At 75.1% G+C, this 50,110-nt stretch carries 45 protein-coding genes (1 of these 45 only partly in view); 26 read left to right on the forward strand and 19 right to left on the reverse strand.

Annotated elements, in window-relative coordinates; genetic code table 11:
- The 3 genes in view from pstC to pstB are tightly spaced (at most 25 nt apart) and all read left to right on the forward strand, a layout consistent with a single transcriptional unit that may run on beyond the window.
- On the forward strand, positions 1 to 293 hold the 3' portion of the coding sequence (gene pstC / locus LY71_RS02755) for a phosphate ABC transporter permease subunit PstC (RefSeq protein ID WP_106275389.1). 661 nt of this gene lie to the left of the window's left edge; the window shows 293 of its 954 coding nt (coding positions 662-954); its start codon lies beyond the left edge, outside the window; the stop codon is at positions 291 to 293.
- Positions 293 to 1,372: a phosphate ABC transporter permease PstA gene (pstA, locus tag LY71_RS02760; protein ID WP_106275390.1), complete on the forward strand. Its 1,080-nt coding sequence runs from the start codon at positions 293 to 295 to the stop codon at positions 1,370 to 1,372. The genes pstC and pstA overlap by 1 nt, the downstream gene beginning before the upstream one ends.
- A 25-nt stretch (positions 1,373 to 1,397) precedes the next feature.
- Entirely contained in the window at positions 1,398 to 2,177 is a 780-nt protein-coding gene (gene pstB / locus LY71_RS02765) for a phosphate ABC transporter ATP-binding protein PstB (RefSeq protein ID WP_106275391.1), read from the forward strand.
- A 122-nt stretch (positions 2,178 to 2,299) separates the two neighbouring features.
- Here the strand turns inward: pstB and LY71_RS02770 are convergent, their stop codons facing one another.
- Positions 2,300 to 4,369: an LCP family protein gene (locus LY71_RS02770; RefSeq protein WP_106275392.1), complete on the reverse strand. Its 2,070-nt coding sequence runs from the start codon at positions 4,367 to 4,369 to the stop codon at positions 2,300 to 2,302.
- Positions 4,370 to 4,563: 194 nt separating this feature from the next.
- Here LY71_RS02770 and LY71_RS02775 point away from each other — a divergent pair, with 194 nt between their 5' ends.
- The gene (locus LY71_RS02775; protein WP_106275393.1) at positions 4,564 to 5,634 is read left to right on the forward strand and encodes a coiled-coil domain-containing protein; all 1,071 of its coding nucleotides are present in this window, start codon (positions 4,564 to 4,566) and stop codon (positions 5,632 to 5,634) included.
- A gap of 25 nt (positions 5,635 to 5,659) precedes the next feature.
- Here the strand turns inward: LY71_RS02775 and LY71_RS02780 are convergent, their stop codons facing one another.
- On the reverse strand, positions 5,660 to 6,091 hold the full coding sequence (locus LY71_RS02780; protein ID WP_106275394.1) for a DUF2795 domain-containing protein: 432 nt from the start codon (positions 6,089 to 6,091) through the stop codon (positions 5,660 to 5,662).
- 9 nt (positions 6,092 to 6,100) lie between these two features.
- The gene (locus LY71_RS02785; RefSeq protein ID WP_106275395.1) at positions 6,101 to 6,310 is read right to left on the reverse strand and encodes a hypervirulence associated TUDOR domain-containing protein; all 210 of its coding nucleotides are present in this window, start codon (positions 6,308 to 6,310) and stop codon (positions 6,101 to 6,103) included.
- A 332-nt stretch (positions 6,311 to 6,642) separates the two neighbouring features.
- Here LY71_RS02785 and LY71_RS02790 point away from each other — a divergent pair, with 332 nt between their 5' ends.
- From LY71_RS02790 to cysD, 6 genes are all read left to right on the forward strand, one after another.
- A complete protein-coding gene (locus LY71_RS02790; protein WP_106275396.1) occupies positions 6,643 to 7,437 on the forward strand; it encodes a siderophore-interacting protein in 795 nt (264 codons plus the stop codon).
- 108 nt (positions 7,438 to 7,545) lie between these two features.
- Positions 7,546 to 8,274, forward strand: coding sequence for a response regulator transcription factor (locus LY71_RS02795; protein WP_106275397.1), 729 nt, complete (start codon positions 7,546 to 7,548; stop codon positions 8,272 to 8,274).
- Positions 8,271 to 9,875: a sensor histidine kinase gene (locus tag LY71_RS02800; RefSeq protein WP_106275398.1), complete on the forward strand. Its 1,605-nt coding sequence runs from the start codon at positions 8,271 to 8,273 to the stop codon at positions 9,873 to 9,875. Before LY71_RS02795 ends, LY71_RS02800 begins: the two co-directional genes overlap by 4 nt.
- A complete protein-coding gene (locus LY71_RS02805; RefSeq protein WP_106275399.1) occupies positions 9,865 to 10,581 on the forward strand; it encodes a PaaI family thioesterase in 717 nt (238 codons plus the stop codon). Before LY71_RS02800 ends, LY71_RS02805 begins: the two co-directional genes overlap by 11 nt.
- Positions 10,578 to 11,312, forward strand: coding sequence for an inositol monophosphatase family protein (locus LY71_RS02810; RefSeq protein ID WP_106275400.1), 735 nt, complete (start codon positions 10,578 to 10,580; stop codon positions 11,310 to 11,312). The genes LY71_RS02805 and LY71_RS02810 overlap by 4 nt, the downstream gene beginning before the upstream one ends.
- A 14-nt stretch (positions 11,313 to 11,326) precedes the next feature.
- Complete coding sequence (cysD, locus tag LY71_RS02815; RefSeq protein ID WP_106275401.1) at positions 11,327 to 12,235, forward strand: sulfate adenylyltransferase subunit CysD; 909 nt, start codon at positions 11,327 to 11,329, stop codon at positions 12,233 to 12,235.
- Here the strand turns inward: cysD and LY71_RS02820 are convergent.
- Positions 12,189 to 12,473: a hypothetical protein gene (locus tag LY71_RS02820; protein WP_245887612.1), complete on the reverse strand. Its 285-nt coding sequence runs from the start codon at positions 12,471 to 12,473 to the stop codon at positions 12,189 to 12,191. The genes cysD and LY71_RS02820 overlap by 47 nt on opposite strands.
- A gap of 62 nt (positions 12,474 to 12,535) precedes the next feature.
- On the opposite strand from LY71_RS02820, the gene LY71_RS02825 reads away from it, so the two are divergent.
- The gene (locus tag LY71_RS02825) at positions 12,536 to 13,849 is read left to right on the forward strand and encodes a sulfate adenylyltransferase subunit 1 (RefSeq protein WP_106275403.1); all 1,314 of its coding nucleotides are present in this window, start codon (positions 12,536 to 12,538) and stop codon (positions 13,847 to 13,849) included.
- 3 nt (positions 13,850 to 13,852) lie between these two features.
- On the opposite strand, the gene LY71_RS02830 is transcribed toward LY71_RS02825, so the two are convergent.
- The 5 genes from LY71_RS02830 to LY71_RS23295 all read right to left on the reverse strand — a co-directional run bounded on the left by LY71_RS02830 (position 13,853) and on the right by LY71_RS23295 (position 18,763).
- Complete coding sequence (locus tag LY71_RS02830; RefSeq protein ID WP_106275404.1) at positions 13,853 to 14,683, reverse strand: FAD binding domain-containing protein; 831 nt, start codon at positions 14,681 to 14,683, stop codon at positions 13,853 to 13,855.
- Positions 14,680 to 15,183: a (2Fe-2S)-binding protein gene (locus LY71_RS02835; protein WP_106275405.1), complete on the reverse strand. Its 504-nt coding sequence runs from the start codon at positions 15,181 to 15,183 to the stop codon at positions 14,680 to 14,682. Before LY71_RS02835 ends, LY71_RS02830 begins: the two co-directional genes overlap by 4 nt.
- Positions 15,183 to 17,459, reverse strand: a complete 2,277-nt coding sequence (locus LY71_RS02840; RefSeq protein WP_106275406.1) for a xanthine dehydrogenase family protein molybdopterin-binding subunit — start codon at positions 17,457 to 17,459, stop codon at positions 15,183 to 15,185. Before LY71_RS02840 ends, LY71_RS02835 begins: the two co-directional genes overlap by 1 nt.
- Before the next feature lie 102 nt (positions 17,460 to 17,561).
- Complete coding sequence (locus LY71_RS02845) at positions 17,562 to 18,446, reverse strand: NAD-dependent epimerase/dehydratase family protein (protein WP_106275407.1); 885 nt, start codon at positions 18,444 to 18,446, stop codon at positions 17,562 to 17,564.
- Between the two features lie 143 nt (positions 18,447 to 18,589).
- The gene (locus LY71_RS23295; RefSeq protein ID WP_170121179.1) at positions 18,590 to 18,763 is read right to left on the reverse strand and encodes a hypothetical protein; all 174 of its coding nucleotides are present in this window, start codon (positions 18,761 to 18,763) and stop codon (positions 18,590 to 18,592) included.
- A 472-nt stretch (positions 18,764 to 19,235) separates the two neighbouring features.
- On the opposite strand from LY71_RS23295, the gene LY71_RS02850 reads away from it, so the two are divergent.
- A complete protein-coding gene (locus LY71_RS02850; protein ID WP_245887613.1) occupies positions 19,236 to 19,679 on the forward strand; it encodes a hypothetical protein in 444 nt (147 codons plus the stop codon).
- A 9-nt stretch (positions 19,680 to 19,688) separates the two neighbouring features.
- On the opposite strand, the gene hrpA is transcribed toward LY71_RS02850, so the two are convergent.
- Positions 19,689 to 23,654 carry an ATP-dependent RNA helicase HrpA gene (gene hrpA, locus LY71_RS02855; protein ID WP_106275408.1) on the reverse strand — a complete coding sequence of 1,322 codons (3,966 nt, stop codon included), beginning with the start codon at positions 23,652 to 23,654 and terminating at the stop codon, positions 19,689 to 19,691.
- A 275-nt stretch (positions 23,655 to 23,929) separates the two neighbouring features.
- On the opposite strand from hrpA, the gene LY71_RS02860 reads away from it, so the two are divergent.
- Together LY71_RS02860 and LY71_RS02865 are read left to right on the forward strand one after the other, a co-directional pair.
- Entirely contained in the window at positions 23,930 to 24,460 is a 531-nt protein-coding gene (locus tag LY71_RS02860) for a MarR family winged helix-turn-helix transcriptional regulator (protein ID WP_245887614.1), read from the forward strand.
- A complete protein-coding gene (locus tag LY71_RS02865) occupies positions 24,457 to 26,337 on the forward strand; it encodes an MDR family MFS transporter (protein WP_106275410.1) in 1,881 nt (626 codons plus the stop codon). Before LY71_RS02860 ends, LY71_RS02865 begins: the two co-directional genes overlap by 4 nt.
- Before the next feature lie 109 nt (positions 26,338 to 26,446).
- On the opposite strand, the gene LY71_RS02870 is transcribed toward LY71_RS02865, so the two are convergent.
- Positions 26,447 to 27,607, reverse strand: a complete 1,161-nt coding sequence (locus tag LY71_RS02870) for a zinc-dependent alcohol dehydrogenase (RefSeq protein WP_245887615.1) — start codon at positions 27,605 to 27,607, stop codon at positions 26,447 to 26,449.
- A gap of 85 nt (positions 27,608 to 27,692) precedes the next feature.
- Positions 27,693 to 28,172, reverse strand: coding sequence for a hypothetical protein (locus tag LY71_RS02875; RefSeq protein WP_106275412.1), 480 nt, complete (start codon positions 28,170 to 28,172; stop codon positions 27,693 to 27,695).
- Between the two features lie 168 nt (positions 28,173 to 28,340).
- Here LY71_RS02875 and LY71_RS02880 point away from each other — a divergent pair, with 168 nt between their 5' ends.
- The 3 genes from LY71_RS02880 to LY71_RS02890 all read left to right on the forward strand — a co-directional run bounded on the left by LY71_RS02880 (position 28,341) and on the right by LY71_RS02890 (position 33,249).
- Positions 28,341 to 30,131 (forward strand): acyl-CoA dehydrogenase, encoded by a 1,791-nt coding sequence (locus LY71_RS02880; RefSeq protein WP_106275413.1) that lies wholly within the window; start codon positions 28,341 to 28,343, stop codon positions 30,129 to 30,131.
- Positions 30,132 to 30,625: 494 nt separating this feature from the next.
- Entirely contained in the window at positions 30,626 to 32,107 is a 1,482-nt protein-coding gene (locus LY71_RS02885; RefSeq protein ID WP_211297117.1) for an MFS transporter, read from the forward strand.
- A 101-nt stretch (positions 32,108 to 32,208) separates the two neighbouring features.
- Positions 32,209 to 33,249 (forward strand): YihY/virulence factor BrkB family protein, encoded by a 1,041-nt coding sequence (locus LY71_RS02890; RefSeq protein ID WP_106275415.1) that lies wholly within the window; start codon positions 32,209 to 32,211, stop codon positions 33,247 to 33,249.
- Between the two features lie 61 nt (positions 33,250 to 33,310).
- Here LY71_RS02890 and LY71_RS02895 read toward each other — a convergent pair whose 3' ends face one another.
- On the reverse strand, positions 33,311 to 34,015 hold the full coding sequence (locus tag LY71_RS02895) for a hemerythrin domain-containing protein (protein ID WP_106275416.1): 705 nt from the start codon (positions 34,013 to 34,015) through the stop codon (positions 33,311 to 33,313).
- Between the two features lie 246 nt (positions 34,016 to 34,261).
- On the opposite strand from LY71_RS02895, the gene LY71_RS02900 reads away from it, so the two are divergent.
- Complete coding sequence (locus tag LY71_RS02900; RefSeq protein ID WP_106275417.1) at positions 34,262 to 35,443, forward strand: acyl-CoA dehydrogenase family protein; 1,182 nt, start codon at positions 34,262 to 34,264, stop codon at positions 35,441 to 35,443.
- Here the strand turns inward: LY71_RS02900 and LY71_RS02905 are convergent.
- Positions 35,440 to 36,351, reverse strand: coding sequence for an ABC transporter substrate-binding protein (locus LY71_RS02905; RefSeq protein ID WP_106275418.1), 912 nt, complete (start codon positions 36,349 to 36,351; stop codon positions 35,440 to 35,442). The genes LY71_RS02900 and LY71_RS02905 overlap by 4 nt on opposite strands.
- Positions 36,352 to 36,551: 200 nt before the next feature.
- Here LY71_RS02905 and LY71_RS02910 point away from each other — a divergent pair, with 200 nt between their 5' ends.
- The 7 genes from LY71_RS02910 to phaZ all read left to right on the forward strand — a co-directional run bounded on the left by LY71_RS02910 (position 36,552) and on the right by phaZ (position 43,877).
- The gene (locus tag LY71_RS02910; RefSeq protein WP_245887617.1) at positions 36,552 to 38,192 is read left to right on the forward strand and encodes a phosphatase PAP2 family protein; all 1,641 of its coding nucleotides are present in this window, start codon (positions 36,552 to 36,554) and stop codon (positions 38,190 to 38,192) included.
- Positions 38,189 to 38,788, forward strand: a complete 600-nt coding sequence (locus LY71_RS02915; RefSeq protein WP_106275420.1) for a hypothetical protein — start codon at positions 38,189 to 38,191, stop codon at positions 38,786 to 38,788. Before LY71_RS02910 ends, LY71_RS02915 begins: the two co-directional genes overlap by 4 nt.
- Positions 38,785 to 39,891: a lysylphosphatidylglycerol synthase transmembrane domain-containing protein gene (locus LY71_RS02920; protein ID WP_106275421.1), complete on the forward strand. Its 1,107-nt coding sequence runs from the start codon at positions 38,785 to 38,787 to the stop codon at positions 39,889 to 39,891. The genes LY71_RS02915 and LY71_RS02920 overlap by 4 nt, the downstream gene beginning before the upstream one ends.
- The gene (locus LY71_RS02925; protein ID WP_106275422.1) at positions 39,888 to 40,514 is read left to right on the forward strand and encodes a phosphatase PAP2 family protein; all 627 of its coding nucleotides are present in this window, start codon (positions 39,888 to 39,890) and stop codon (positions 40,512 to 40,514) included. The genes LY71_RS02920 and LY71_RS02925 overlap by 4 nt, the downstream gene beginning before the upstream one ends.
- Positions 40,514 to 41,164, forward strand: a complete 651-nt coding sequence (locus tag LY71_RS02930; RefSeq protein ID WP_106275423.1) for a phosphatase PAP2 family protein — start codon at positions 40,514 to 40,516, stop codon at positions 41,162 to 41,164. Before LY71_RS02925 ends, LY71_RS02930 begins: the two co-directional genes overlap by 1 nt.
- 102 nt (positions 41,165 to 41,266) lie before the next feature.
- Entirely contained in the window at positions 41,267 to 43,027 is a 1,761-nt protein-coding gene (locus LY71_RS02935) for a PHA/PHB synthase family protein (protein WP_106275424.1), read from the forward strand.
- Positions 43,011 to 43,877 carry a poly(3-hydroxyalkanoate) depolymerase gene (phaZ, locus tag LY71_RS02940; RefSeq protein WP_106275425.1) on the forward strand — a complete coding sequence of 289 codons (867 nt, stop codon included), beginning with the start codon at positions 43,011 to 43,013 and terminating at the stop codon, positions 43,875 to 43,877. Before LY71_RS02935 ends, phaZ begins: the two co-directional genes overlap by 17 nt.
- Here the strand turns inward: phaZ and LY71_RS02945 are convergent.
- The 4 genes from LY71_RS02945 to LY71_RS02960 form a co-directional block, all read right to left on the reverse strand.
- Positions 43,874 to 45,256, reverse strand: a complete 1,383-nt coding sequence (locus tag LY71_RS02945) for a neutral zinc metallopeptidase (protein ID WP_106275426.1) — start codon at positions 45,254 to 45,256, stop codon at positions 43,874 to 43,876. The two genes, phaZ and LY71_RS02945, sit on opposite strands and share 4 nt — an antisense overlap.
- Before the next feature lie 135 nt (positions 45,257 to 45,391).
- Positions 45,392 to 46,315, reverse strand: a complete 924-nt coding sequence (locus LY71_RS02950) for a hypothetical protein (RefSeq protein ID WP_146146043.1) — start codon at positions 46,313 to 46,315, stop codon at positions 45,392 to 45,394.
- A 5-nt stretch (positions 46,316 to 46,320) separates the two neighbouring features.
- A complete protein-coding gene (locus LY71_RS02955; RefSeq protein WP_106275428.1) occupies positions 46,321 to 46,548 on the reverse strand; it encodes a hypothetical protein in 228 nt (75 codons plus the stop codon).
- Entirely contained in the window at positions 46,545 to 47,165 is a 621-nt protein-coding gene (locus tag LY71_RS02960; protein ID WP_106275429.1) for a hypothetical protein, read from the reverse strand. Before LY71_RS02960 ends, LY71_RS02955 begins: the two co-directional genes overlap by 4 nt.
- A 429-nt stretch (positions 47,166 to 47,594) precedes the next feature.
- Here LY71_RS02960 and zwf point away from each other — a divergent pair, with 429 nt between their 5' ends.
- Complete coding sequence (zwf, locus tag LY71_RS02965; RefSeq protein WP_106275430.1) at positions 47,595 to 49,088, forward strand: glucose-6-phosphate dehydrogenase; 1,494 nt, start codon at positions 47,595 to 47,597, stop codon at positions 49,086 to 49,088.
- On the opposite strand, the gene LY71_RS02970 is transcribed toward zwf, so the two are convergent.
- Positions 49,051 to 49,932 carry an alpha/beta fold hydrolase gene (locus LY71_RS02970; protein WP_245887618.1) on the reverse strand — a complete coding sequence of 294 codons (882 nt, stop codon included), beginning with the start codon at positions 49,930 to 49,932 and terminating at the stop codon, positions 49,051 to 49,053. The two genes, zwf and LY71_RS02970, sit on opposite strands and share 38 nt — an antisense overlap.
- Positions 49,933 to 50,110 lie beyond the last annotated feature (178 nt).

Raw genomic sequence — 50,110 nt, forward strand, 5'->3', positions numbered from 1 at the left:
GGAAGTCCGGTGTCATCGCCGGCGCCATGCTCGGCCTGGGCCGCGCGCTCGGCGAGACGATGGCGGTGGCCATCGTGCTGTCCGGTGGAGCAGGGGCCACCCTGAACCTGATCAGCAGCTCGAACCCCTCGACGATCGCGTCGAACATCGCCCTGCGGTTCCCGGAGGCCACCGGCCTGGGCATCAACACCCTGATCGCCAGCGGGCTGGTGCTGTTCGTGATCACGCTCGCGGTCAACATGCTCGCCCGCTGGATTGTCAACCGGCGCGCCGACTTCTCCGGAGCCAACTGATGAGCACCTCGACCCAGTCCCCCACCCGGGTCGCCGAGGAGCCCGGGGGGGCGATCCGCAGGAACCGGCGGCTGCCCCGGTACGCCCCGCTCGGTCTCTACGTCGCGGGCATCGCGCTGGGCGCCGTGCTGTCGGCCCTCACGGGCTTCAGCATCGCCCTGACGGCCGTCTACGGCGCCGTCCTGGGCACGCTCGCCGTCTACACCGGGGCGCGCGCCGTCGAGGGCCGCCGCAAGGCCACCGACCGCCTGGTGACCGCGCTGGTCACGACGGCGTTCGCGATCGCGATGGTCCCGCTCGTGTCGCTGGTCTACACCGTCCTCGACAAGGGCCTGGCCCGGTTCGACGCCCAGTTCTTCACCAACTCGATGTTCCGGGTCGTGGGCGAGGGCGGCGGCGCCTACCACGCCGTCCTCGGCACGGTGGTCATCACCGCGGTCACCGCGGTCATCTCGGTGCCCATCGGCCTGCTGACGGCCATCTACCTGGTGGAGTACGGCACCGGCCGGCTGAAGAAGGCGATCACCTTCTTCGTCGACGTCATGACCGGCATCCCGTCGATCGTGGCGGGCCTCTTCGCCTTCGCGCTGTTCACGCTCCTCTTCGGCAACGACGTCCGGCTCGGCCTGATGGGCTCGGCGGCCCTCGCGGTGCTGATGATCCCGGTCGTCGTCCGCTCCTGCGAGGAGGTGCTCAAGCTCGTCCCCAACGAGCTGCGGGAGGCGAGCTACGCGCTCGGGGTGCCCAAGTGGCGGACGATCGTCAAGGTGGTGCTGCCCACCGCCGTCGCGGGCCTGGGCACCGGCATCACGCTGGCCGTCGCGCGCGTCATCGGCGAGACGGCGCCGCTGCTCATCACCGTCGGCCTGGTCACCGGCACGAACCTCAACCCGTTCGACGGGCGCATGGCGACGCTGCCGGTGTTCGCGTACTACCAGCTGACGCAGCCGGGCACCGACACCCAGGCCTTCCTCGACCGGGCCTGGACGGCGGCCCTGGTCCTCATCATCCTGGTGATGGTCCTCAACGTCGTGGCCCGCCTGATCAGCCGCTTCTTCGCCCCCAAGACCGGTCGCTGAGCGACCCGACCCGGAGGATCCCCCCGTGGCCAAGCGCATCGAGGTCTCCGACCTCAACATCTACTACGGCGACTTCCTCGCCGTGGAGGGTGTCAACGTCTCGATCGAGCCGCGCAGCATCACCGCGCTCATCGGGCCCTCGGGCTGCGGGAAGTCGACCTTCCTGCGGTCGCTCAACCGCATGCACGAGGTGATCCCGGGCGCCCGCGTCGAGGGCAAGGTCGTCATGGACGGCCAGGACCTCTACGGCGCCGACACCGACCCGGTCGACGTCCGCCGGCACATCGGCATGGTCTTCCAGCGGCCCAACCCGTTCCCGACGATGTCGATCTACGACAACGTCATCGCCGGGAACCGGCTCAACGGCAAGAAGATGAAGAAGGCCGAGAGCGACGACGTCGTCGAGCGCGCCCTCCGCGGCGCCAACCTCTGGAACGAGGTCAAGGACCGCCTCGACCGCCCCGGATCGGGCCTCTCCGGCGGGCAGCAGCAGCGGCTGTGCATCGCCCGGGCCATCGCCGTCGGGCCCGACGTGCTGCTCATGGACGAGCCGTGCTCGGCCCTCGACCCGATCTCCACGCTGGCGATCGAGGACCTGATGACCGAGCTCAAGGACCGCTTCACCATCGTGATCGTCACGCACAACATGCAGCAGGCGGCGCGGGTCAGCGAGTCCACCGGGTTCTTCAACCTCAACGGCGTCGGCCAGCCCGGCCGGCTCATCGAGTTCAACCCGACCGAGAAGATCTTCAGCAACCCCGACCAGAAGGCGACCGAGGACTACATCTCCGGCCGCTTCGGATAGGACGCCCCGGCGCGAGAGGCCCCTGCGGAGCGCTCCGCAGGGGCCTCTCGCGCTGTGTGTGCACGTGGCGCGGACGGCGGGACGCCCGGCGCGCGGCGTGTGCACCCGCTGCGGGTCGGTGGTCAGCCGCAGCTGACGGGCTCGGTGCTCGCCGCGGCGCTGGTCTCCGCGGCGGCCGGGGTGTCGACCGCCGCGGTCTCCGGCGCGGGCGGCACCGGAGCGGCGACCTGCACCGGGACGATCCCCGAGTAGCCCGGGCCCAGGACCAGCTGGACGGTGTCGCCGATCGCGTCGCTGGGCTGCAGGACCGCGGTGGGGACGGCGGCGGCGACGGTGCGGGCCTGCTCGAGGACCCCGGGTCCGTGCCGGACGACGGTCTGGCCCACCGTGCCGCGCTCGTTGCCGACCTCCCCGACGGTGAAGCCCTGCTGGCGCATCAGGTCGGCGACGGTGGCGGCCAGGCCCGGCGTGGCGGTGCCGTTGAGGACGTCGACGGTGACCCCCGCCGGGGCCACGGTGAGCGGCTGCGCCTCGGGCGTGGCCGCCGGCTGCTCGGCGCCTGCCGCAGTCGCCGGCGCGGCGGCCGGGTCGACGGGTGCCGTGGCGGCGGCGACCACCGGGGTGGCGTACTCGGCGGGCACCGAGCTGTCCTCGATGACGGAGTCGAACAGCGACCGGACGCCGGTGCCGTCGAGCAGCACGTGGGCCTGGTCGCTGCCGGCGGGCACGTAGCCCACCTGGGCCACCGGCAGGGAGGCCCGCTGGACGGCGTCGCCGTCGAGGTCACCCAGGGCGTCGGCGAGGGTGCGCAGGTCGCCGAGGGTGGTCTGCTCGTCGACGGTGATCGCGTCGGCGGCCCGGGTGAGGAAGCGGGTCAGCTCGACGGTGTTGCCCAGCGTGCCGACCGTCATGGCCGAGCGCAGCGTCGCCGACAGCAGCAGCTGGGTGCGCTCCGCCGCGGCGGCACCGGTGACGTCGGAGCCGGCGTCCCCGGGCGCGAGGTACCGGGAGACCTGCGCGCCGGTCAGCTCGGAGGTGCCGGCGGGCAGCGGCAGCGCGGCGGCGGCCGTCGGAGCGGCGCCGGGCAGGCAGACGCTCACCCCGCCGATGGCGTCGACCATCTCGGGCAGCCGGCCGAGGTCGACGGCCAGGTAGTGGTCGACGCGCAGCCCCGACAACTGCTGCACGGCGCGGACCGTGCACGCGGGGCCGCCGGCCAGCAGCGAGGCGGCGAAGGCCTCCGTGACCGGGTCGCGGACCGAGCCGTCGTCGCCGCGGCAACTCGGGGTGTCCACCAGCGCCGTCGGCGGCACGCTCACCACCACCGCCCGGGTCCCCTCGGCGGCGACGTGCACCAGCAATGTCGTCACCGACGCCGGTCCCTCGGCACCCGGCAGCCCGGTGCCGACGACGAGGTAGGTGGTCGAGCGCTCCTGCAGCTGCGGGACGAGGACCTCGGGCCCCTCGGGGGCGAGCGCGGCGACGCGGGAGATGCCGCGGTCGACGTAGACGTAGAGGCCGGCGTGGTAGGTGACGACGATGCCGACCAGCGCGGTGAGGGCCAGGGCGAGGCGCACCAGCCGGCGCCGGCCGGGGCTGCGCTCGGGCCGGGTCCGCGCCGCCGGGCGGCGGGTGCTGCCGGCCCCCGACATCGCCGGTGCGGTCAGGCCCGGGATCGGCGGGACGGGCGCGGAGCGGTGCACGCCTGTCGGACCGCCCCCGGGCAGCGGCGGCACGCCAGGGCGGGCGCCCGGGAGGCCGGGCAGCGGTGGCACCGGGGCGGAGTGGCGGACGCCCGTGACCGGGCCGCCGGGCAGCGGCGGGACCGGCCCGGAGTGCCGCACGCCGGCGGGGGGCAGCGGCGGGACCGGCTGGGACGGGTGCGCCTCCGCCGGCGCGCCGGGCACCGGCGGCAGGCCGCGGCGGGGGCCGCCGTCGGCGGGCGGGGCGGGCTCGGGCCGCCGGGTGCCCGACGCGGGACCACCGCCGGGCACGGGCGGGAGGGGGCCGCGGTGGGCGGGCAGGGACTCACCCGGTTCCAGCGGGATGGGGACCTCGCCGGTGCGGCGGGCGGCGCGGCGGCCGGTGGCGCCCCCCGAACGGGCCAGCAGCTGCTCGACGGTGACCGGCCCGGGGTCGCCGGTGCCGCCACGGCCGTCGCCGCGACCGTCCCGCCCGCGCTCGTCCCCCACCGGTTCGACATCCCATCGTCGTCGTCCGTGCCGTTGCGCCCCGCACGCGCGGCAGCACTCAACGATACGGCCCGCGGGCCGCCGGAGCGGGAACGTGCGGGTGGACCCGCCGGGGTCGCACCGGCCGAGCGCCCCCGCAGGGGCGTCCGGGCAGCGACCGGGCACGGGACGACGTCGGGACGTAGCGTCGCCGCGTGAGGCTGCCGTCCATCCCCGGTCCGTCCGACGTCCTCGGCGCCGTCGAGAGCCTGCGCGGCGGGCTCGGCGAGGCGCTCGCGCTGGTGCCGCGACTGGCGGAGGCGGTGGGGCGGCTGGAGGGGCTGCTCGACCGGGTGGACGGCGTCGTGGGGCGCGCGGAGGGGTTGCTCGACCGGGTCGACGGCGCGGTCACCGCTGTGGAGGGGACGCGACAGGGCGCCGATGCCCTCGTGGCCCGGGTCGGCGCGACCGTCGACGCGGCGGACCGGGCCATCGACGCGGTCGGCGGCACGCAGCGCCGGGCCGACGACGCGATCGGCGCCGTCGAGAGCACGCAGGGGCGGGCGGACCGCGCGATCGGCGCCGTGGAGCAGACGCAACAGCGGGCGGACACCGCCATCGGCGCGGTCGAGGAGACCCAGCGACGCGCCGACGACGCCATCAACGCCGTCGCCCAGACCCAGCAACGCGCCGACGACGCGATCGGCGCCGTCGCCCAGACCCAGCAACGCGCCGACGACGCCATCAACGCCGTCGCCCAGACGCAGCAACGCGCGGACGAGGCCATCGGCGCCGTCGCGCAGACCCAGCAGCGCGCGGACGAGGCCATCGGTGCCGTCGCGCGGACCCAACAGCGCGCCGACGAGGCCATCGGTGCCGTCGGACGGACCCAACAGCGCGCCGACGAGGCGGTCGGCGGCGCCGAGGGGCTGGTGACCCGGATGGACCCGCTGCTGCGCCGCTACGAGCAGCCCCTCACCCAGCTGGCCCCGTCGGTGCAGCGGCTGGCCGAGACGCTGGACCCGCACGAGGTCGAGGCGCTGGTCACCCTCGTCGACCGGCTCCCCACGCTGGTGACGCACCTCGACGAGGCCGTGCTACCGGTGCTCGAGTCCCTCGGCGACGTCGGCACCGACGTGCGCGACCTGGTCGACACCATGCAGGACATCCGCGAGGTGGTGAAGGGCTTCCCCGGCTCCAAGCTCTTCCGCCGGCGCGGGCGGGACGAGATCGCCGACGAGACCGCCGACGACGGCGAGGGGGACCAGGAGCGCACCGGCACCTGAGCCCCCTCGCCGTCGGCCGGGCCGGTCAGGTCTCGGTCGGGTAGCCCAGCGCCCGCGCGACGTCGCCGATCCGCTCGAACGTCTCCCCCTCGGGCAGCCGCTGCAGCTCGGCCACCACGGCGTCGGGCGCCCGGTGGTCGAGCGCCGCTTCCACCAGGCCGGGCCCGTCGGCCGGGAAGTCGGCCCGCACCAGCCAGCGCGCGAGCTCCGCGCGGGCCACCACGGCGTCCTCGGTCATGCCGACCGGCACACCGCCGATCAGCGTGCTGTTCGGGCTGGTGGCGATGTCCGGCTCGCCCTCGGCGACCGGCTCCACCTCGCGGAACTCCTCGGAGCGCGTGGCCCGCCCGGCCTTGAGCATCCCCTGGATCTCGTGCTCCAGTTCCTCGTCGACGCGCGGGCTGTGCTTGTCGCTGCGCGACGACGCCCCGGCGAACTGGTCATCGGTCTCGCTCACGGCGACCTCCTACTTCTTCTTCAGCGCCGAGGGCTTGTGCACCGCGGTGTTGCCGCTCTTCTCGCTCTCGACCTCGTACTGCGGGTCGTCCGAGCTGGCCCTGACCTTCCGGCCACCGGCCTCGGTGTCCTTGGTGATCTTCTTCTTCACGGTGCCCACGGCCTCACTGCCGTGGCTCTTCCAGGCGACGGGGTCGCCCTTCTGGAAGTCGTCAGCCATCCCCGGTCTCCTCGTCTCGGTCGTGTCGCACTGCCCTGCCCGCCACGGCTGGGGGGCACACATCCCCGGGGTGGCGCCGCGCCGGCGGACGCGCGAGAGACCCACGTCACCCCGCCAGGACCGATGATCACCCGGTCGTGCAGTGGCGCATCCGCCGTCGTCACGTAGCGTTCAGGTCGACGGGGGCGCACCGGACGAACCTGCTGCTGAGAGCGCAGCGGACGTGACTCACGGTGACCGCGACCCGTCCTCGATCGCCGGCCCGGTCGACCTCATTCCCCCGGGGTCGGCCGGGTCGGCCCACGTCGGTCCCGGTCCCTACGCTCGCCGGCGTGACCTCCCCCGTCGGCGCGCCGCTGCCCGGAGACCCCCGGCCGGTCGACGTCCTCACCGTCGTCTCCGTCGCGGACGTGACGCCGTCGGTGCGCCGGGTGGTCCTCTCGGGTACGGCGGACGCCGTCGCGGCGGCGGGCCCGACGGTGAACCTGCTGGTGCCGCGCGTGGGCGACGCCGACCCCCGGTGGCCGTCGGTGGCCCGGGACGGCCGCATCGTCTGGCCTGCCGGCGCCCACGGGGTGAGCCTGCGCAGCTACACCGCCCGCCGCCAGGACGCCGGCCGGGGCGAGGTGGAGATCGACTTCGTGCTGCACGGGGACGGCCCGGCGGCCTCCTGGGCCGGAGCGGCGGTCCCGGGTGCGCTGCTGGGGGTGGCCGGCAGCGGCCCGCTGGGCGACCGCCCGGCCGGCACCGTGCTCCTGGCCGGTGACGAGACGGCGCTGCCGGCGATCAGCCGCATCCTGGCCGCCGCCGCCCCGGCCACCCGCGGTCTGGCGCTGGTCGAGGTCGCCGACGGGCGGGAGGAGCAGCCCCTGGCCGCACCGGCCGGGGTGGAGGTGCGCTGGCTGCACCGCGGCGGCACCGCGCCGGGTGCGAGCACGCTGCTCGCCGACGCCGTCGCCGCGCTCGACCGTCCGGCGGGCGACGACGTCTTCGCCTGGGTGGCCGCCGAGTCCGCCGCCGTCCGGGCGGTCCGCGCCGACCTGCGCGGCCGCTGGGGACTGTCCCGCGCGCAGCACCACGCGATCGGCTACTGGCGCCGCGGCCGGGCGATGGCCCCCGCGGGGTAGTGGCCCGCGGCATCCAGGGAGCTCACAGGTAGCGTCCAGCGTGGGTGCAGGCCGCGGCGGCACGCTCGCGGCATGACGACGGCAGCCAGGCGTCCCACGGGAGAGATCGTGACCGGGAGCCGCAGTGCGCGAGGCACCACCCCGGAGGCGCGCCTCCTCGTGGTGGACGACGAGCCCAACATCCGCGAGCTGCTGTCGGCCAGCCTGCGCTTCGCCGGTTTCGAGGTGGCCACCGCGGCCGACGGCCAGCAGGCACTGGCGCTCGCGTCGACGTTCCGCCCCGACCTGCTCGTGCTCGACGTGATGATGCCCGGCCTGGACGGCTTCGGCGTCGTGCGCCGGCTGCGCGAGAGCGGCCGGCACACTCCCGTGCTGTTCCTCACCGCCCGGGACGCGGCCGAGGACAAGGTCTCCGGGCTCACCCTCGGCGGCGACGACTACGTGACGAAGCCGTTCAGCCTCGACGAGGTGCTGGCGCGCATCCGGGCGGTGCTGCGGCGCAGCACCTCGCAGCAGCGCGCCGCCGAGAGCCCGCGGCTGACCTTCGCCGACATCGAGCTCGACGAGGAGTCGCACGAGGTGGTCAAGGCCGGCACCGTCGTCAGCCTCTCCCCCACCGAGTTCAAGCTGCTGCGCTACCTGATGGCCAACGCCGGGCGGGTGCTGTCGAAGGCGCAGATCCTCGACCACGTGTGGAACTACGACTTCAACGGCGAGGCCAACGTCGTCGAGTCCTACATCTCCTACCTGCGCCGCAAGGTGGACACCACCGAGCCGCGCCTGCTGCACACCATCCGCGGGGTGGGCTACACGCTGCGGCTGCCGCGCGGCACGTGAGCGCACCCGGGCCCGAGCAGCGCAGCGGCACCCGTCTCCCGCGGGTGCCGCTGCGTGTCACCCTGGTCGCCCTGCTGCTGGTGCTGGTGGCCGTCGCGCTCACCGCCACCGGGGTGACCGCCACCTCGCTGCTGGCCCGCTACCTGGGCCAGCAGCAGGAGGTCGACCTGGGCGACTCGCTGGGTGCGGCACGCCAGAACCCCGTCGTCATGGCCGCCTGCTGGCAGGACCAGCCCCCGGCACCCCAAGCCGCTCCGGGGGTCTACGTCGCGTGCGTGCGGCCCGCCGACGGCGTGCTGGTCGTCGTCATCGGGCCGCCGTTGGAGGACCAGCTGCCCGAGCTCGACGCCGAGGTCGTCGCCGGCCTCCTGGACGGGAACGGCGACCGCCCGGGGGGGCCAGCGGGCGGGTCCACGCGCGTGGCGGTCGTGGACTCCGCGGACGGCGACGAGGCGTGGCGCGTCGCCGCGCAGCAGCTGCCCGGCGGCCCGGTCGTCGTCGTCGGGACCGACGTCGACCGCAACGCCGGGATCATCGGTCAGCTGGTGTTCATCGAGGTCGGCGTCGGGCTGGTCGTGCTCGCCCTCCTCGGGCTGGCCGGCTACTGGCTGGTGCGCAGCAGCCTGCGCCCGCTGGACGCCGTCGAGCGGACCGCGCAGGCGATCGCCGCCGGCGACCTCTCGCAGCGGGTGCCCCCGGGCGACGGCCGGACGGAGGTCGGCCGGCTGTCGCAGGCGATCAACGGCATGCTCGCCCGCATCGAGGGCGCCTTCCGCGCCCAGCAGGCCTCCGAGGGGCAGGCCCGGGCCTCGGAGGAGCGGATGCGCCGGTTCGTCGCCGACGCCAGCCACGAGCTGCGCACGCCGCTGACCTCCATCCGCGGCTTCGCCGAGCTCTACCGCCAGGGCGCGGTGGGCAGCCCGGAGGAGACCGCCCGGCTCATGCAGCGCATCGAGAGCGAGGGCGCGCGGATGGGCGTGCTCGTCGAGGACCTGCTGCAGCTGGCCCGCCTCGACCAGCAGCGGCCGCTGACGGTCACCCCGGTGGACCTCGCCGAGGTCGCCGGGGACGCCGTCCACGACGCCCGCGTCCTGCAGCCCGACCGGCCGGTCACGCTGCAGCTGGACGACTCGCTCACCGAGGTGCCGGTGGTGCTCGGCGACGAGGCCCGGCTGCGCCAGGTGGTCGGCAACCTGGTGACCAACGCGCTGGTGCACACCCCGCCCACCGCCGCGGTGACCGTCTCGATCGGCGAGGACACCAGCGACGGGGGCGACCGGGTGGTGCTGCGGGTCGCCGACGAGGGCCCCGGCATGGCGCCGGAGGACGCCGCCCGCGTGTTCGAGCGCTTCTACCGGGCCGACGCCTCGCGCAGCCGCGTCGCCGGCGGCACCGGGCTGGGCCTGTCCATCGTGGCCGCGCTGGTGGCCGCGCACGGCGGCGACGTCACGCTGCACACCGCGCCCGGCCAGGGGGCGGTGTTCACCGTCCGGCTGCCCCGCTCCGGTCCGGGAGGGGACGACGGGACGGCGCCGCTGCCCGAGCAGCCCGGCGGGCAGCCGCCGGGACCCGCCGGGCTACCGTCCGCGGGTGACTCCTGACGCCGAGGGCGCCCCGTACGACCGGGACCTGATGGCCGCGGTCACCGACCTCGGGGACGCGCTGCGCGGCCTGGTCGACGCCTCGGTGCGCACCACGGTGCCCCCCGCCGAGCTGCGCGAGGTGGCCGCCGTGGTCCGCGCCGCGCGCGAGCGGCTGACCGCGAGCACCCGACCGACCACCCAGCTGCCCGCGCTCGACGACCTGGTCGCGTTCCGCCGCGTCCACAACCCGGTGACCGGCGTGGGCAGCGCCCTGGCCCCACCGGTCCTCTTCCGGCGGGCGGCCGACGGCGTGGTCGCGGAGGTCTCGTTCGGACCGGCCTACGAGGGTCCGCCGGGGTTCCTGCACGGCGGGGTGAGCGGCCTGGTGGTGGACCAGGCCCTCGGCGCCGCGGCCATCCGGGCGGGGCTGTGGGGCATGACGGCCCGGCTGGAGCTGGACTACCGCCGCCCGGTGCCGCTGGAGACCCCCGTCGTCGTCCGCGCCGCGGTCGCCGAGAGCTCGGGCCGCAAGGTCGTCCTCGCCGGCACCGTCGCCCTGGCCGCGACGCCGGGGACGCCGCTGGTCGAGGCCCGCGGCGTCTTCGTGCTGCCGCGCGAGGAGCTGCGCGCCGCCTACTTCGCGCAGGTCACCGACGCCTCGGGCCGGCACGCCCCGCCCTCGCGTCCCACCGACGCCACCGCGCCGGCGGGTGGTGTGGCGTGAGGGACGTCGAGGTCGCGGCCGCCGCCGCCCGGGCGGCCGCCGAGGTGCTGGTGCAGCTGCGCGCCGGTGGGCTGACCGGCCGGGCGCTCGGTGACGCCGGCGACGCCGCGGCACAGGAGGCGATCGCCGCCGTGCTGGCCGCCCACCGGCCCGACGACGTCGTCTTCAGCGAGGAGGCCGCCGACGACCGCAGCCGGCTCGGGGCCGGCCGGGTGTGGATCGTCGACCCGCTCGACGGCACCCGCGAGTACGGCGAGACGGACCGGTCCGACTTCGCCGTCCACGTGGCGCTGTGGGTGCGGGGTGGGCTGGGCCCGGCCGCGGTGGCGCTGCCCGCCGTCGGTGAGGTTCTGGTCACCGACCCCGCGCCGGCACCCCCGCGCGCGCTCGACCGGCCGCCGCGGATCGCGGTCAGCCGCACCCGCCCGCCGGCGCAGGCCGACGCGGCCGCCGCCGCGGTCGGCGGCGAGCTGGTGCCCCTGGGCTCGGCCGGCTGGAAGGTCACGGCCGTGGTGCGCGGCGAGGTCGACGCCTACGTGCACGCCGGCGGCATGTACCAGTGGGACTCCGCCGCGCCGGTCGCCGTCGCCCTCGCCGCCGGGCTCACCGCGCTGCGGCTGGACGGCTCGCCGCTGCGCTACAACGAGCCCGACCCCTCGCTGCCCGACCTGCTGGTCTGCCGTCCGGAGTTGACCGCCGGACTCCTGGCCGCGGTCCGCGGACCGGCGTGACGGACACTGGGGACGTGACGACCCCCGACTACCGGCTCACCCAGCTGGAGACCCTCGAGGCCGAGTCGATCCACGTCATCCGCGAGGTGGCCGCCGAGCTCGAGCGCCCCGTGCTGCTGTTCTCCGGCGGCAAGGACTCCATCGTCATGCTGGAGCTGGCCCGCAAGGCCTTCGCGCCGGCGCGCATCCCGTTCCCGGTGATGCACGTCGACACCGGGCTGAACTTCCCCGACGTCCTGGAGTTCCGCGACAAGCGGGTCGCCGAGCTCGGCGTGCAGCTGGTGGTGGCCTCGGTGCCCGACGCGATCGCCCGCGGCGTGGTCAAGGAGGAGCCCAACGGCTCCCGCAACCGCATCCAGACGCCGGTGCTGCTCGACGCGGTGGAGGAGCACGGCTTCACCGCGCTGTTCGGCGGCGCCCGGCGCGACGAGGACAAGGCCCGCGCCAAGGAGCGGGTGTTCTCCTTCCGCGACGAGTTCGGCCAGTGGGACCCGAAGAACCAGCGGCCCGAGCTCTGGGACCTCTACAACGGCCGGATCCACCTCGGGGAGTCGATCCGGGTGTTCCCGCTGTCGAACTGGACCGAGCTGGACGTCTGGCAGTACATCGCCCGCGAGGGCATCGCCATCCCGCCGCTCTACCTCGCCCAGGAGCGGGAGGTGGTCGAGCGGCAGGGGATGCTCTACGCGGTCAACGAGTTCGTCCGCCCGCGCGAGGGCGAGCGGGTGTTCCGGGAGTCGGTGCGCTACCGGACCGTCGGCGACGCCAACCTCACCGCCGCGGTGCGGTCCCGGGCGACGACGGTCGAGGAGGTCATCGCCGAGGTCGCGGTGACCCGGATGACCGAGCGCGGCGCCACCCGCGGCGACGACAAGGTCAGCGACGCCGCGATGGAGGACCGGAAGAAGGAGGGCTACTTCTAGAAGGGCCTCGCGCTCGGCGACGGCGTCGGCGGCGGTGGCGCAGCAGCGCCCAGGCGGTGACGGCGAACAGGAGCAGGCCGGCCGGCCAGGCGACGGCCTCCGGGGCGGCGACGCCGAGGGCCTCGGCGACCACGTAGGCGACGGCGTAGCCCAGCGACACGACCAGCAGCACCGGGACCAGGAACACCAGCCCACCCACGCGCGCCCCTCCCCGCGGGCCGCCGGTGGCCCTGCTCACACCAGCGTCCCCCCATCCGGCCCCGGACGCTGCCGTCCGTTCCGGCTGGGGATGATGGGGACATGTCCGAGCCAGTCGTCGACGTCCACTCGCCCGCCGCCGAGCAGGCGGCCGAGATCGCGACCGCGCGCAAGGACATCCTCCGCATCGCCACCGCCGGCTCGGTCGACGACGGCAAGAGCACGCTGATCGGACGGCTGCTCTACGACAGCAAGGCCGTCTTCGAGGACCAGTACGAGGCGATCGAGCGCGCGAGCAAGGGTGACTTCGTCGACCTGGCGCTGCTCACCGACGGCCTGCGCGCCGAGCGGGAGCAGGGCATCACCATCGACGTCGCCTACCGGTACTTCTCCACCCCACGGCGGACGTTCATCCTGGCCGACACCCCGGGCCACGTGCAGTACACGCGCAACATGGTCACCGGTGCCTCCACCGCCGACCTGGCGATCGTGCTGGTCGACGCCCGCAAGGGGATGCTCGAGCAGAGCCGGCGGCACGCCTTCCTGGCCTCGCTGCTGCGCGTGCCGCACCTGGTGGTCGCGGTGAACAAGATGGACCTCGTCGACTGGTCGCAGGAGACCTTCGAGGCCATCGCCGACGAGTTCAGCGCCTTCGCCGCCCGCCTCGACGTGCCCGACCTGACCGTCGTCCCGATCTCGGCGCTGCACGGCGACAACGTGGTCACCCGGTCCGACCGCGCGCCCTGGTACCAGGGGCCCTCGCTGCTGCACCACCTCGAGCACGTGCACGTGGCCAGCGACCGCAACCTCGTCGACGCCCGCTTCCCGGTGCAGTACGTCGTCCGGCCGCAGTCCGACGCGCACCACGACTACCGCGGCTACGCGGGCACCGTGGCCAGCGGCGTGCTGCGGGTGGGGGACGAGGTGCAGGTGCTGCCCAGCGGCCTGACGACGTCGATCGCGGCGATCGACGGCCCGCGCGGCCCGGTGCAGGAGGTGTTCCCGCCGATGGCGGTGACCCTGCGGCTGGCCGACGACCTCGACGTCTCCCGCGGTGACCTCGTCTGCCGCCCGGCGAACGCGCCCCAGGCCACCCAGGACCTCGACGCGCTGGTCTGCTGGATGGCCGAGGAGCCGCTGCGCCCGCGCCAGCGGCTGGCGGTCAAGCACACGACCCGCTCGGTGCGGGCGGTGGTCAAGGAGCTGGTGTACCGGCTCGACGTCAACACGCTCCACCGCGACCAGGAGGCCACCGAGCTCGGCCTCAACGACATCGGCCGGGTCCGGCTGCGCACCACCCAGCCGCTGTTCGTCGACGACTACAACCGCAACCGGGTCACCGGCCGGTTCATCCTGGTCGACGAGGCCACGAACGCCACCGTGGGCGCCGGGATGCTCCCGCCGCACCGCGGCTAGCTCTCAGGCCGCGGCGGCGGCTCCCCCCGACGCCCGCTGCAGCGCCCGGCGGGTGAGCAGCCGGGCCAGGTGACGGCGGTACTCCTGGTCGGCGTGCATGTCGGCGCCGGGGCTGGTGCCCTGGTCGGCCAGCGCGGCGGCCTCCTCGATCGAGGCCCCGCGGGCCAGGGCCTCCTCGGTGGCGGTGGCCCGCACGACCGAACCGGCCATGTTGGCCAGCGCGACCCGGCCCTCGACGGCGGCGACGGCGACGATCGGCCAGTCGTTGGCCCGGCGGGTGAACTTCTCGTAGGCCCAGCCGGCCGAGCCGGTGCGCGGCACCCGCACCTCGACGATCAGCTCGTCGGGCTCCAGCGCCGTCTCGAAGAAGCCGAGCCAGAACTCGGGGATCGGGATCTCCCGGCGCCCGCCCGGACCCTGGACGACCACGGTGCCGCCCAGGGCCAGCAGCGCCGTGGGCAGGTCCGACGCCGGGTCGCTGTGCGCGACGGTCCCGCCGATGGTGCCCCGGTGGCGCACCTGCGGGTCGCCGACCTGGGCGGCCACGTACGGCAGGATCGGCACCTCCGCCGCGGCGACGGCGTCCCGCTCCAGCTCGTGGTGGCGGGTGCCCGCGCCGATGGCCACCTCGTCCCCCTCGACCCGGACGTAGGACAGGTCGCGGATGCCGCTGATGTCGATGAGCACCGACGGGACGGCCAGCCGCAGCTTCATGATCGGCAGCAGCGAGTGCCCGCCGGCGAGCACCTTGGCGTCCTCGCCGTGCTCGGTCAGCGCGGCCACGGCCTCGTCCACCGACTGCACCCGCACGTAGTCGAACTGCGAGGGGATCACGCCTGGACCTCCTGCACCTGCGGCACCTGGCCGGCGGCCGGGCCGGCCTGGGCCGCGGCCCGCACCGCCCGCACGATGTTGTGGTAGCCGGTGCACCGGCACAGGTTGCCCTCCAGCCCCTCCCGGACCTCGCGGTCGCTGGGGTCGGGGTTGTCGGCCAGCAGACCGACCGCCGCCATGACCATGCCCGGGGTGCAGAACCCGCACTGCAGGCCGTGCTCCTCGCGGAAGGCCCGCTGCACGGGGTGCATCTCGCCGTCCGGCCCGGCCAGGCCCTCGAGCGTCGTGACCTGCGCGCCGTCGGCCTGGACCGCCAGCACGGTGCACGACTTCACCGACAGCCCGTCGACGATGACGGTGCACGCGCCGCACGAGGTGGTGTCGCAGCCGATGTTGGTCGCCTTGAGCCCGCGCACCTCGCGCAGGTAGTGCGCCAGCAACAGCCGCGGCTCGACCTCGTCGGTCCGCTGCTGCCCGTTGACGGTGATCGAGACCTGCATCACTGCTCCCCCCGTGCCTGCTGGATGGCCCGGAACACCCGCATCGGGGTGGTGGGCATGTCGATGTGCCGGACGCCGAGGTGGGCCACGGCGTCGATGACCGCGTTCTGCACGGCCGGGGTGGCGCCGATCGTGCCGGCCTCGCCGATGCCCTTGGCACCGAGCGCGTTCATCGGCGTCGGCGTGGCCATCTCGACCAGCTCGAAGCTCGGCAGCTCGGTGGCCGAGACGAACGGGTAGTCGGCCAGCGTCGACGTCGTCGGGTTGCCGTCCTCGTCGTAGAGGACCTCCTCCAGCAGCGCCTGGGCGACCCCCTGGGCGTAGCCGCCGTGCCGCTGCCCCTCGGCCAGCAGCGGGTTGAGGATCGTGCCGGCGTCGTCGACCGCGATGAGCCGGGACACCTCGGCCTTGCCGGACTCGACGTCGACCTCGGCGACCACCACGTGGGCGCCGAAGGGGAACGTCGGGGCCGCCGCGGTGAACCGGGTCTGCACCAGCAGCGGCTCGTCGCCGGCCAGCTCGGCGAAGCTGATCCCCGTCCCCGGCGTCCCGCGGACGGCGAGCCCGGCCAGTCCCAGGTCGACCACGAGGTCCCCGGGGGCGACCTCGAGCCGCTCCGCGGCGCGCTCCTTGGCCAGCTCGACGAGCTCGACGGCGGCCTGGTGCACCGCCGCGCCCCCCTGCTGGAGGCTGCGCGAGCCCATCGTCCCGCCGCCCTGGGGGATCCGGTCGGTGTCGCCGTGGACGACGGTGATGTCCTCGATCGGGATGCCGAGCTGGTCGCTGGCGATCATCGCCCACGCCGTGGCGTGCCCCTGCCCGTGCGGCGAGGTACCGGTGAGCACGGTCGCCGTCCCGTCCGGGTGGACCTCCACCGAGGCGCCCTCCCCGGTGCCGGCGCCGTTGTCGGCCCCGGTGATCTCCACGTAGACCGACATCCCGATGCCCAGCTGCCGGACGTCGCCGCGCTCCCGGCGCCGCGCCTGCTCGGCCCGCAGCTCGGCGTAGCCGGCGACCTCGAGCGCCTTGTCCAGGGCCGCGGTGTAGTCACCGGTGTCGTAGGTGGCGCCCATCGGGGTGGTGTGCGGCTCGGTGAACGCCGGCAGCAGGTTCCTGCGGCGGACCTCGGCCGGGTCCATGCCGATCTCGGCGGCGAACAGGTCGACCGCCCGCTCCAGCGCCGCGGTCGCCTCCGGCCGTCCGGCGCCCCGGTAGGCGCCGATGGACGTCGTCGTGGTGGCGAGGGCGCGTGCCTGGGCGTGCACCCGCGGGAAGCCGTAGACGCCGGGGGCCATGAGCATCGTCAGTGTCGGCAGCACCGTCCCGATCCGCGGGTAGGCGCCGCAGTCCTGGTCGAAGACGATGCTGTACGCCTCGATCGTGCCGTCCCGGCGCCCGCCGACGGTGACCACCTGGTCCTGGCCCCGGCCGTGGAGCATGCCGATCATGTTCTCCGACCGGCTCTCCGACCAGCGCACCGGCCGGCCGACGTGCCTGGCCAGCCAGGCGACGAAGGCGTACTCGGGGTCGGCGCCGATCTTGGCGCCGAAGCCCCCGCCGACGTCGGGGGTGATGAGGTGGATCAGGTCGGGGTCCATCTTGAGCCAGTCGCCGAACTGGCCGCGGGCCTGCTGGGCGCCCTGGTTGGTGCACCAGACGGTGACCCTGCCGTCCTCGCTCCACGCGGCGGCCGCGGCGCGGCCCTCCAGCGGCACCGGCGCCACCCGCTGGTTGACCATCGGCTGGGTGACGACGACCTCGCAGCCGTCGAAGAAGTCCGCCGGTGCGGGCTCGCCGAAGGCGGCCATGACGTTGGTGCCCGCCTCGGGGAACAGCAGCACCTCGTCGGCGGCTGCCGCGGCGGTGCCGACGACCGCGGGCAGCGGGTCGATGTCGACGGCGACCATCTCGGCGGCGTCCTCGCCCTGGTAGCGCTCCTCGGTGAGGACGACGGCGATCGGGTCGCCGACGAACCGGACGCGGTCCGACGCCAGCCAGGGCCGGGTCATCGCGGGGTTGACGAACGGGAACGGCGGGGGGATCGGGACGAGCTCGGCGACGTCCTCGGCGGTCACCACGGCGACCACGCCCGGTGCCTCGCGGGCGGCGGAGGCGTCGACCGACAGCAGCCGGCCGTGGGCGACGGTGGACCGCACGAAGGTCGCGTGCAGCGCCCCGGTGAGCCGCTCGTCGGCCAGGTCGTCGGTGTAGGTGGCCCCGCGGGTGAGGAACAGCGGGTCTTCGGTCCGGACGACACGGGTGCCGAGGATGCTCATGCGCAGACCTTCCGGGAGCGACGGGTGGCCCCGGTCACTATCGGGGACGCGGGCCGTTCCGCCAACCCCGGGGGTGCACTCGCGCGTGTCCCGGCCCGCCGGTCAGCTCCCTGGCCGCGCCTCCACCTCGTCGCGCCAGCTGTGCACGGGGGTCCACCCGAGGACGCGGCGGGCCCGCTCGCTGCTCATGAGCGCCTGGTTCCCCTCCAGCGGGCCGCGCACCGGCACGCCGGGGAAGTACCCGGCGGCGAGCTCGGCGCTGGGCCGGCTCATGACGGTGTCGGCGTTGGCGATGACGAAGACCTCGGCACCGCGGCCGGGGTGCTCCAGGGCGGCCACCACCGCCGAGGCGCCGTCGCGCGCGTCGATGTAGGACCACGCGTTCCACCGCCGCAGCGCCGGGTCGGCGTCGAAGGAGGGGAAGTCCGCGTAGTCGGCCGGCTCCATCACGTTGGAGAAGCGCAGCCCGGTGATCGACAGCTCCGGCCGCCACCGCGCGAACTGCCGCGCCATCTCCTCCTCCAGCGTCTTCGACAGGGAGTAGGAGGTGGTGGGCGCGGGCCCGCACTCCTCGTCGAGGGGGAGGTGCGGCGGAGGGGTGTCGAAGGGCAGCCCCAGCACGGTCTCGCTGGAGGCCCACACGACGGTGTCGATCCCCGCCACGCGAGCGGCGGCGAAGACGTTGTAGGTGGTCGTGACGTTCGCGGCGAACAGCGTCGCGTCGGGCCGCAGGCCGGAGGCCGGCAGGGCGGCGAGGTGGACGACGGCGTCGGGGACGGGCCAGCGGTCGTCGACGCCGGTCAGCACGCCGACGGCCTGGCCGTAGTCGGTGAGGTCGGCGCGGGTCCACGCGACGTCGGAGCGGCCGGGGTGCACGAGGTCCACGACCGACACCCGGGAGCCACACCGCACCAGCAGGTCGACGACGGCGCGACCGAGCTTGCCACTCCCCCCGGTCACCAGCACGTGCCGGGCCTGCCCGGTCACCGGGACCGGTCCTCGGGGACGGCGGGCCGGGGGAGGGTGGTCACGGTTCTCCGATCGGGGTCGTCAGGGGTCCGGCTGCGGCGGCGCACCGGACGCCTGCCCGCCGCCCGGCGTGCCGGCGGCGGGCAGGGGACGGCGGTCGCTCAGGCGTCGCCGTCCGAGGGCGCGGGCGCCTGGCTCGCGTCGCCGTCCCAGTCCTTGCCCGCCTGGTAGGCGTGACCGGAGGCGCTGTCGGTCTGGTCGGCGACGGTCTGGGCCATCTCCTCGTCGCTGATGCCCTCACCCGCGCTCTCGGTGTGGCCGGTCGGCTCGCTCATCGCGTCTCCTCCGTCGGGAACTGGTCCCGACAGCCCTCCCCGGAGACCTCGCCGGTGAAACGCGGGCGCTACCGCGGCGTGCCCCGGTCGCCGCCGGGGCCGAGGACGGACCGGACCCGCGTGCCGCCGTCGACCTGCTCGACGCCCCACCGGTCGCCGAGGGCCTCGACGATCTGCACGCCCCCGCCGCGGGGTCCCCGCGCAGCTCCCCCACCACCGGCAGGACCGCCGAGCCGTCGGCCACCGCGAGCCGCAGCCGACACGGTCCGCGGCCCCCTGCGACGGGTGGGGGTGGCGACCGGTCCGTCGTGCGGGATCCACCCGTGCCCGACCATCGTCTACGGAACGATCGCAACCCCCCTTGCACGCAAGGCCCCTCACCCGTCACACCGGTTGCAGGCAACACCCGTTCACCATTATCGTGCGCGACACGGCGACACCCGCACCCGGTCGCCGGCAGGAGGGAGCAACGGTGGAGGCAGCCCCGCCCGCCGGGCAGGTCGAGGACGTCGGGACGGGGAGCGCCGAGGCGGCTCCCGCTCCGGCAGGGACACGCCCCGGTGAGGACACCGCCGTCCGGGCGCTCGAGGAACTGGTCCGGGAGATCGACCGGTGCGCCCACGAGCTGCAGAGCGCCCGGGCGCGCGCGGAGAGGCTGCTGGCCGACCGGCGGGCCGGCCACAGCTGGCTCGACATCGTCACCCAGGAGAGCCGGCCGCTCGTGGTCGAGCGGATCACCACGGTGCTGTCGGCCCTCTCCGGCGCCGGCTCCGCCTGGCGGCGGGCCCAGGCCCGGGCGCTGCAGGAGGAGCGGGTGAGCATCAACCGCATCGCCGCGATGTACGGCGTCACCCGCCAGCGGATCTCCGCTCTGCTCCGCGAGGGCTCCCCCGCCGACCGGTCCGACGCCGGCTGACCCCCGGCCTCAGGCGGTGAGCGCGTCGATGGCCTTGTAGACGCGCTGCTCCGAGACCGGCCGCGGCGTGCCGACGGCCTGCGCGAACAGGCTGACCCGCAGCTCCTCGAGCATCCAGCGCACCCGCACCACCGGGTCGTCGGGCGCACCGGTCGAGGGCACCTCGCGCCGCAGCTGCTCGTACTCGGCGGTCACCGCCGCGACCTGCTGCATCCCCAGCGCGTCGCGCGCCGCGGTGGCCGGCAGCTTCTCCAGCCGGTGGGCCATCGCCCGCAGGTAGCGGACCAGGTCGGGCAGCCGCCGGCGCCCCGCCCCGGCCACGAACCCGCGGTGCAGCAGCCCGCCCATCTGCCGGCGCAGGTCGGCGACCGCCGCCTCGGGCACCCGCCGGCCCGGCGCGGCACCGATCGCCACGGCGACCTCGCGGGCCTGGGTGAGCACCGCCTCGACCCGCCGCACGGTGTCCTGGGTGAGCGGCAGCAGTTGCTGGCGGGCCGTGGCCACCAGGGCGGTGAAGGCCGCCTCGTCCCGAGGTGGTCCGCCGGCGGCCGCGACCAGCTCGTCGGCGGCGGCCTCGACGCAGTCCTCGACCAGTGCGGGGATCTCGCCGTCGGGGTTGAACTGCAGCGCGAGCCGGGTCCTCGGCGACAGGCCCTTGACCACCTTGCCCGCGGGCGAACCGGCCACCAGCACGAGCAGCCGGCGCGCGCCGCGCCAGGTCAGCCGGGTGGCCTCGGCCTCGGTGGCCACCACCCGGACGCCGACCGTCGCGCCCTCGTCGACCAGCGCCGGGTACGCGGTGACCACGTGCCCGCCGCGGCGGACCTCGACGGTGCGCGGCAGCTCGCCGATGGTCCAGGCGGTGAGCCCGGTGCGCTCGACGTCGGAGGCCGCCGCGGCCAGGCTGGCGCGCGCCTGCGGCGCCACCTCGGCGCGCAGCGCGGCCAGCTCCTTGCCCTGCGCCAGGGTGCGGTTGCGCTCGTCGACCACCCGGAAGGTCGCGCGCAGGTGGCCGGGCACCTGCTCGGGACGCCAGGCGTCCGGCGGGACGACGACCGCGGCGGCCCGGCGCAGTTCGCGCTCCAGCGCCGGCAGCAGCGGCTCGGTCGGCGCGATGCGGGGCAGCACCTCGCGCACCCGGTCGGGGATCGGCACCAGCGCGCGCCGCAGCTGCTTGGGCAGCGTCCGCAGCAACGCGGTCACCAGCTCCTCGCGCAGGCCGGGCACGGTGAAGGCCAGCGACTCGCCGGACGTCTGCTCGGCGACGGTGTCGAGCACCGCCAGCGGGACGTCGACGGTGACGCCGTCCTGCGGGGTGCCCGGCGCGAACGCGTAGGACAGCGGCAGGGTCAGGCCCTGCGTGAGCGGCACCTCGTCGGGGAAGTCCTCGACGCGCACCTGCCCGGCCGTCGCCGCGTTGGTCAGCATCTCCGGGGTGAACGTGAGCAGGTCGGGGGTCTCCCGCCGGGCCTGCTTCCACCACCGGTCGAAGTGCCGGGTGGAGACGACGTCGGCCGGGATGCGGGCGTCGTACAGCTCGAACACCGTCTCGTCGTCGACCCGGATGTCGCGGCGGCGGGCCCGCTCCTCCAGCTCCGCCACCCGCTCCAGCGCCCGCTGGTTGTCGGCCCAGAACCGGTGGTGCGTCGTCCACTCGCCCTGCACGAGCGCGTGCCGGATGAACAGCTCCCGGGACACGACGGGGTCGATGGAGCCGTACTGCACCCGGCGGCCCACCACCAGCGGCAGCCCGTACAGGGTGACCCGCTCGCTGGCGACGACGGAGCCGCGCTTGGCGTCCCACCGCGGCTCGGAGTGCTCCCGCTTGACCAGGTGGGCGGCCAGCCGCTCGACGTCGTCGGGGTCGACCCGGGCCACGGTGCGGGCGAACAGCCGGCTGGTCTCCACCAGCTCGGCGGCCACGACCCAGCGCGGCGGCTTCTTCGCCAGCGGGGTGCCCGGGGCGATGACGAACCGGGCGCCGCGGGCCCCCAGGTACTCCCGGCCGCCGCGCCGCCGGGACGCCTCCTTGCCGCCGCCGCTGCCGCTGCCCTTGGCGTCCTCGACCTGCAGGCCGACCTGCGACAGCAGGCCGGAGAGCAGGGCGGTGGTGATGCCGCGTTCGTCGGGTTCGGCGGCCGGCGGGGTGAGGGTCATGCCGAGCCGGCGGGCGGTGCTGCGCAGCTGGCCGTAGAGGTCCTGCCACTCGCGGATGCGCAGGTAGTGCAGGAACTCCCGCTTGATCGTGCGGCGGAAGGCGCTGCCCGACAGCGCGTCGGCCTGCTCGCCGAGGTACCGCCAGAGGGCGAGCAGGCTGAGGAAGTCGGAGTGCTCGTCGGCGAAGCGGGCGTGCGCCTGGTCGGCGGCCTGCTGGTGCTCGGCCGGCCGCTCGCGGGGGTCCTGGATGGTCAGCCCGGCGGCGATGACCAGGACCTCGTCGAGCACGCCCCGCCGGTCGGCCTCGACCACCATGCGGCCCAGCCGCGGGTCGAGCGGCAGCTGGGCGAGCGCGCGGCCGGTCGGGGTGAGCCGGCCCCGCTCGTCGAAGGCCCCGAGCTCCTCGAGCAGCGCGCGGCCGTCGGCCACGGCGCGGCGGTCGGGCGGGTCGATGAAGGGGAAGTCCTCCACCGCGCCGAGGTCGAGGGCGGCCATCTGCAGCAGCACCGCGGCCAGGCCGGTGCGCAGGATCTCCGGGTCGGTGTACTCGGGCCGGCCGTCGAAGTCGTCCTCGGTGTAGAGCCGGATCGCGATGCCGTCGGCCACCCGCCCGCAGCGGCCGGAGCGCTGGCGCGCCGACGCCTGGCTGACCGGCTCGATGGGCAGCCGCTGCACCTTGGTGCGCGCGCTGTAGCGGGAGATGCGGGCGGTCCCGGGGTCGACGACGTAGCGGATCCCGGGGACGGTCAGCGAGGTCTCGGCGACGTTGGTGGCCAGCACGACCCGCCGCCCGGTGTGCGGCTGGAAGACCCGGTGCTGGTCGGCGGCCGACAGCCGCGAGTAGAGCGGCAGCACCTCGACGCCGGGGAAGCGCTCGGTGAGCACGTCGGCGGTGTCGCGGATCTCCCGCTCGCCGGCCAGGAAGACCAGCACGTCGCCGGGCCCCTCGGCGGCCAGCTCCTCGACCGCGTCGCCGATGGCGGTGACCTGGTCGCGGTCGGGGTCGGCGTCCGGGTCGTCGGGGTCGACGACGGGCCGGTAGCGCACCTCCACCGGGTAGGTGCGGCCGCTGACCTCGACCACCGGGACGTCGGCGCCGTCCATCCCGAAGTGCTTGGCGATCCGGTCGACGTCGATGGTGGCCGAGGTGATGACCACCGTGAGGTCGGGCCGCTGGGGCAGCAGCTGGGCGAGGTAGCCCAGCAGGAAGTCGATGGTGAGGCTCCGCTCGTGCGCCTCGTCGACGATGATCGTGTCGTACTGGCGCAGCAGCCGGTCGTGGGCGATCTCGGCGAGCAGGACGCCGTCGGTCATCAGCTTGACCAGCGTGCCGTCGCCGACCTGGTCGGTGAAGCGGACCTTCCAGCCCACCGCGCTACCGAGCGGCGTGTCGAGCTCCTCGGCGATGCGCTCGGCCACCGTGCGCGCGGCGATCCGCCGCGGCTGGGTGTGGCCGATCCGGCCGCGCACCCCCCGGCCCAGCTCGAGGGCGATCTTGGGCAACTGGGTGGTCTTGCCCGAGCCGGTCTCACCGGCGACGACGACGACCTGGTGCTCGCGCAGGGCCGCGGCGATGTCGTCGCGGCGGGCGCTCACCGGCAGCTGCTCGGGGTAGGTCACCGCGGGGACGGCGGCCCGGCGGCGGGCGATCCGCTCCTCGGCGGCGGCGACGTCGACGGCGATCCTCTCGAGTGCGCGCTCGCGGGCGGCCTCGTCGCGGGTGCGGCGCAGTCCCTCCAGCCGGCGGCCGAGCCGGTGCTCGTCCTCGAGGGTCAGCGCGGCCAGCCGGGACCGGAGGTCCGGGAGGGTGGCGGTCACGGTCGCGCTCGGCTTCCTCTCGCGGGGTGGGGACGGCACGACGCCGTCGTCGTCAGGATCGCACCGGGGAGGCCGACGCCGTCCGGGCGCCCGGGCCACCGAGGTCAACGCCGGCGGGGTGGCCCCTCTTCCCGGCGTACCCGCTCCACGCCCGGGGTATCCCGGTGCGGACACCGTGGCGCTGCCCACATGCGTGTACCGTGCACATTGTTGCTTGCAACGTGCAACGGCTTGTAGGGTGCATGCAACCCGTCCACCGTCCTCTGGAGGCTCCCGTGTCCCCTGTCGCCGCTCCCGCGGCCGACTCCTCCGCGACCCCGTCGGCCGGCCGGGACGCCGACGTCCGCACGCTGTCGGACCACGTGCCCCGCTTCTTCCGGCTGGCGCAGGCGCTCAAGCAGGCCGCCGCGGCCGACGGCCGCGACCGCGCCGCCCTGGTGCTGCTCTTCCCGCTGGTGCGGGTCGGCCCGCTGCGGCAGAGCGCGCTGGCCGAGCTCGTTCACGCCGACCCCTCGACGGTCAGCCGGCACGTCGCCGCGCTGGTCGAGCAGGGGCTGGTGCAGCGGGTCGCCGACGAGACCGACGGCCGGGCCACCCGACTGGTCGTCACCGACGCCGGCCGCGCCGCCGTCGAGCGGCTGCGCGAGGAGCGCACCGCCCACCTCGCCGCGGTCACCGCCGGCTGGTCCGACGACGACCTCGCCGTCCTCACCGACCTGTTCGGACGCCTGCTCGACGACCTCACCGCGGCCCTGCCGGCCGACTCCCGCCTCGCCTTCCCCCCGGCCCCCAGAGAGAAGTCATGACCCAGACCACCCGCACCACCTCGGCCGAGCGCCGGGAGACGCGCGCGGCCGCCGCCGCACCGGGTGAGGACGGCGCCTTCACCCACCGGCAGATCCTCACGATCATCGCGGGGCTGATGGTCGCGATGTTCCTCGCCGCCCTCGACCAGACCGTCGTCTCCACCGCGATCCGCACGATCGCCGACGACCTGCAGGGCTACGACCTGCAGGTGTGGGCCACCACGGCGTTCCTGATCACCTCGACGATCTCGACGCCGCTCTACGGCAAGCTCTCCGACATCTACGGCCGGCGGCCCTTCTACCTGTTCGCCATCGCCGTCTTCGTCCTCGGCTCGGTGCTCTGCGGCATGGCCGGCTCGATGTACCAGCTCGCCGCCTACCGCGCCGTCCAGGGCATCGGTGCCGGCGGCCTGATGTCGCTGGCGCTGGCGATCATCGGCGACATCGTGCCGCCGCGGGAGCGCTCGCGGTACCAGGGCTACTTCATGGCCGTGTTCGGCACCTCGAGCGTGCTCGGCCCGGTCATCGGCGGGTTCTTCGCCGGCCAGACCTCCCTGTTCGGCGTCGACGGCTGGCGGTGGATCTTCTTCGTCAACGTGCCGCTCGGCATCCTCGCCTTCGCCGCCGTCTTCCGGGTGCTGCACCTGCCCCACGTGCGCCAGCACCACCGCATCGACTGGCCCGGCGCCCTGGCCCTGGTCACCGCCATCGTGCCGCTGCTGATCATCGCCGAGCAGGGTCGGCTCTGGGGCTGGACGTCGTCCCGCGCCCTGCTCTGCTACGCGATCGGCGCCGTCGGCCTCGCCCTCTTCCTGCTCGCCGAGCGGGCCTACGGCGACGAGGCGCTGCTGCCGCTGCGGCTGTTCCGCAACCGCAGCTTCACGATCGCCAGCCTCGGCAGCGTGGTGGTGGGCGCGGCCATGTTCGGCGGCCTGCTGCTGCTCCCCCAGTACCTGCAGATCGTGCACGGCTCCAGCGCCACCGTCGCCGGCCTGCAGATGATCCCCCTCGTCCTCGGGATCATGATCGGCGCGATGAGCTCGGGTCTCCGGATCTCCCGGACCGGCAGGTACAAGGTGTTCCCGCTGGCCGGCACCACGCTGATCACCGCGGCCCTGCTGTCGATGTCCTTCGTCGTGGGCGCCGAGACGTCGATCTGGGTGCTGGTGCCGTTCATGGTGCTGCTCGGCGTGGGGCTGGGCTTCAACTTCCAGCCCGCCGTCCTCGCGGTGCAGAACGCGGTGCCGCCGAGCCAGATGGGCGTGGCCACCTCCTCGGTCACCTTCTTCCGGCAGATGGGCGCGACCATGGGCACCGCCGCCTTCCTCTCGGTGCTGTTCAGCCGCCTCCCGGTGGAGATCGAGAGCTCCCTGAGCTCGGCCGCCGCGACCGACCCGCGGGTCGCCGCGGCGCTGCAGAGCGGTCAGCTGCAGGCCGGGTCCGACCTGTCGGACACGTCGTTCATCCAGGACCTGCCCTCGTTCCTGGGGCTGCCGTTCAAGACCGGCTTCGCGAACACGATGGACCTGGTCTTCCTCATCGCCGCGTGCGTGGCCGCCGTCGGGTTCTTCGTGTTCCTGTTCCTGCCGCAGCTGGCCCTGAGCGACAAGTCCGGCATCCAGGCGCGCCAGGCGGCCGCCCAGACGGCCGGTGACCCGGAGGCCGGGGACGCCGGCGCGCAGGCGGCGCAGGCGGCGGGCGCGGCGGCCCCGACGTCGACCCCGCCGCCCGCCGGCCGCCCGGGGGACGTGCACGCGGACGACGAGCACCGGCGGCGGCACCCGGGGCGGCACGAGGCCACCGGCACGGCGCCGACGGGCCTGGCGTCCATCCCCGCCGACCACCTGGACGACGGCGTGGCCCATCCTCGCCGCTGAACGACGCACCACGACGGAGGGCCCTCCCCGCACCCCGCGGGGAGGGCCCTCCGTCGTCTCCGGCCGACGCAGCACGACCCGGGAGCCGCCCTGCGCAGGGCCGACCGTGTCACGGCAGGAAGACCGCCCGCACGCAGCCGTCCTCCTTGCTCTTGAACAGCTCGTAGCCGCGCGCCGCGTCCTCCAGCGGCATCACGTGCGTGGCCAGGTGCTCGGTGGTCAGCTCGCCGCGGGCCATGTGCTCGAGGATCCGCGGCGTGTAGCGCTGCCCGTGCACCTGCGCGCCCCGCAGGGTGAGCCCCTTGTTCATCGCCGCACCCAGCGGGAACTTGTCCACCGGTCCGGCGAAGACGCCCAGCACGAAGACGCTGCCGCCCTTGCGGCAGGCCATGATCGCCTCGCGCACGGCCGACGGCCGGTCGGTCTGCAGCCGCAGCTGCTGCTTGACCTGGTCGTAGACGCCCTGGACGCCGGTGCTGTGCGCCTCCATGCCGACCGCCTCGATGCAGACGTCGGGCCCGCGGCCGCCCGTGCGCTCGCGCAGCTCGGCCATGACGTCGGTGGTCGAGTAGTCGACGACCTCGGCGCCCACGTGCCGCCGCACCTGCTCCAGCCGCTCGGGCAGCCGGTCGATCACGACCACCTGCTCGGCACCGAGCAGCATCGCCGCCCGCGCGGCCATCTGCCCGACACCGCCGGCGCCCCACACCGCCACCGTGTCCCCCGGCTTCGTGCCCGCCAGGTCCGCGCCCATCCAGCCGGTGGAGACGGCGTCCGAGGCGAACAGCGCCCGGTCGTCGCTCACCTCCTCGGGGACGACGAAGGTGCCGACGTCGGCGTAGGGCACCCGGACGTACTCCGCGTGCGAGCCGGCGAACCCGCCCACCGCGTGCGAGTAGCCGAAGCACCCGCCGGGGCTCTGGCCCCACAGCCCCTCGGTGATCCCCGGGTTCGGGTTGCCGTTGTCGCACAGCGAGTAGAGCTCCTGCCGGCAGTACCAGCAGGTCCCGCAGGCGATGAAGGAGTTGACGACGACGCGGTCGCCCACCCGCCGGTCGCGCACGCCGGGGCCGACCTCGACGACCTCGCCCATGAACTCGTGCCCGATGACGTCGCCGGTCCGCATCGCCGGGATGTAGCCGCCGATCAGGTGCAGGTCCGAGCCGCAGGTCGTCGTCCGGGTGACCTTCAGGACGACGTCGCGGTCGTTGAGGATCGTCGGGTCGGGGACGGTCTCCACGCCGACCTCGTTGACCCCCTGCCAGGTCACCGCCCTCACGATGTCCTCCGTTCGCTGCCGCGGCGCGCTCCGCTCCTCGTTCGTTCCTCACTGCGGTGCTCACGCGCCTGTCCGCTCACAGCACGCCCTCCCTCGGCGCCGCCTGCGCGGCCCCCTCCAGCGCCGCGCCCTGCGGCGTGGCCGCGCGACGGCCGTGCGGCTGCGGGTCGACCCGCAGCACCTCGCCGACCTCCAGCAGTGCCTTGGCCTCGCGCAGCGCCGCGCGCAGGTCGCCGATCTCGTCGGGGCCGGGCGTGTGCCGGTAGCGGGCGGCCAGCTCGGTGCCGCGGTCGCCGGGTGCCGGCGTCACCCGCACCTCGATGCGGTCGCCGAGCGCGGCCAGCGGGGCGGGCAGCCCGCCGGCCGCGGGGTCGACGTCGGCCGGGTCGCGCAGCACGGTCACCGCCCGCCAGCGCCGGGCGGCGCGCTCGGGGTCGTCGGTGGCCGAGGCCTGCCCGGCTCCGGGCAGCCGCACGTGCTGCAGCCGCTGCAGCAGCGCCGCGCCCGCACCGCCGGCCAGGCCACTCGCCCGGCCGATCACCTGCGTCAGGTCCATGGGTCCTCCCTCGGGCGCCCTCCGGCCCCCCGGACAGGGGCTACCCGGGTCCCCGCCCGGTGCAACCGGCCCCGGCCCCGGCCCACGGGACGACGCCGTCCGCGGGCCTATCGTGAGCCGGTCGGGCAGCGCGCCCGCTCTCCCGCCGCCGTCGTCCGTGGAGGCCCCGTGTCCTCGCTGATCTTGTCCCGTCGCGACCTGGAGTTCCTCCTGCACGAGTGGCTGGAGGTCGAGACGCTGACCAAGCGGCCGCGGTTCGCCGAGCACTCTCGCGAGACCTTCGACGCCGTCATGGAGCTCGCCGAGCAGATCGCCACCGAGCACTTCGCGCCGCACAACCGCACGGCCGACGAGAACGAGCCGCGGTTCGTCGACGGCCGGGTCGAGATGATCCCGGAGGTGGCGCGGGCGCTGGACGTGTTCCGCGAGTCGGGGATCATGGCCGGCACCTTCGACGAGGAGTACGGCGGCATGCAGCTGCCGCAGACCGTCGGGCAGGCGGCGTTCGCCTGGTTCAAGGCGGCCAACGTCGGGACGTCGAGCTACCCGTTCCTGACCATGGGCAACGCCCGCCTGCTGCTGGCGCACGGCTCGCAGGAGCAGAAGGACACCTACGTGCGGCCGATGCTCGAGGGCCGCTGGTTCGGCACGATGGCGCTGTCGGAGCCCCAGGCCGGGTCCTCGCTGGCCGACATCACCACCCGCGCCGAGCCGCAGGACGACGGCAGCTACCGGCTCACCGGCAACAAGATGTGGATCTCGGCCGGCGACCACGAGCTGACCGAGAACATCGTCCACCTGGTCCTGGCCAAGATCCCCGGCGGCCCGCCCGGCGTGAAGGGCATCTCGCTGTTCATCGTGCCCAAGCACCTGGTGACCGGGGACGGCTCGCTCGGCGAGCGCAACGACGTCGTCCTGGCCGGGCTCAACCACAAGATGGGCTACCGCGGGACGACGAACACGCTGCTCAACTTCGGTGAGGGCGTGCACACCCCGGGCGGCCGCCCGGGCGCCGTGGGGTACCTCGTGGGCGAGCCGCACAAGGGGCTGTCCTACATGTTCCACATGATGAACGAGGCCCGGATCGGCGTCGGGATGGGCGCGACGGTCCTCGGCTACACCGGCTACCTGCACGCCCTGGAGTACGCCCGCACCCGCACCCAGGGCCGCCCGGCGAGCAGCAAGGACCCGTCCTCACCGATGGTGCGGCTGGTCGACCACGCCGACGTGCGCCGCATGCTGCTGGCCGCCAAGGGCTACGCGCAGGGCGGCCTGGCGCTGGGCCTGTACTGCGCGCGGCTGGTCGACGAGGAGAGGACCGCCGAGACCGAGGATGAGCGCGCCCGCGCCCACCTGCTGCTGGACACGCTGACGCCGATCGCCAAGGCGTGGCCCTCGCAGTGGGGACCGGTCGCCGACGACCTCGCCATCCAGGTGCACGGCGGCTACGGCTACACCCGCGACTACCCCGTCGAGCAGTTCTACCGGGACAACCGGCTCAACCCGATCCACGAGGGCACCAACGGCATCCAGGCGCTCGACCTGCTCGGGCGCAAGGTGACCATGCACGGCGGCGCCGGACTGCGGCTGCTGGCCGAGACGATCGGGGCGACGACGGCGCGAGCGGCCGGCACGCCGTTCGCCGACCTCGCCGCCGACGTCGACGCCGCGGTGGCCCGGCTGGCATCGGTCACCGCCACGCTGTGGGGCACCGGTGACCCGGCGCTCGCCCTGGCCAACGCGAGCGCCTACCTCGACGCGGCCGGGCACACCGTCGTCGGCTGGCTGTGGCTGGAGCAGGCGCTGGCCACCCGCGACGAGACCAGCGACTTCCACGAGGGCAAGCGCGCGGCCGCGCGGTTCTTCCAGCGCTGGGAGCTGCCGAAGGTGCACACCTGGCTGGACCTGCTCGAGTCGCTGGACCGGACCGTGCTCGACACCCCGGAGGCCCACCTCTGACTCCGCGGACACCCGCGCCCCGCTGCTCCTGCGACAGGAGCGGCGGGGCGCGTCGGGTCCGGGTGCCCCTCAGGGGCGGGGGGTCCTCCTAGGCGGCGCCGGCCCCCACGGGCTCGCCGGCGGAGGCACGCGGGGCGGAGGAGGCCGCAGCCCGCTGCTCGCGCTCGTACCGCGCCGTCGTCGAGGTGCCCATCGCGATGACCAGTCCGGTCAGGACCAGGAAACCGACGAGAGCGACAACAGGCCACAACACCATCGCAGAACGTCCCCCTGCTCGTAGTCCCCCGCTGACGGGATCCGATCCCGCAGCGTGTCGTCGAGAACTGTTGTCCCCCGCCGATCGCCCTCTCAATCGTCGTCTCGCACTGTTCACCTGATGGACGCGGTGAGAGACCTCACCCTGCGGGGTCACCGGCGGCCGCTCGGCCCGGGTCGTCGGCGCATGGTGTCATCGGGTCGTGTCCGCCGGTCCGCAGGCCGGGCGAGCCGACGCCGTGTCGTCGTCCGCCCCGACGCGCCCTGCGCTGCTCGTCCTTGCCCTCTCACTGGGCGTCACCACCCTGTCGCTCCTGCAGAGCCTGGTCGTGCCGGTGCTCGGACCCATCGGCGAGCAGCTCGGCGTCTCCCCCGCGGCCGCCGGGTGGGTGCTCACCGCGAACCTGCTGGCCGCCGCCGTCCTCACGCCGGTGCTCGGCCGCCTCGGCGACACGCACGGCGAGCGGCCCGTCATCCTCGGCATCCTGGCGGCGGTGGCACTCGGGACCCTGCTGGCGGTCGTCACCCGGTCGCTGCCGCTGCTGCTGGTGGCCCGGGTGCTCCAGGGCTCGTCCTACGGCCTCTTCCCCCTGTCGATCAGCGTGCTGCGCCGGGAGCTGCCGCCCGGGCGGCTGAGCGTGGCGATGTCGGTGGTGAGCAGCACGCTCGGCGTCGGCGGCGTGGTCGGCCTGGTCGCCGCCGGCCTGCTCACCGGCGACGGCGGCGACTACCGCCGACCGTTCTGGATCGGCCTGGGCGTGACCCTGGTGTCGCTGGTGCTGGCCGCCGTCCTGCTCCCCCGCCGTCCCGCGACGGCGACCGGGCGGGTCGACTGGGCCGGCGCCGTCGTCCTGGGCACCGGCCTGGTGCTGCTGCTCCTGCCGGTCTCCCAGGGCAACGCCTGGGGCTGGACCGCGCCGGGGACGCTGGGCTGCGCCGCGGGCGCGGTCGTCGTCCTGACCGGCTGGGTGCTGCTGCAGCGGCGGCGCGCCCAGCCGCTGGTGCGCCCGGCGCTGCTCGCCGACCCGCGCATGCTGGTGCCCAACCTGGCCGGGCTCACGACCGGCGTCGGGCTGTTCGTCTCCTTCCTCGTCGTCATGCAGTACGTGCAGACCCCGCCGGAGGCCGGCTACGGCTTCGGCGCCGGGGTGCTCGAGGCCTCGGTGGTCTACCTGCTGCCCGGCGGCGTGGTCGGCATCCTGCTGGCGCCGGTGGCCGGGACGATCGTCGACCGGCTCGGGGCGCTGCCCACGCTGCTCGCCGGGGCGCTCGCGGGCACCGCCGGCTTCGTCCTGTTCGCGGCGGCCCGCGCCGAGCCCTGGCTGGTCGTGACGGCGGGACTGCTCGCCCAGGTGTGGGTGACGGTGGCCTACGCGGCGCTGCCCACGCTGGTCGTGCAGGCCGTGCGGCGCGGCGAGACCGGGGTGGCCAACGCGGTGAACTCCATCGCCCGGGCGGTGGGCCAGGCGGCGGGCAGCACGCTCACCGTGGCGCTGCTGGGCGCCGCCGTGGACCCGGCCACGGGCTTCCCCCGCGCGTCGGCCTTCACCACGGTGGCGCTGCTGGGCACCGCGTCCGCCGTCGCGGTCGCGCTGGTCAGCGTCGTGGGGATGGTCCAGGCCCGGCGCCGCGGCCCCGGCGAGCCCGACGAGGACCCCGCCGGCGTCGAGCGCGCGACCGCCTGCGCCGGCGAGTGGTCGCCGGTCTCCGGCATCCGCTGACCCGCTCCGCGACGCGCCGGGTGATCACCCGAGCGCATGGAACGGCACCGTCCGGGGCACCACAGGGCCCGATCACACCCGCCCAGTCCCGGAGGACGACGATGGCCCGCCCCACTGGCCCCCGAGCCGCCAGCGAGAAGGCGCAGACGCGGTTCACCGGTAACACCACCGGGGACCCGGCGCCGCACGACGACAAGGTCAACTCGACCCGCTTCGACAACGCCCCCCGCGGGACCGACACGACGGCCACCTTCTTCGGCACCGTCAAGCGGACGGTGAAGGAGTTCAGCGAGGACAACCTGACCGACTGGGCGGCCTCGCTCACCTACTACGGCGTCCTCGCGCTCTTCCCGGCGCTGATCGCCCTGACGTCCATCGTCGGGCTGCTCACCACGCCGCAGCAGCTCACCGACGCGCTGACCACCGTCGTCCCGGCCAGCGCCGCGAGCACGCTGGGACCGGTCATCGAGCAGGTCGCCGGCAGTCAGAGCACCGCCGGCTTCGGCCTGGTCCTGGGGCTCGTGGGCGCCGTCTGGTCGGCGTCGGGCTACGTGGGCGCCTTCACCCGCGCCTCGAACGTCGTCTACGAGACGCCCGAGGGCCGCAAGATCTGGAAGCTCAAGCCGCTGCAGCTGCTGGTCACCCTGATCGGCATCCTGTTCGCCGCCGTCATCGTGGCGATGCTGGTGCTCAGCGGCCCGGTGGTCGAGGCCATCGGCTCGGCGATCAACGTGGGCCCGACCGCGCTGACCGTGTGGAACGTCGTCAAGTGGCCGGTGATCCTGGTGGTCCTGGCGCTGATGATCGCCGTCCTCTACTACTCGACGCCGAACGTGAAGCTGCGCGGCTTCCGGTTCATCAGCCCCGGCGCCGGCGTGGCGATCCTCGTCGCGGTCGTGGCCTCGGCCGCCTTCGCCTTCTACGTGGCCAACTTCGGCAGCTACAACAAGACCTACGGCGCGCTGGCCGGCGTGGTCGTGTTCCTGATCTGGTTCTGGCTGATCAACGTGGCGCTGCTGTTCGGCATCGAGTTCGACGCCGAGAAGGAGCGCACCAAGGAGCTCAAGGACGGCATCCCGGGGGCCGAGAAGGAGATCCAGCTCGACGCCCGCGCCGAGCCCAAGCCCCGCAACACCAACTAGCCGCACCGGACACCCGCCAGAGGCCCTCTCCCCCGACCGGGAGGGGGCCTCTGGCGCGTGCTCAGCGCGCGGTGGGCGGGCCGTCGCCGCGGCGGGCCGGCGGGGTGCGCTCCACCAGGCCGGCGACGGCGGCCAGCCCGCGGCTGACCACCTGGCCGGCCGGGGCCACCACCGGCACCCGCCGGACGACGGCGTCGACGGCGTCGCGGCTGCGGTCGAGCAGCGACAGCGGCAGGCCCGAGAGAGCGTTGCCCGGCGGACGGCGGGACACCGTCGGGTGGGGGCGGGTGGGCGCGACCCGGCGCACGAGCTCCCACCGGCGGCCCAGGCGGCGCAGCTCGGCGGCGTCGAGCCGCTCCTGCAGCCGCGGGAGCAGCAGGTCCTCCTCGTCGCGGACGTCCTCCTGCAGCACCTCGACCAGCCGGGCCAGCCGGACCGGCCGCTCCGGGTGGTCGGGCCCGCCCTCCTCGAGGGCCGCGACGAGCTCGTTGACCTCCTGGTGCTCGGCCTCGATCCGCCGGGTCAGCTCGTCGCCGTCCGGGAGCACCCGGCGGATCACCGGCCACAGCACGGTCTCCTCGGCGAAGGCGTGGCTGAACACCAGCCGGTCGATGCGCGTGAGCACCTCCTCCTGCGCGCGGCCGGTGGTGGCGTCGAGCTCGTGCAGCAGGTGGTCGAGCTCCTCGTGGTCCTTGCGCTGGCGCACCAGCACGCTGCCGGGCCCGCCGAGCTCGTGCTCGGTCTGCTCGGCGATGGTTCGGGGCACGGGGCCCTCCTCGGAACTCGTTCGGGTGCAACCCGCCGTCCGTGCCCGCGGACGGCGGTGCGCATGCCCGCCTCCGGCGCGCCCGGTGTCGACCCGGTGCCGCCTCCGGCGACCGGGATCCCGCCGCAGGTCGACGTCGGGCGGGCTCCCGCGCAGGTCACCGGGCCCGCGCCCGGTTGCGGCGGGGGTCCGCGGGTAGGGCGGGCGCACGGGACACCGCGGTCCCGCCGTCGGAGGAGGCAAGCAATGGCCGACCGGCCCACCGTCACGTCGGACTTCTACGACCTCGAGGCGCTGCTCGACGACCAGGACCGGGAGACGCTGCACCGCGTCCGCGCGTTCATGGACGAGGAGGTCGAGCCGATCATCAACCAGTACTGGACGCGCGCGGAGTTCCCCCGCCAGATCATCCCCCGCCTGGCCGAGCTGGGGATCGCCGGCGCCCAGTACTCCGGCTACGGCTGCCCGGGCCGCTCGTCGCTGTTCGACGGCATGGTCTCCATGGAGCTCGGCCGCGGCGACCCCTCGGTGGCCACGTTCATGGGCGTCCACGGCGGGCTGGCCATGGGCACGCTGCAGCTGTGCGCCTCCGACGAGCAGAAGGAGCGCTGGCTGCCGGCCATGGCCCGGATGGAGCTCATCGGTGCCTTCGGCCTCACCGAGCCCGAGCACGGCTCCGACGTCGCCCGCGGCATCCAGACGACGGCCCGGCGGGACGGCGACGAGTGGGTCCTCGACGGCCAGAAGAAGTGGATCGGCAACGGCAGCTTCGCCGACCTGGTGGTCATCTGGGCGCGGGACGTGGACACCGACCGGGTGCTCGGCTTCGTCGTCGAGACCCCGGCGCCCGGGTTCAGCGCGGTCGACCTCGAGGACAAGATCGCGCTGCGCGCGGTGCAGAACGCGCAGATCACGCTCGACGGCGTCCGGGTGCCCGAGGAGAACCGGCTGCAGAACGCCAACAGCTTCCGCGACACGGCCAACGTGCTGCGCGCGACACGGGTGAGCGTGGCCTGGTCGGCGGTGGGCTGCTCCCGCGGCGCCTACGAGCACGCCCTGCGCTACGCGATGGGGCGCGACCAGTTCGGCCGTTCGATCACCTCCTTCCAGCTGGTGCAGGACCTGCTGTTCCGGATGCTCGGCAACATCACCGCCTCGGCCGCGCTGTGCGCCCGTGCCTCCCAGCTGCAGGACTGCGGCATGCTGCGCGACGAGCACGCCTCGATGGCCAAGGGCTACTCGACGATGCGCATGCGCGAGACGGTCGGCTGGGCCCGCGAGCTCATGGGCGGCAACGGCATCCTGCTGGAGAACCACGTGGGCCGGTTCGTGGCCGACGCCGAGGCCATCTACTCCTACGAGGGCACTCGCGAGGTCAACAGCCTGATCGTCGGCCGGGCCATCACCGGCACCAGCGCGATCGCCTAGCGCCCGTCCCACCAGCGGGCGGCGGCCTCGCTCGGGGTGTGCCCGTCGGCGACGGACCGGTTGAGGGTGACCAGGTCGACGGTGGTCAGCTGCGCGCTGACCGCGTCCAGTGCGCGGCGCAGCCGCCCGCCCTCCTCCTCGGCCAGCGCCGTCCGCACGATCGGCACCACGTTCTCGCGGGGCTGCAGCGACCGGTCGTCGCGGAGCAGCAGCAGCGCGGTGTCGACGAGGTGGGGGTCGGTCGTCTCCAGCATCCCGACGTCGACCTGCCCGGTGAGCAGCGCCTCCACCGTGGCCGCGCGCGAGGGCATGCTGCGGACGCCGGCGAACTGCACGCCGTAGACCTCGCGCAGGCCGGGCAGGCAGAAGGGCCGCTGCCCGCACTCGGGCGGCCCGCCGAAGACCAGCCCGGGCGCCACCGCGGCGAGGTCGGTGAGCGTGGTCATCCCGTGCTGCACGGCGAACTCGGTCCGGACGACGAACCCGTTCTGGTCCTCGGCCGCCGCGGCCGCCAGCACGGTCATCCCCCGCGGTGCCAGCGTGTCCGCCAGCGCGTCCCGCAGCGGCGCCGGGTCGTCGTACACCGACCCGGCGCCGGGCTCGAGGAACTCCGAGGCGGTGCCGAGGTAGTCGACGACGACGTCGACGACGCCCTGCTCGAGCGCCGGCAGCACCACCTCGCGGGTGCCGATGCCGTGCTGCACGGTCACCGCGAACCCGGCCCGGCGCAGCGCCTCGGCGTAGACCTCGGCGAGGGCCTGGTTCTCCGGGAAGTCGTAGGAGGCGACGCGGACGGTGTCCTCGCCCGCGGGCGCGGGCTCGGCCGACGGGCCGCCGCAGCCACAGAGCACCGCCACCGCCAGCAGGACGGCCAGCAGCGGACGGGCGAGCGGTCGGCGACGGGGCACGGACCCTCCCGGGGTGGGGCAGCGCCACGCTAGCCCCGGGTGGGACCAAGGTCGATGGTCACGGGCGTGCATCGGGTGCAGCATCGGCCCACATGGCGGCCACCACGCGGGCCCCCGCGTCGACACCGGGGACGGCGCCCGCGCCCCGGGCACCGGCGGCAGGAGCGGTCCGGCGTCCGGGCCCCCCGCCGGTGCAGCGCGTGCACCGCCGCCGCCGGCCCTCCGGCGAGCCGCCGCCGCTGCCGCGCCACCTCAACGCCTCGGGCAAGTGGTGGCTGGCCCTCAGCGTCGTCGTGGTGGCCGGCTGGGCCGTCGTGGTGGCCACCGGCAGCGTGCCGTTCTTCGACCTCGTCGACACCCGCGTCCTGCAGGCCCTCGCCGCGGTCCGCTCGCCCACCCTGACCGACGTCGCCGAGGTCGCGGGGGTGCTCGCCACCGGCACGGCCGTCCACGCGCTCTGGCTGGTCAACCTCGCCGTCCTGGCGGTGTTCCGGCGCTGGCGGCACCTGTTCGTGTCGATCGGCGTCGGCCTGCTCGTCTTCAACACCTCGGCCACGCTCGCCTCGACGCTGCAGCGCCCGCGGCCCTACGAGGTCGAGGTGCTCGGCCCCTGGTCGGGGTTCTCCATGCCCTCGGTGCCGATGGCGGTCCTGGCCACCATCCTGGTCAGCGCCCTGTACTCCCTGGTGCCGGCCGGCCGGCGGCGCGACACCGGCAAGTGGGTGGTGTGCGGGCTGCTGCTGGTCACCGCCGCCTCCCGGCTCTACCTGGCCCAGGACCACCCGACCGACGTCCTCGCCGGGGTGGTGCTCGGCGTCGCGGCACCGCTGGCCGCCTTCCGGCTGCTGACGCCCAACGAGGTCTACCCCGTCGTCTACCGCCGGGGCAGCCCGGCGCACCTCGACGTCTCCGGCGCCCGGGGCGAGGCGATCATCCGGGCGCTGCAGGACCAGCTCGGCCTGGTGGCCACGGCGGTGGCGCCCTTCGGCCTGGCCGGGTCGGGCGGCTCCACCCCGCTGAGGATCACCGTCAAGGCCGACGACGCGGTGGAGGAGGACGAGAGCTGCGTCTTCGGCAAGCTCTACGCCGCCACGCACGTGCGCTCCGACCGCTGGTTCAAGCTGGGCCGCACGCTGCTCTACGGCCGGCTCGAGGACGAGAAGCCCTACCACAGCGTGCGCCGGCTGGTGCAGTACGAGGACTACGTGCTGCGCCTGATGTCCGACGCCGGCCTGCCCGTGCCGCACCCGCTGGGCATCGTGGAGATCACCCCGGAGCGCGAGTACCTGCTCGTCGCGGAGTTCCTCGCCGGCGCCCGCGAGATCGGCGACCCGGAGACCGTCGTGGACGACGCGGTGATCGACCAGGGCCTGGCCGTCGTCCGGCGGATGTGGGAGGTCGGCATCGCGCACCGCGACATCAAGCCGGCCAACGTGATGGTGCGCGACGGGACGCTGTACCTCATCGACTCCGCCTTCGCCGAGGTGCGCCCCAGCCCGTGGCGGGAGGCCGTGGACCTGGCCAACACGATGCTGGTCCTGGCGCTGCGCACCGACCCCGCGCGGGTGTACGCCCGGGCCCGGCTGTGCTTCTCCGACGAGGAGATCGCCGAGGCGTTCGCGGCCACCCGCGGCCTGACGATGCCCTCGCAGCTGCGCCGGATGCTGCGGGCGCAGGGCCGCGACCTGCACGCCGAGTTCCTCAAGCTGCTGCCCTACCGGCTGCCGCCGGTGCGGATCCAGCGGTGGACCTGGCGCCGGGTCGGGCTGAGCCTGGTCACCGGCCTGGCGCTGGTGCTGGCCGTGACCGTCGCGGTCGACGTGCTCGGGTCGCCGCTGTGACCGGCGCCCGGCGCGCCGCCGCGGTGGCGGTGCTGACCGCCGCTCCCCTGCTGGCCGCGTGCGGCGGCGCCACCAGCGTCAGCGCCGAGGTGCCGGCGTGCTCCACCGGTGACGAGGGCGACGCGGCCGACGGCGTCGTCCTCATGGCGCAGGCGGTGCCGACGGCGACCTGGGTGCCGTGCGTGGAGAGCGTCCCGGTGGGCTGGACCTTCGCCGGCCTGGACGCCCGCTCCGGCTGGGCCCGGTTCTGGCTGGACTCCGACCGGGACGGGGTGCACGCCATCGAGGTGCGGCTGGCCGCGGAGTGCGACACCAGCGGCGCCACCGAGATCCCCAGCGAGCGGGAGGACCTGCGCCGCTTCGAGCGGGTCACCCAGGTGACCCCGCAGTACCTCGGCCGGCGCTACTACGTCTTCCCGGGGGGCTGCACCACGGTGGTGTTCACGCTGTCCGGGGAGAACCGCGGCGAGCCGCTGGCCCTGGCCACCCAGGGCCTCGGGGTGGTCAGCCGCGAGGACCTGGCCGCCCAGGTGCACACCGGGAGCGGGGGCCGGCTGCACCTGGACCCGCCCGCCGACGAGGGGGACCCGTCATGACCGCCGTCGCGCCGAAGGCACCTCCCGACCGGCCACCGCGCCCGACCCCGCTGTGGCGCCGGGTGCTCCCGCCGCTGCTCTCCCTCGTCCTGGTGGCCGCGGTCTTCGTGTGGTTCCTGCCGCAGTTCACCAGCCTGTCCGCCGTCTGGTCCGCGGTGACGGGCATGTCCTGGACGGAGGTGGCGCTGCTGCTGCTGGTCACGGCGTGGAACCTGGCCACCTACCAGTTCGTGATGACCGCGACCATGCCCGGGCTGCGGCTGCGCGAGGCGACCGTCTCGACGCTCACCACCACCGCGGTGTCCAACACCGTGGTGGGAGGCGCCGCGATCTCGCTCGGGCTGACCTACGGGATGAACTCCTCCTGGGGCTTCTCGCGGTCCCGGACCTCGGTCTCGCTGCTGGTCTCGGGCCTGTGGAACAACTTCGCCAAGCTCGGCCTGCCGGTGGTGGCCCTCGCGCTGCTGGCCTCCACGTCGTCCAGGGCGAGCGCCGGGTGGCTGGCCGGCGGGCTCGCCGGCGTGGCGGGGCTGATCGCGGCCGTCGTGGTGCTGGGCCTGCTGCTGCGCAGCCGCGAGGGCGCCGCCCGCATCGGCACCGTCACCGGGCGGGTGGCCTCCGCGCTGCTGCGCCCGTTCGGCCGGCCGCCGGTGCAGGGCTGGGACCAGGCGACCACGAAGTTCCGCGACCGCACGGTGCTGCTGCTGCGCGCCCGCTGGCACTGGATCACCCTGACCACCCTGGTCAGCCACCTGTCCCTGTTCCTCGTCCTGGTCGTCGCGTTGCGCGCGCTGGGCGTGACCGCGGAGCAGGTCGGCGTCGTCGAGGCGCTGGCCGTCTTCGCCTTCGCCCGGCTGCTCACGGCGGTCCCGTTCACCCCGGGCGGACTGGGTGTGATCGAGCTGGCGCTGATCACCGGCCTGTCGGCGTTCGGCGGGGACCGGGCGCTGGTGGCGGCGGCGGTCCTGGTCTTCCGCGCGCTGACCTACGTCCTGCCCATCCCGCTCGGGATCGGCACCTACCTGTTCTGGCGGCACAACCGCTCGTGGCGGCGGGAGCCGAACTCCGCTCCCCGCACGGAGCTGGTGCCGGAGACGACGTGAGCGGCCGCGCGGGCACCCGCCCGCGCCCGGTCGTGCGGCTGTGGGGCCCCGAGGCGGCGCTGGCCGGCGTCGGTGCCCTCGTGCTGCTGCTCGCGGCGCTCCCGGTCGAGCCGGCGCGGGTGCCCGCCACCGAGGCGGCCGTGTTCCGGGCGGTCAACGGCGTCGACGTGCTGCCGTTCGTGCTGGTCTGGCCGGTGATGCAGCTGGGCAACGTGCTGGTCGTGCCGGCGAGCGCGCTGGTCGCCGCCGCGCTGCGGCACTGGCGGCTGGCGGCCGGGCTGCTGCTGGCCGGCGTCGGCACCTACCTGGCCGCCAAGGGGATCAAGGACGTGGTGGTGCGCGGGCGCCCCGACGGGCTGCTCGACGGCGTGGTGGTCCGCGGCGCGGCCGCCCGCGGGCGCGGCTTCCTCTCCGGGCACGCCGCCGTCGTGGTCACCGTGCTCACCGTGGCCTGGCCGTGGCTGCGCCGTCCGGCCCGCGTCGCGGGGGTGCTGCTGGCCGCCGCCGTGTGCCTGGCCCGGGTGCACGTGGCGGCGCACCTGCCGCTGGACGTGGTCGGCGGGGTGGGGCTCGGGCTGCTGGTCGGGGCGCTGGTGCGGCTCGCCGTCGGCCGGCCGGCCTGATGCTCGTCGACGCCCGCCGCGGCCTGCGGGTGAGCGCCGTCCTGCTCGCCGGGGCGGTGGGCATCGGCCTGCTGGTGGCGCTGCCGGCGACCCGCCCGGCGGTGCAGGCGGTCGACGACGTGGTGTGGGAGTGGGCCGGCGCCGTGCGCAACGAGCCGGCGACCTGGGTGGCGGTCACGCTGTCGTGGCTGGGCAGCGGCTGGGTGAACTGGCCGCTGCGGGCGCTGGCGGTGCTGCTGCTGGCCGGGCGGCGGCACTGGGCCCGCCTGCTCGCCTTCGCGCTGGCGGTGGTCACCAGCGAGGCGGCGATCGGCCCGGTGAAGGCCGCGTTCGACCGGCCGCGTCCGCCGGGTGCGCTCATCGAGACCTCGGCGGCGGCCTTCCCCTCCGGGCACGCCATCGCCGGCGCGGTGACCGCGGTCGGGCTGGTGCTGGTGCTGGTGCCGCCGGGCCCGGCACGCTGGCGCTGGGAGGTGCGGGCGGTGGTCTTCGCCGCGGTCATGGCGCTCTCGCGGGTCTACCTGCGCGCGCACTGGCTGTCGGACACCGTGGCCGGCGCGCTGCTCGGCGCGGGCCTGGCGCTGGGCTGGCCGGCGGTGGTGACGGCGCTGCGCGACCGCCGCGGCCGGGCGGCGCGCCCGTCCCCCTGAGGAGGGTGACCACGGGCGCCGGGACCCCCGTCCCCCTGCCGGGTCCGGAGACCTGTGCTTGAGTGGCCTGGGTTCCGCATCCGTCCGCGAGGAGTCCCCGGGATGACCACCACCGCCAGCCGTCCGACGCCGGACCAGCCGAGCAGCCGGCCCACCGTCGTCGCCGGGTCGACCGACGAGGCCACCGAGCAGGCCGGCGACGCCGTCCTCGGCCTCGACATGATCCTGGTCGACGCCGCCCGCGGTCCGCTGCGCCGCATGGTGCCCCCGGCCCGCACCCTCGCCCACCTGGGCGGCGCGCTGGTCCGCCGGCCCTCGGCCGTGACCCGCCACGGCGGCGAGCTGGTCAGCGAGCTGGGCCGGATCGTGGCCGGCCGCTCGGAGATCGCGCCCTCGCCCAAGGACCGGCGCTTCGCCGACCGCGCCTGGAAGGACAACTGGCTGCTCCGGCGCACGATGCAGGCGCACATGGCCGCCGCCCAGGCCGCCGCGCGGCTGATCGACGACGTCGAGCTCGACTGGCAGGACGACGAGCGGATCCGCTTCGCGCTCACCAACGTCGTCGACGCGCTCGCGCCCAGCAACGTGCCGTTCCTCAACCCGCTGGCGCTCAAGGCGGTCGTCGACACCGGCGGCCGCAACGCCGTCACGGGCGTGCGCCGGCTGGTCTCCGACCTGGCCTCGGCGCCGCGGGTGCCCTCGATGGTGGAGCCCGACGCGTTCACCGTGGGCGAGGACCTCGCCGTCACGCCCGGCGCGGTGGTGCTGCGGACGCCGGTGTTCGAGCTGCTGCAGTACCGGCCGACGACCGAGACCGTGCGCAGCGTCCCGCTGGTGATCGTGCCGCCGACGATCAACAAGTACTACGTCACCGACCTCGCGCCGGGCCGCAGCATCGTCGAGCACTACGTCTCCGCCGGCCACCAGGTCTTCATGATCAGCTGGCGCAACCCCGACGAGCGGCACGCCGACTGGGGTCTGGACGCCTACGGCCAGGCGGTGCTCGACGCCGCCGACGCCGCCCAGGAGATCACCGGCAGCGACCAGGTGGCCCTCCAGGGCTTCTGCTCCGGCGGGATCATCGCCAGCATGGTGCTGGCCCACCTGGCCGCCACCGGCCGGCTCGACCGGGTCGCGGCCGCCAGCTTCGCCGTCACCGTCCTGGACTGGGAGCGCGCCGGCACCATCGGCGCGCTCATGGACGAGGAGGCGGTGCGGGAGGCCACCGAGAAGTCGCGGAAGAAGGGCTACCTCGACGGCGCGATGCTCGCCGAGGTCTTCGCGTGGCTGCGGCCCAACGACCTGGTGTGGAACTACTGGGTCAACAACTACCTGCAGGGCAACCCGCCGCCGGCCTTCGACATCCTCTACTGGAACGCCGACACCACCCGGATGAGCGCCGCGCTGCACCGCGACTTCATCGAGCTCGCCGTCGGCAACCTGCTCAGCACGCCCGGGGCGGCCAGCATGCTCGGGACGCCGGTGGACCTCTCGACGGTCACGGTCGACACCTACGTCACCGCCGGGATCGCCGACCACCTGTGCCCGTGGCAGTCCTGCTACCGCACCACCCGGATGCTCGGCGGGCGCAGCCGGTTCGTGCTGTCCACCGCCGGGCACATCGCCTCGCTGGTCAACCCGCCCGCCAACCCGAAGGCGTCCTTCCAGGTGGCGCCGGAGACGCCGGAGGACCCCGAGCGCTGGCTGGCCTCCGCGCACAAGGAGAAGGGCTCGTGGTGGCCGGACTTCACCGACTGGCTCGCCGAGCGGGCCGGGGAGGAGAAGCCGGCACCGGAGGAGCTGGGCAGCGCCGAGCACCCGGTCCTGGGCGACGCGCCGGGGACGTATGTCTTCGACAAGTGACCTGACGGGCGACCCGGCGGGCGAGCAGCCGCGGGCCGGCGCCGAGTCGGTCCGCTCGCTGACCGTCGGGGGCCGCACGCTGCGCGTGGCGGTGCGCCGCGGGGACGGGTCGGTCCCGCCGCTGCTGCTGATGAACGGCATCGGCGCCAGCCTCGAGGTGCTGCAGCCCTTCGTCGACGCTGTCCACCCGCGGCGGACGGTGATCCGCTTCGACGTCCCCGGCATCGGCGGCTCCCCCAAGCCCGTCGTCCCCTACGTGCTGGCCACGCTGACGCCGGTGGTCGCCGGCATGCTCTGCGAGCTCGGCCACGACGAGCCGGTCGACGTCCTCGGCCTGTCCTGGGGCGGCGGGCTGGCGCAGCACTTCGCCGTGCAGCACCGCCGCCGCTGCCGCCGGCTCGTGCTGGCGGCCACCGGCACCGGCAGCCTGATGGTGCCCGCGCACCCGCGGGTGCTGGCGCACATGCTCACGCCGCGGCGGCACCGCGACGCCCGGTACGCCGAGGAGGTCGCCGCGATGCTCTACGGCGGCACGGTGCGCAGCGACCCGGGGATGGCCGCCCGCGTGCTGCACTCGGCCAGCCGGCTGGGCCCGCGGCGCGGCTACTACTACCAGCTGGCCGCGAGCGCGGGCTGGAGCAGCCTGCCGTTCCTGTCGCTGATCCGGCAGCCCACGCTGGTGGTCGCCGGCGACGACGACCCGATCATCCCGACCGTCAACGCGCGCATCCTGGCCCGCGGCATCCCGCGGGCGCAGCTGCACCTGCACCACGGCGGGCACCTGGCGCTGGTCACCGAGGCGCGGGAGCTCGCGCCGGTGGTCGAGGCCTTCCTCGACGCGCCGGCCTAGAAGCCGCAGGCGGCCCCGCCCTCGACGAAGCCGCGCCGGAAGTCGTCGACCAGCTCGAAGCCCGACAGCCCCGGCACCGGGACGACGGTCTCGTCGGTGGCGTAGCGCAGCAGCACGACGGCGGCCTCGTCGACGTCGCCCGGGGACAGGGCGACGTCCAGCCCGTCGACGGCACCGCGGTGCACCTCGCGGACCAGCCAGCCCGTGGCGCACACCGAGCCGGTCACGGCCGCGGCGTCGTCCACCGACAGGCCGCGCTGCTCGCGCACCGCCATCCCGTAGGGCAGCCCGAGCAGCGTGGGGACGGCGAAGTCCCCGACCTCGGCGTAGGCCGGCTCGAGCAGCTCGACGCCGTCGTAGCGCACCGTGTCGTCCACCGGGCAGAACTGCAGGTCCAGCTCGCCGCCACCGCCGCAGACCGTCCCGGTGCCGTCGGCGGCGCGCAGGTCGGGGGCGTCGAGCAGGCCGCCGAGCGGGTCGGTGCCGGGGAAGCCGCGGCTGAGCGCCTGGTCCCAGAAGGCGGTGAGCAGGTCGTCGGTGCCGGCGACGACCTCCTCGTAGGGCAGGTCGCCGCCGGTGGCCGCCTCGTCGGCGCCGAACTCCTCCTCGGTGAACAGCCGTGCGGAGTCGAAGGCCGCGCACGCCACCGGGCCGTCGGCGTAGCCCTCCTGGAACGCCGACAGCTGGTCGAAGACCGAGCCGTGCGCGTCCTCGGCGTCGGGCGAGGAGCCCGCCTCGTCGCCGAAGTAGAGGTACCCCAGCAGGTAGGGGTCGAGCTCCTTGGGGCGGACGGAGAAGTGCGCCGCCCCGCCCCGCACCACCCACCGGGTCCACGCGCCGGCGAAGCACTCGGCCTGGGTCTCGGCGACGATCGAGGGGTCGTCGAGACCGGCGTGCGCCTGGACGGCGTGCGCGATCTCGTGCGCCATGACCTCGGCGACCACGAACGGGCCGTAGTCCTCCGCCAGCTCCGCCATCCACCCGCGGTCGTAGACGACGAGGTCCTCGTCGGGGCAGTAGTAGGCGTTGTCGGCCAGGTCCTCGACGTCGTCGGCGAAGCAGGGGCCGTCGGGCAGGTCGGCGGGGTCGGTCTCGTCGGGGTCGATGGACCAGAAGCCGCCGTCGACCGGGCCGAACCCGCCGCCGAAGACCTCCGGGTAGGTGCGGTCCCAGTAGGTGAGGACGTCGACGAGGGCGTTGCGGGCGATGCGGTCGGTCTCGTCGCCCTCCTCGGCCAGCTGCACGGTCAGGTCGGCGTCGGTGGCGTCGGTGCGCGTGCCCCCGGGCGGGCTCGCCACGCCGGCGACCACGGTGCTGCAGCCGGTCGCGGCCAGCGCGAGGGCGAGCAGTGCGGCGACGGCGGGGGGACGGACGCGCACGGTGCCCCCTCGGGTCGGCGGACGGCCCTCTCGGCGGCCGGCTCGGCGGACCGGAGGGTGCCCGGCGCCGCCCCGCCGGTCAACGGGGACGCGCCCGGCCCGGGTCGGGGCGGGGCGCCGTCTCCCGCCCCGCGGTCACGCCCCGCCGTGGACGACGCAGCCGCTGGCCGCGCCGCCGAGGGCGTCGACGGCGAACCCGCGCACCCGCAGCACGTCGGCGAGCGCCGCGTTGAGGACCTGCTGGACGTCGACGTCGGCGTCCGCGCCGTGCACCTGCTCGACGCTCATCCGGTCGTGCTGCCGCCAGCTGACCACCACGCCGCCCAGCCCCGGCTCCACCGAGACGCAGACCCCGCCGTGGGCGCTGCGCGGGCCCGTGGCGTCCCACAGCGGCAGGCCGGACTCGGCGAGCGCGGCGGTGACCTCGACGAGCAGGGTGACCAGCGGGTCGTCGTCGTCGACGTCGGCGTCCCACTCCTCGGGCAGCCGGTCGAGCTGCTCGCCCAGGTGGGTCAGCCACGCCGAGTCCTGCGCGGAGACCCGGCGGACCACCGTGCCGTCGGCGCGCAGGGTGCCGTGGACGGCGCGGGCGGACCCGTCGAGCCCGGCGGCCAGCGCGGTGCACAGGGCGTCGGTGCGGGTGTCGAACGGCCCGGCGACCGCGTGCTGCCCCGGCCGGTCCTCCGACCCGTCGACCAGCCACCACGCCGTCGCGCCCTCGGCGGCGGCGAGGCGGCGGCCGGCCGGGTGCGCCGCCACGCCCACCGCGGTCCGGCCCGCGGGACGGACCTCGGTCCCGAGGTCGGCCCGCGCCTCGCTGCCGCCGGCCGGGCCGGCGGACGGACCGGCCGGGACGGCCGGGGCCGGCAGCGTCGCGCCGCCTCCCGGGCCGGGCCCGGCGGCCCGGGCGGTCGCGGGTGGCCGGACGGCGTTGCGCTCGAACTCGTAGCGGGCCGTCGAGCTGCGGCCCAGGACGACGACCAGCCCGGCCATCACCAGGAAGCCGACGACGGCGACCACCGGCCACACGACCAGCTCGACGAGCCCTGCGGGCACCACGGGGGTCACCACGCGCACCAGGAGCGCTGCGGGCCGGAGCCCCAGTCGGCGGCCCGGTGCACCCAGGTCCGCACCCGGCCGAGGGGGTCGGCGGCGCGGCGGTGGGCCGCGGGCGGGTCACCGGCGGGGTCGAGACCGAGCAGGTCGAGCAGCTCGACCAGGCCCAGGCCGTCCCCGGCCGGGGCGGCCGGGCGGCGCGCCAGGAGGGAGGGGCCGGCGCTCACGGCGGTCACGCCCCGGGGCGGACGACGCAGCCGCCGGCCACGCCACCCAGCGTCTCGACGTCGAAGCCGCGCACCAGCAGGACGTCGCCCAGCGCGCTGTTCATCACCCGCTGCACGACGGCGTCGGTCTCGGCGCCGTGCACCTGGTCGACGCTCATCCGGTCGTGCTGGCGCCAGCTCACCACCACGCCGTCCAGCGCGGTCTCCACGGCCAGGCAGGCGCCGCCCAGCGCGCTGCCGGCGCCGGTCGCGTCCCACAGCGGCAGGCCGGACTCGGCCAGCGCGGCGGTGACCTCGACCAGCAGCGTGGTCAGGGGGTCGTCCTCGGCCGGCTCGCCGGCCCGGTCCTCGGGGAGCCGGTCGAGCTGGTCGCCGAGGTGCGCCAGCCACGCCAGGTCCTCCGGCGAGGGCCGGCGGTGCAGGCCGCCGTCGGCGCGGCGCACGCCGTACACCGGCCGCACCGGCTCGTCGTCGTCGCCGCGCACGGCGGCGGCCCAGCCGGCGCCGGAGCGGTCCGGGAACGGGCCGGCGACGAGGCGGTCGGGGCCCTCCTGGCCCTCGACCACCAGCCACCAGCCCAGGCGCACCTCGTTGTCGAGGCGCAGTCCACTGCTGCGGAGTGCCACGTGATCCACCGTTCATCCCGTCCTTGGGGCCGCCGCAGGGGAAGTGCGGCGGCGCCCGCCACCGCCGGTGAGGGCGGCGCGAGTGAGGGAAGTGTGGGGTCCGGCGGGGTCCGCGGGAGGCGCAGCGGCACACGCTGGGACGGCACGTGTTCGTATCGTTGTGCAGCCGCTCCGCCGGTCCGCTGACCCGTCGCTGGAGACACCCACATGTCGACCGGTCCGGCCCGGTCCGAGCGTGGCGGTGTGCCGGGAGGCGCCGCTGACCTCGGCAGACCCCCTGCCGACGGCGCGCCGCGTCCGCGTGTCCGGCCGTGGGGAGGACCGCGCGGTGCGCGCGCTGGCGGTGGGCGCCGGTCCGGGAGTAGAAACGGCACCCTGGCGGAGGTGCGGCGACGCCGGACCCGGCCCTGCGGGAGGTGGCGCGGCGCCATGGTGAACGCGGAACAGGAGCGCCGGGCACCGGCGGGGGTCCTCGTCATCTTCGGCGCCTCGGGCGACCTCACCGCCCGCAAGCTGCTGCCGGCGCTCGAGCAGCTGGCCGACCAGGGCGCGCTGACGCCCGAGGTCGTGCTCATCGGGGTGGCCCGGACACCGATGTCCGACGGCGAGTTCCGCGACTACTGCCGGCAGCGCGCCCCGGGCGACGGCGGCGCGCGGTGGCACGAGCTCACCGAGACCGCGCGCTACGTGGCGGGGGACTACGACGACCCGGCCACCTACGCCCGGCTGGCCGAGGTGCTCGAGGAGTGCGACCGCGACCACGGCACCGCGGGCAACCGCGTCTACTACTTCTCCACCCCGCCACGGCTGTTCGGCCCGATCGCGCTCAGCCTCGGCAAGGCGGGGCTGAGCCGGCCCGGTGACGGGGAGTCGGTGCGCGCCGTCATCGAGAAGCCGTTCGGCTGGGACGAGGACAGCGCGCGCGAGCTCTACGCCGACCTGACCACGGCCTTCAGCGAGGAGCAGATCTTCCGGATCGACCACTACCTGGCCAAGGAGACGGTGCAGAACCTGCTGGCGCTGCGCTTCGCCAACTCGATCTTCGAGCCGATCTGGAACCGCACGTGGGTGGACAACGTGCAGATCACCGTCGCGGAGACCATCGGCGTCGGTGAGCGGGGCGGCTTCTACGAGACCACCGGCGCGATGCGCGACATCGTGCAGAACCACGTGCTGCAGGTGCTCTCGCTGTTCCTCATGGAGCCGCCGACGTCGTTCCACCCCGAGGCGATCCGTGACGAGAAGGTCAAGCTGCTGCGCGCGATCCGGCCGCTGGACGAGGAGGCCGAGATCGCCGCCAACGCCGTCCGCGGGCAGTACACCCGCGGCGGCACGCGCGAGGACCTGATGGCCGGCTACCGGGAGGAGCCGGGCGTCGACCCGCTCAGCTCCACCGAGACCTTCGTGGCGATGCGGCTGGACATCGACAACTGGCGCTGGACCGGCGTGCCCGTCTACGTGCGCACCGGCAAGCGGCTGCCCGCGCGGGTGACCGAGGTGGTGATGCAGTTCCGTCAGCCGCCGCAGCTGCCGCTGTTCCCCGGGCCGTCGACCGAGCTGGAGCCCGACGCGCTCGTCGTCCGCGTCCAGCCCGACGAGGGGCTGAGCCTGCGCTTCGGCGCGAAGGTGCCCGGCCACGCGTTCCGGGTGCAGAAGGCGTCGATGGACTTCTCCTACAGCAGCTTCACCGAGCAGTCCCCCGACGCCTACGAGCGGGTCATCCTCGACGCGCTCGTCGGGGACCCGACGCTGTTCATCCGGGCCGACGAGGTGGGCCGGTCCTGGCGGATCGTCGACCCGGTGCTGCGGTTCTGGGCCCAGGACGACCGGCCGATCCCGCTGTACCAGGCGGCCACCTGGGGCCCGCCCGAGGCGACCACCCTGGTCACCCGAGACGGGCGGAGCTGGCGCCAGTCGTCCTGACCGGGGGCGCCGCTCGGTCGCGCAGGTGTCCGGCGACCACCGGTGCGAGCACGTCCGGGGGCACGACGTGGCCGTGCCCCTCGACCACGTGGAGACGGCCCTCGGGCAGGAGCCCTGCCAGCCGCCGGCCCACCTCCACCATGAACGGGGGGCTCGCGCCGCCGACCAGGACGACGCCGGGCCGGGGGACCCGGGCCGCGACGTCCTCCGGGACGGCGCCGCCGCGCTCGACGTCGCCCATCACCGCGGAGTCGTACGCGAGGGTGGGCGCCAGCGCGGTCAGCTCGTCCCACCGGCGCGTCCCCCGCATCCCGTCGACCACCTCCTGCGGCATCCCGGTGAGGCGGCAGAACGCCTCCACCGCATCGGCCCGCCGCCCCTGCGCCAGCAGGCTGCGGATGGTCCGTCCGTAGCGGCGCGCCCCGTCCCGCGCGGGCCCGTCGTCCGGTGAGTACGGCGGGTCGTGCAGGACGAACCGGTCCACGGGCAGCCCGGCGGCGACGGCGTGCAGCACCAGGCCGGCACCCGACGAGTGCCCGTAGAGGTGGACCGGGCCGCCGATCCGGTCGACGAGCGCGGCGATGTCCTCGACCTCCCGGTCGACCGCGTACGGGAGCGTGTCGCCGCTGTCCCCGCGACCGCGCCGGTCGTGGACGACGGTCGTGAACCACCTGCCGAGCGCCTGGGCGGTGGGACGCATCAGGGCGCGGTCGCACGTGGCTCCACAGACGGCGATCAGCGGCGGGCCCGCGCCGACGACCTCGTAGGCGATGGAGGTGCCGTCCGCGGAGGTGACCGTCTCGTACGTCATGAGGATCAGACCGGAGCGCGAGGCGCGGGTCATCGCACCGCCGGTCCCTGACGGCTCGGCGACCAGCGGCGTGCCCGTGCCGACGGTCGTGGCGCCACGATCCGCCGCACAGGCCCCTAGGGCGTGTCTGACGGATCTTGACGCCGTAAGTCGGCAGTCTCCGGACGATGCGACAGCATCGAATGGTGGTCTCCGATGAGGCGTGGGCGTG

Source organism: Geodermatophilus tzadiensis (assembly GCF_003002915.1).
In the GTDB taxonomy this organism is placed as follows: Bacteria; Actinomycetota; Actinomycetes; order Mycobacteriales; family Geodermatophilaceae; genus Geodermatophilus; species Geodermatophilus tzadiensis.

Coding starts and splice junctions, on each gene's coding strand:
- pstA (WP_106275390.1), top strand. CDS start 293: ATGAGCACCTCGACCCAGTCCCCCACCCGGGTCGCCGAGGAGCCCGGG.
- LY71_RS02785 (WP_106275395.1), bottom strand. CDS start 6,310: ATGGCTGACGACTTCCAGAAGGGCGACCCCGTCGCCTGGAAGAGCCAC.
- LY71_RS02825 (WP_106275403.1), top strand. CDS start 12,536: ATGTCCGAGCCAGTCGTCGACGTCCACTCGCCCGCCGCCGAGCAGGCG.
- LY71_RS02835 (WP_106275405.1), bottom strand. CDS start 15,183: ATGCAGGTCTCGATCACCGTCAACGGGCAGCAGCGGACCGACGAGGTC.
- LY71_RS02840 (WP_106275406.1), bottom strand. CDS start 17,459: ATGAGCATCCTCGGCACCCGTGTCGTCCGGACCGAAGACCCGCTGTTC.
- LY71_RS23295 (WP_170121179.1), bottom strand. CDS start 18,763: ATGAGCGAGCCGACCGGCCACACCGAGAGCGCGGGTGAGGGCATCAGC.
- LY71_RS02865 (WP_106275410.1), top strand. CDS start 24,457: ATGACCCAGACCACCCGCACCACCTCGGCCGAGCGCCGGGAGACGCGC.
- LY71_RS02875 (WP_106275412.1), bottom strand. CDS start 28,172: ATGGACCTGACGCAGGTGATCGGCCGGGCGAGTGGCCTGGCCGGCGGT.
- LY71_RS02890 (WP_106275415.1), top strand. CDS start 32,209: ATGGCCCGCCCCACTGGCCCCCGAGCCGCCAGCGAGAAGGCGCAGACG.
- LY71_RS02900 (WP_106275417.1), top strand. CDS start 34,262: ATGGCCGACCGGCCCACCGTCACGTCGGACTTCTACGACCTCGAGGCG.
- LY71_RS02920 (WP_106275421.1), top strand. CDS start 38,785: ATGACCGCCGTCGCGCCGAAGGCACCTCCCGACCGGCCACCGCGCCCG.
- LY71_RS02930 (WP_106275423.1), top strand. CDS start 40,514: ATGCTCGTCGACGCCCGCCGCGGCCTGCGGGTGAGCGCCGTCCTGCTC.
- LY71_RS02935 (WP_106275424.1), top strand. CDS start 41,267: ATGACCACCACCGCCAGCCGTCCGACGCCGGACCAGCCGAGCAGCCGG.
- phaZ (WP_106275425.1), top strand. CDS start 43,011: ATGTCTTCGACAAGTGACCTGACGGGCGACCCGGCGGGCGAGCAGCCG.
- zwf (WP_106275430.1), top strand. CDS start 47,595: ATGGTGAACGCGGAACAGGAGCGCCGGGCACCGGCGGGGGTCCTCGTC.
- LY71_RS02970 (WP_245887618.1), bottom strand. CDS start 49,932: ATGACCCGCGCCTCGCGCTCCGGTCTGATCCTCATGACGTACGAGACG.